Raw genomic sequence first — 57,671 nt, 5'->3', positions numbered from 1 at the left:
ATGAAAACTTTTTTGATAAATTAAATGAATGGATAGGTGATGTTTTTTATGATCATCTTCCAGACGCAGGATTAGAACTTCGGGATGAACAAATTTTTATGGCTTTTCAAATCGAACGAGCTTTTAAAGAAAAAAATGTAATCTTTGCAGAAGCAGGTGTAGGAACAGGGAAAACCATTGTGTATTTACTGTACGCTATTTGTTATGCAAGGTATATTGGCAAGCCGGCTATTATTGCCTGTGCGGATGAAACATTAATTGAACAGTTAGTAAAAGCCGAAGGAGACATTGCCAAGCTCTCTGGTATTTTAGATATTAACATGGATGTTCGCCTAGCAAAATCTCAAGATCAGTATCTGTGTTTAAAGAAATTAGATGCTGTGACAGCACGAACAGATAATGAAAACATTGAAGAAATTTACGATACGCTTCCTGATTTTGTTCATGATCATAGTGGTATGCAGTCGTTCTATCACTACGGAGACCGTAAAGAATATCCTCATTTAACGGATGAGGAATGGAATCAAATTAACTGGGATACGTTTCAAGATTGCTCTTCCTGTGAGCAGCGTCATAGATGTGGCTTAACGCTTTCACGCGAGCACTATAGAAAAGCACATGACTTAATTATTTGCTCTCACGATTTTTACATGGAGCACATTTGGACATATGAAGCCCGCAAGCGTGAAGGACAGCTTCCGCTTCTTCCTGAAAGCAGCTGTGTTGTATTTGATGAAGGTCACCTGCTGGAATTTGCTGCACAAAAGGCTCTAACGTATCGCATTCAAGAAGATACGTTAGAAAACTTGTTAACGCGTCTATTAGAAAATGACGTGCGAGAAGAATTTGCTGTGAAGATCGAGCACGCTATTGATGTGTATGCAATGTTCTTTGACCGTTTAAGTGAAGCAAGCACAGAAATCGTTGGTTCTAGCCGTAAAGAAGTAGCCCGAACAAACGGATTACAAAGTGTAGGAAAAGAACTTTTATCGCTGCTTGAACATATCGGAAACGAGCTTGTGTTTGAGAGTGAGACCTATACAGTAGATGAATATACGCTGCGAATTGTAGATGAGTACCTAGATCAAATTGATTATTCGCTGCGCTTATTTATGGACAACGAAAATGCCATCTACTGGGTGGAAGAAAACAACTGGCAGCTGACGTTGGTTATTATGCCGCAAGCAGTAAAAGACGTCTTAAAAGAACGAGTATTTGCGAAGAAAATACCGTATATTTTCACTTCTGCCACTCTTTCAGATAACCAATCGTTCGATTATTTAGCATATAGCTTAGGCATTGCAAAGCCGCTTTCTTTTTCCGTTGAATCGCCATTTGATTATGATGAGCAAATGAAAATTGCGGTGAAAGATGTTTCCGATGATCAAGAAGAAGCGTTTGCTGAAAAATTCGCCTTTGCTGTTGCTCAGCTCGAAAAAACGAACGGACGAGCACTTTTATTGTTTAACAGCAAAGAAGAACTAGAGATGTTCAAAGAAGTTTCCAAAGAGTTAGATCAGTACACATTTTTATTTGAGGGCGATCAAGAAATCAGTAAATTAGTATCTCAGTTCCAAAGAGAAGAAGAAACGATTTTATGCGCTGTTCATTTGTGGGAAGGGTTGGATATTCCTGGACCTTCGTTATCGAATGTAATTATTTGGTCTCTGCCGTATCCGCCAAATGATCCGGTCTTTGAAGCAAAGCGCAATCAAGTAGTCGATCCATTTTGGGATGCAGATATGCCGTATATGCTTCTTCGCTTAAAGCAAGGAGTTGGAAGGCTGATTCGCTCTCATAATGATAAGGGTCTAATCACGATCTTTATGCCAAAAAGCACAGATTCAAAAGTGCGTTCAATCATTGAACAAAATGTTCCAACGAAAATAGAAAACGTATAAAAAAGCGCGGTGGCAGCCGCGCTTTTTTATATGTCCAATAGATTGAATTTTCAGTTATATACACACCGTTACTATTATGATAAAATAATTTATGGTGAAATAAGGAAAGTAAGGAGGAAAAACAATGAGAGAAGACATACAGAAAATTGAGAAACAGTTTTATGAATACATGAATAAAATCAAAAGTTATCACGAGGCAATCGGAGTGATGTACTGGGATTTGAGAACGGGCGCTCCAAAAAAAGGGGCGGATCAGCGTTCTGAAGTGATTGGCATGATGTCATCAGAAGCGTTCAATCTTTCCGTTTCTAATGAAATGGCAGGTTTTATTGAGAAATTAACGAACCCTGAGTCACAGCCTTACATAAACGATATTACGAAAAAAGCAGTGGAAGAGTGTAAAAAAGAATATGACTTAAATAAAAAGATTCCTCCGCACGAATATAAAGAATACGTTACGTTAACTTCAAAAGCGGAGTCAATTTGGGAAGAAGCAAAAGAAAAAGCAGATTTTGCTTTATTTCAACCGTACCTTGAAAAAATTGTAGCGTTTAATCAGAAGTTTGTGGAGTATTGGGGGTATGAAGGAAACAAATATAACCGTTTATTAGACCTTTTTGAACCGGGAATGACGGTTGAAATCTTAGACGAGGTATTTGGAAAGCTGCGGGAGCATATTGTGCCTCTTGTTCAGCGAATCGCCGGGTCAAATACAAAGCCCAATACGGAATTTTTATTCCGTACTTTCCCAAAAGAAGCGCAAAAGCAATTTAGTCTAGACGTGTTAAAAACACTCGGCTATGATTTTGAAGCGGGGCGACTTGATGAAACCGTCCATCCTTTTGCTACTGGCTTAAATCCGGGAGATGTGCGCATCACAACTAAATATGCCGAAAACGATTTCCGAACGGCTATTTTTGGCACGATTCACGAATGTGGCCATGCTTTATATGAGCAGAATATTTCAAAGGATCTTGTTGGCACGGTTCTATGTGAAGGTACTTCAATGGGAATTCATGAATCACAGTCGCTGTTTTTTGAGCAGTTTGTCGGGAAAAATAAAGCATTTTGGCAGCATCATTACGACGTACTAAAAAAGCATGCGCCGGAACAGTTTGACGATGTAGGTTTAGAAGATTTTTACCGAGGAGTAAATGAAGCAAAACCGTCTCTTATTCGTATTGAAGCAGATGAGTTAACGTATCCTCTTCATATTATGATTCGTTACGAAATTGAAAAAGGATTAATAAACGGGGAGTATAAAGTTGAGGATTTACCGGAAATTTGGAATGAGAAATACGAAGAATATTTAGGGGTTCGTCCAAGTCACGATGGAGAAGGCGTGCTTCAGGACGTACACTGGGCCGGAGGAAGCTTTGGGTACTTCCCTTCCTATGCTCTGGGCTATATGTACGCAGCGCAGTTTAAGCATACCATGTTAAAAGACTTGCCTAATTATGATGAACTCTTGGAAAAAGGAGAAATTTCGCCGATTACAAATTGGTTAACAGAACATATTCACCAGTACGGAAAAATGAAAAAACCTCTTGAAATTTTAAACGATGTGACGGGTGAAGGGCTAAATGTAGATTATTTAATTCAATATCTAGAAGAGAAATACGGACAAATTTATCACGTATAAAAAGTGCTATAACCGAATATTATGTTTTGTATTGCAAGTAAATGTTCGAAAATATCTTTTTTAGATATTTTCAAATAAAAGATTTGCTGATATAATACAAGTAACTCAATAACGCACTCATATAATGACGAGAATAAGGCTCGTAAGTATCTACCAAACTACCGTAAATAGTTTGACTATGGGTGAGCGATGAAGTTTGTTTTTCACTTTTGTGCGTAAAAGCTCAAAAACATTGCTCTACTCATATACGAGTGCAGCTATGTTTTTGAGCTTTTTTAATACAAACGTTGGAGGAACGAACTATGAAAGCTTTGCAAAACAAAATTTTAACAGATGGAATCGTATTATCGGACACGGTTTTAAAAGTAGACACATTTTTAAACCACCAAATGGATCCTGTACTGATGAAAGAAATTGGAGAAGAATTTGCTTCGCGCTTTGAAAATGCAGGAATTACGAAGATTTTAACGATTGAATCATCAGGAATTGCTCCAGCGATTATGACTGCATTGAAGCTAAACGTTGAGATGGTGTTTGCCAGAAAAAGAAAATCTTTAACACTTCAAGACGGACTCATTACATCAAAAGTATATTCATTTACAAAAAAAGAAGAAAATGAAATTTCAGTTGCTGATAAATTTATTCGAGAAGATGACGTGATTTTAATTATTGATGACTTTTTAGCAAACGGCCAAGCTGCATTCGGCTTGATGGATATCGTGCAAAAAGCAGGTGCTAAAGTAGGCGGCATTGGTATTGTTATTGAAAAAGCGTTCCAAGATGGAGGAAAACAAATTCGTAAATCAGGCGTTAAAGTAGAATCATTAGCGCGCATTCAGTCTTTATCAAATGGTAAAGTTACATTTGCTGAAGATAAACCAACAGTGGAGGTTTAATATGAATAAAGGAAAAGTCTTTTCACTTGGTTTACAGCATGTTTTAGCTATGTACGGAGGTGCGATTGTTGTCCCTCTTATTGTTGGAGGAGCCATTGGCTTGACTCAGCAGCAGCTTACGTATTTAGTGGCGATTGACTTATTTATGTGCGGTGTGGCAACGTTACTGCAAGTATGGAAAAATCGTTTTTTCGGTATTGGTCTTCCAGTTGTATTAGGGTGTACGTTTACTGCCGTAGGACCTATGATTTCAATTGGAGGTTCTTACGGCGTTTCCTCCATATATGGTTCTATTATCGTCGCCGGTTTACTCATTGTCCTTCTTTCTGCTTTTCTAGGTAAATTGGTTAAGTTTTTCCCTCCTTTAGTTACGGGTTCGGTTGTAACGATTATTGGAATTACGTTAATTCCTGTAGCGATTAAAGATTTAGCTGGAGGAGAAGGAAGTAAAGATTTTGGCAGCTTGAGCAATTTAGGTTTAGGTTTTGGCGTTTTGCTATTAATTATTGTTCTGTATCGATTTACAAAAGGATTTATGCGCTCCGTCTCTGTGTTATTAGGATTGGTTGTTGGAACGATTTCAGCGTCTTTTATGGGAAAAGTCGATTTTTCCGGCGTAAAAGAAGAAGCGTGGATTCATATGCCTCACGTGTTTTACTTTGGGATGCCAACGTTTAATATTACGGCCATCCTGACAATGTTCCTTGTTTTACTTGTTGGCATTGTCGAGTCCACAGGCGTTTATTTTGCCGTTAGTGATATTTGTAAAAAAGAAGTGGATGAAAAAGATTTATCTAAAGGCTATCGTGCAGAAGGATTGGCGATTTTATTAGGCGGATTTTTTAACGCATTTCCTTATACAGCGTATTCTCAAAATGTAGGACTTTTACAGTTGTCAGGTGTTCGCACAAGAAATGTTGTATTTGCAGCGAGTGGAATTTTAATCATTTTGGGCTTTCTACCTAAAATCGCAGCCGTGACGACAGTTATCCCGAGCTCTGTACTTGGAGGAGCTATGGTAGCCATGTTTGGGATGGTCATCTCTTCAGGTATAAAAATCCTTAGTCAAGTTGATTTAGCAAAACAAGAAAACCTTCTTGTAATTGCATGTTCGGTTGGTATGGGTCTAGGGGTGACGGTTGTACCTGAACTCTTCAAAAACTTACCAGAGAGTCTTCAAGTTCTCACTGGAAGCGGTATTGTGATGGGGAGTTTTACAGCAATCTTTTTAAATATTGTCTTTAATATGATGAAATCACCACGTGCGCAAGTTGCAGAAACAAAGTTAACAAATGAAGCAATATCGAAATAAAAAGAGGCTGGCACAAAAGTATGTTAGTTGAAGAAGATCCGAACGATTAATCGTTCGGATCTTTTCATTGTTATGGGGAACTTAGGCTTAATTTGGTCGTCTTTCCTATTAAGATCGTGTTTTGAAAAACAGTGTATAAAGCATTTTCCCCACGTCAGGATTTTTTGCCACTAATGAAATTTCTCTTTTGAATTTGAAGTCTGTAATAGGCAATGCTTTAATGTTTGAGCTTTGTAAATGGCGCATAAAAATTTCAGGGAGAATTGAAATACCTAAATTAGCTGAAATAAATCCCATAATACTTTGAGCAAATTCAATTTCATTGGCAATGGACATTTTTAAGTTATGACGATTGTACGCTTTTTCTACTAGTGTCCGAACATCGCACCCTGGAGGGAGAACTACAATGGGTTCTTCTTTGAAATCTTCAAATGATACGCTTTCTTTTTCGGCTAACGGGTGCTGATCATTCACAAATAAATAAAAGTCTTCTTTGAATAATAATTTTGACCAGTAAGTATGTTGAATCTCTCGATCATCAAATAAAGCTCCATCAATTTGATTGCTTTCTAACTGCTCTAACAAATCATAATAGTGATGCGAGGTTTTTATATCAATATGGCGATTGTGGTCTTTAGCAGAAGCCAGTTGATAAGGTAAGTAAAAAGCAGCCATACTTTGCCACGTTCCGATAGTTAAATCACAAGCTTCTTGCGTAGACACTAATTTTTTTTGAAGAGCATGAACGCTTGATAGTATGGATTCACCTTCTTGTAAAAGAATTTCACCTGCTGAGGTTAATTCTACTCCTGTAGCGGAGCGAATAAATAATGTTACTCCTAAATCTTCTTCTAGTTTTCTCATTTGCTTACTGAGCGCGGGCTGCGTCATATGCAGCTGTTCGCTTGCTTTGCTTAAGCTTTTTGTTTTGGCTGTTTCAATAAAAGACTCAAGCCATTCTGTTTTCATATTTATCACCTATAACCTTTTGTTATACCCATAGTATAGAAGGGAAGTTCTCATAAATCAACGAAGATGCTAGTGTATATAGTGTAGTTAACACAGCGCAAAGAAATTCACACAACTAGGAGGATGAATGATGTATCCAAACAAACTATATATTAACGGTGAATGGACAACAACAGAAGAGAAAATTGATGTGATTAATCCAGCAACAAAAGAAGTTATAGGACAAATTCCCAAGGCAGGCTCAAAGGAAGCAGCACTTGCCGCTGATGCAGCAGCGACAGCTTTTAAAACATGGTCGAAAAGAACCGCTCAAGAGCGCAGTGCTATTTTAATGAGATGGCATCAACTTATTGAAAATCATAAAGATCAACTAGCAGAAATTATGACAACGGAACAAGGCAAACCATTTGCAGAAGCAAAAGGTGAAGTGCAGTATGGCAATGATTATATTGCTTGGTTTGCTGAAGAAGGAAAGCGTGTATATGGTGAAACGATTCCAGCTCATCATACGCATAAACGTATTACGGTTAAAAAACAGCCTGTTGGCGTTGTAGCAGCTATTACGCCATGGAACTTCCCTGCAGCCATGATTACGCGTAAAGTGGCCCCAGCTCTTGCAGCAGGATGTACAATTGTTTTAAAACCATCTGAAGAAACACCATTTACAGCATTTCGTTTAGTAGAACTCGCAGAAGAAGCGGGCGTTCCAAAAGGTGTGATCAATGTTGTTACTGGAGATGCAGCAGCTATTGGCGACACATGGCAAAAAGACGGACGCATCCGAAAATTAACATTTACTGGTTCAACAGCGGTTGGTAAACATCTAATGCGCGGTGCTGCTGATACTGTGAAAAAATTATCGCTTGAATTAGGCGGTCATGCACCGTTTATCGTAACAGAAAATGCAGATTTAGACGCTGCTGTAAACGGCGTAATTGCTTCTAAGTTTGTCAACGCAGGTCAAACGTGCATCTGCACAAACCGTGTATACGTACAAGAATCCATTGCAGATGCTTTCGTTAAAAAATTTGCAGCAAAAGCGGCGGAATTAACAGTAGGAAACGGATTAGAAGAAGGTACACAAGTTGGACCGCTAATTAACGACAAAGCGGTTGAGAAAGTAAAAGCACAAATTGCGGATGCAAAAAGTAAAGGAGCTAAAGTTGTAGTTGGCGGACAAGCTATAACAACTAAAAACGGTTTCTTTATGGAGCCGACAATTATCACAAATGTAACTGATGACATGAATTGCATGTTTGAAGAAACGTTTGGACCATTGGCACCTGTAGCAACATTCAAAACAGTAGAAGAAGCCGTAGAACGAGCAAACAATAGCCCTTATGGTTTAGCAGCTTACGTATTTACAGAAAACATCAAAGAAGCAACGTTTGTATCTGAAGAATTAGAATACGGCATTGTAGGAGTAAATGATGGCTCTCCATCTGCAGCTCAAGCTCCATTCGGCGGCTTTAAAGAAAGTGGTCTTGGACGTGAAGGAAGTCATTACGGCATTGAAGATTATTTAGAAGTAAAATATATCTCAATGGGACTTTAATAAAAAGTAGGACAAAAATAGTTTAGTCGAAGTGAAATACGAACTAGCAACTAATAATCAAAATTATTGGTTGTTAGTTCGTATTTTTTTATTGTTAAGATGGACGTAGCTTTCATGCGTTTCGTTGCTTCTAGCTCATTAATCCCATTTGTTCGTCTTTAGGTCGGAGTGATTTCGTTGTGTCCCAGCCCCTTTTTTATGCACTTTTGTAAAGAAAATTTGAAATAATAGTTCTTTAACGCAATTAATTGCATTTCTAGGATGTCTGTGCAAGAATAAATATTTCAAAAATGGTTTAGCTTTGTTTAAAGCGTGGGTAATACAACAAATGCACATGATTGCTTGTTAGATGAAATGAAAAGCAGAACTTTACCACTGATAAATTACGCAAGCTAGAACCAAAATAGTAGTACTGAATGGTGAAAAATATAGGAGTTGATATAGATGATTACAGCAGAGAAAAACATAGTGAAATTTAAAGCAAAAGACGGACGTGAAGTCACTATACGCCCTGCAAAGGCAAGTGATGCAGAGCATATTACAACAGCGGTAAGAGAAATTATTGAGGCCGGGGAATTTATTCAAAAAGATGAGCCGCGCACAGTCCAAGAAGAGCAAGATTTTATTGCATCAGTAGAAAAGAACAATCACATGTACGTTGTAGCTGAAGTCGAAGGTGAAGTGCTTGGAATCGCACGTGTTCTGAGAGGCGAAATTAAAATGAAGCGCCACACGGGGCTCTTCCGTACATGGCTTATTTCAAAAGCACAGGGAATGGGAATAGGAAAACAATTTATGAATTATACGCTAAACTGGTGCAAAGAAAATAATCTTCATAAACTTTCTTTAACTGTGTTTGCTTCTAATAAAGTGGCATACGAATTGTATAAAAAGGTAGGATTTGAACAAGAAGGTGTTATGAAAGAACAAGCTTATTTCAACAATGAATATGTAGATGAAATCTATATGTCCATTTTCTTTTCATAAAAAATAAGCACTTATTTTCGTCAATCCATAAATTGTATCTGTACATTCAGATTATTTGCGCTATAATAAAAGTGCACAACAAACATACACTTCTTCAAAACGTAGACTTTCCTGAGTTACAGGAAAGTTTTTTTATGTTTCACCTCCATTCCACTAAAAAAGAATTGAATAAATCCCCAGCTATTACAAATGTTAAATGTAACGCAATCAAAGAGGTGAAGTGTATGCCAAAAATTATCTCAGTTGGATTTGGAGTTCCCCCCTATGAATTAACTCAGCAAGACACGCTGCTATTTGCAAAAGAACTTTTTTCCGAGTCGTTTAAAGATATTAATCGTCTGCTGACCGTTTTTCAAAATGGTCAAATTGAAAAACGTAATTTTGCCAAAGACTTATCTTGGTTTCAAGAAGATCATACATTCGAAGAAAAAAATGATGCTTTTATAGAATGTGCTGTTGAATTAGGTACAAAAGCCATTGAAGAATGCTTAACAAATAAAGACTATGTAAGTACCCCTTTGCCGTGTGGAGAAATTGATGCTATTTTTTACGTTTCAACAAGCGGTGTAGCTACGCCTAGCATTGAAGCTCGAATTATGAATAAGCTTGCGTTTTCAGACCATACAAAAAGAATCCCTATATGGGGATTAGGGTGTGCCGGAGGAGCATCTGGACTTTCAAGGGCTTACGAATATTGCAAAGCCTTTCCGCACGCTAAAGTTCTTGTATTATCCGTTGAGCTGTGCAGTTTGACTTTTCAGCGGAATGATCGTTCAAAAAGCAACTTAATCGGTACATCTTTATTTGCTGATGGAGTAGCAGCTGCTTTAGTCGCAGGTGACGAAGCAGATATCACTTTTGCCCGTTCAAAAAGCTTTCCTTACATTTTACATACACAATCGACGCTTATGCCAAATTCCGAAGACGTAATGGGATGGGAGATTAAAAATGATGGGTTATTTGTTGTCTTTTCAAAAGATATTCCCACTATTATCGATTCGTGGTTAGGCGGAGAAGTTGAGTCTTTTTTACAAACTCAGAATTTGACCAGTCGGGATTTAAAACATTTTGTTGCTCATCCTGGAGGGAAAAAAGTGCTTGAAGCATATGTATCAACGCTATCATTAAAAGAAAATATGATTGCTGATTCACTAGATGTACTTAAAAACCATGGAAACATGTCTTCGGCAACCGTTTTATATGTGCTAGACCGCTTTATGAAGAAAGAAATTCCTAGTAAAGAATACGGTTTATTAACAGCTCTTGGTCCTGGATTTAGTTCTGAAATGCTTCTATTAGAGTGGAGGTAAAGCGATTGTTTTTTTATAGTTTTTTTGTATTTATTATCTTACAGCGTCTATGTGAATTGGTGATTGCCAAAAGAAATGAAGCTTGGATGAAGAAGCAGGGAGCATACGAAGCTGGTCAAAGTCACTACAAATGGATGGTAAGCATGCACGCCGCTTTTTTTGCTGCTCTTTTTACGGAAGTGTATGTGTTAAACGGTGGAATGTATCACTTTTCTTTTTTGTTGTTTAGCTTTTTTGTGCTTGTGCAACTTGCAAGAGTATGGGCTATTTCTTCGTTAGGAAAGTATTGGAATACAAAAATTATCGTCTTGCCTAACGCGAAGGTTGTGCTAAGAGGTCCTTATCGGTTTATGAAGCACCCAAATTATACAGTTGTAGCGGCAGAATTGGTGTTAGTTCCGCTTATGTTTCAGGCATACTGGACGTTAGCTATTTTTTCTGTTTTCAATTTGTGTATATTAGCTGTTAGAATTCCTTTAGAAGAGCAAGCGCTAACGAATGAAACAAATTATGGCGAGGTCATGCAAAATACGGGACGTTTCTTTCCTGCAAAAAAATCTCAAAACTAATTGAAAATGATTATCTTTCATGATAAGATGAAATCAAATGATAAAGATTATCAATTTCATCAAGTAGAAACGGTGGTGGACGTAATGGTTAGTCTTTTTGTGATTGGAGCACTTGCTACATATGTTGGCGTCACAACGTATGTAATGAAAAATATTGAAAAAGCCCAAAAGGCGTAATATATACAAGGTAAATAAATACAATGCAAAGCTGTCAAATTATTGACAGCTTTTTTTATTGTTTTTGTAACTAAAAATTCAGTTTTTTATGGGAAAACGTAGGTGAATCAAGTAAAATAGAGAAAGAATAAGCAGAAACAAAGATGGATAGAGAACATTTAAATACAGTCTTGAATGAGGCAAAAGGGGTAGAGTAATAATGAGTAAAGTGAGTGTGAAACATCAAGAAAATCTCCAATTGGAAGCATCTCTTTTTCATTTACATAAGCAATTTCAAGCAGCTGGAGATGAACAGCAGGCAGCAAAAGCAATACAGCTGTTAAAAAAGTGGGTGAACGGTGAATTTGTTGTAGCATTTTGCGGACATTTTTCGGCTGGGAAATCGAGTATGATTAACGAATTAATGGGGCAAGCAATTTTGCCTGCAAGTCCTATTCCGACAAGCGCAAACTTAGTATCAGTAAAGGCGGGGGATGAGCATGCAACCGTTTATTACCGCAAACAGCCGCCGGTGCGTTATGAAGCGCCTTATCAGTATGAACAAATTAAGCAGTTTGCTGTCGACGGAGATGAAGTAGAGTCCATTCATTTATCAATCGAGACAAACGCTATTCCTAAAAATGTTGTGGTGATGGACACACCGGGGATTGATTCAACAGATGATGCGCATCGTGTATCGACCGAGTCAGCTCTTCACTTAGCGGACGTTATTTTCTACGTGATGGATTATAATCATGTGCAGGCAGAATTAAATCTTCAATTTGCAAAACAGCTGCAAGAAGCTAATAAAACGCTTTATTTAATTGTAAATCAAATCGATAAACATCAAGAAGATCAGCTAACATTTCAAGCATTTAAAGAATCTGTAGAAACGTCATTTTTAAAGTGGAATGTTAGACCAGAAGGAATCTTCTATACGTCGTTAAAAGAGCCAGCCAACCGTCATAATGACCTTTCGTACGTAAAATCTCTATTACTTGCTATGATGACGGAAAAAGAAAACCGACATCAGCATATTCAACATGCGATGCAAATGTTAATTGACGATCACCTTGCCTTTATTGAAGACCAAGAAGAAGAAAAGTTAACGATTCATGACGAGCTGCGCCATAAGCTGACGCTTGAGAACCATGAAATAAATAAGCAGCAAAAAGAGCAGCTTCTCGAAAAAGAAGCGGAAATAAAGCGTGCTGAAAAGCAGTTAGCAGAAACGTACCAACAAGAAACAGGCAAGATACTAAGCAACGCCAATTTAACACCATATGAAATGAGAGAAAAAGCTAGGCTGTTTTTAGAAACGACAAAGCCTGATTTCAAAGTCGGTCTTTTATTTGCTAAGAAAAAGACCGAGGAAGTAAAAAAAGAGCGGCTGACGTTATTTTTTGACGATATGAAAGAACGAACAGCCTCTCAGCTGCAGTGGCACTTGCAGCAATATGTGCAAGATCTGGTGAAAAATCAAAATCTTACTGACCCGGATCTTATACGCCAGGTTCAGCAGTTTGAAATTCCGTTAGAACCTCATGACTTAATTGAAACGGTAAAAGCAGGAGCTACGATTAATGGTGATTATGTTTTAACGTACGCAAAAGATGTAGCTGATCACATTAAGAAAAAAGCCACGCGATTGTTATACGAGCTCTATGCGCAAATCGAACAGAGCAAAATGGAGCAAGATGAAGTAAAGCGTGAGAATATTTCTCAACACTTGCAGGAATGTGAGGCATTTGAAGAAGCGTATACATCTCTTCAGGAAATGAAAGCAAAACTGGCACGTACAAAAGCGTTGCTTCAATCTTTACAGCAAACTGATGACAACCTAACGCTAGAAGATACAAACGAGTTGTCATATATGTTACAAGAAGAATATGAAACGGGCATCATGAAAGCTGAAGAAAAGCATGAAGCTGCGAGTGAGCAGCAGTTAGTTTCACAGCCTGAGGAAGCTGTGCATGAAACAGGAACAGAAAAGGTTCTTCAAGATGTATCAGCTGTTCTCGAACAGCTCCGTTCATTTGGAAAATTAGACCGCTTTATTAATAGGCTTCAAGAAAAACGTAAAAAGCTATCAAATCAAACGTTTACCGTAGCTTTATTCGGAGCATTCAGTGCCGGTAAGTCATCTTTTGCTAATGCGTTGATTGGAGAAAGATTACTTCCTGTATCTCCGAATCCAACAACAGCAACTATCAATAAAATTATGCCTCCAACAGAAAAACGGCCGCATAAAACAGCTGTTGTGCAAATGAAAACAAACGAGCAGATGATCCAAGATTTAAATGGTGCACTTAAGCTGTTTCATCATGAAGTAGAAACAATTGACGAAGCGCTAGCGATTATTCCGACCCTGCAGGCAACAGAAGAGCTGCAGCTGCATTTGTCGTTTTTACAGGCAGTAGAAAAAGGCTACGGCGAAGTCAAGCATCATATCGGTTCAGAAGTAGTAGTGGATACAGAAGGATTTCATGATTATGTAGCCAAAGAAGAAAAAGCGTGTTTTGTTCAATTTATTAACCTGTATTATGACTGTGAATTTACTCGCTTAGGCATTACGCTTGTTGATACACCTGGAGCTGATTCAATCAATGCGAGACACACGGGAGTAGCGTTTGAGTATATCAAAAATGCAGATGCCGTTTTATTTGTAACGTATTATAATCATGCATTTTCAAAAGCTGACCGAGAATTTCTTATTCAGCTTGGCCGTGTAAAAGATGTATTTGCGGTTGATAAAATGTTTTTCTTAGTAAATGCAGCGGACTTAGCCAGCTCGGATACAGAGCTGCAGTTAGTTCAGACGTACGTAAAAGAGCAGCTTGAACAGTATGGTATACGCTTTCCGCGCTTATACCCGGTATCAAGCTTGCAGGCTTTGCAAAACCACGAGGATAAAATGTTTCTGCCATTCAAAAATGCGTTTTACCGCTTCATAAATTATGAATTACCAGAGCTTGCTATCCAAAGTGTCTATGCAGATTTCGAACAAATTTTAGCAGTTGCCAATGAAATGAAACAGGTGCAGACAAAATCAGAAGTCGATAAAAAGCGATACATTCAATCTCTTCACATAAAAAATGAGCAGGTAGCAGCAAAACTGCATGAAATTCATTTTGAATATGAACAACAGCAGTTTGACCGAGAATTAGAAGAGCTCTTATTTTATGTGAAAAAACGTCTGTTTGTGAGGTACGATGACTTCTTTAAAGAAGCATTCAGTCCGGCAAACTTAAGGGATGATCGAGGTGAAAAGCAAAAGCAGCTGCGCCTGTGTTTGCAGGAGTTGTTAACGTCTATTTCCTTCGATGCAACGCAAGAAGTGCGTGCGACCACTTTGCGAATCGAAAAATACATCGTAAAATTAATCGAAGACTGGCATCGAATGATCATTACAAAGCTACAGCGCTATGAACCGACGTTTACTCCAACGTTGAACTCGTTAGAGCCTCCAAATGGCAGCGAAGTTGTGACAAGTCATCAATTCGATAAGAATGAATCGTATCAAAAAGAGCTTTCACTGTATAAAAACAATAAAAGCTTTTTTGAAAAAAATGAGAAAGCAAAGCTCCACGCTGCTTTATTAGAACGTATTAAGCCGGATGTTAATCACTACATTGCGAAAGAAGAAGCTGCTCTTCATTCACACTATACTTATTTAGTGAATCAGTACGTTTTAGCGCATAAACAGTCTGTATCTGAAGAATGGTATGATTATTACAAACAGCTGCAAGCGGCCGTGTCTGAAGAATTTCCAATTCAAGAATTAGTAAGTACAATGACGGTGCTAGAACATGTATTAGAGGAAAGAAAGGGTCATTAATTTTTATGTCTACACACATAAATAAACGTTTACAGGAAATTGAAAAAGAATATAATGTAGAAATTTTGTTTGCATGTGAATCAGGCAGCCGTGCTTACGGACTCGACACGTTAGCGAGTGATTTTGACGTCCGCTTTATATATAAATATAAAGCATCACGCTATCTTCATCTCAATAGACCTCAAGAGGTCATTAATGTAGCAGAAGGCAATTATGATATGCAAGGGTGGGATTTGTACAAAACCATTTATTTGTTTACAAAATCAAACCCTTCGCTTTATGAGTGGCTATGGTCGCCTTTTGTTTATTATCAGAAGTCATCGTTTGCTGAGCCACTCCGGCAAATGATGGCTCAATCATATTCCTTAAAAGCATTGGGATATCATTATTTTAAAATTTTAACGATAAATAGTAAAAGAAATCTGACATCTTCTGTTACAATAGAGGATATAAAAGTGATGCTCCAACTGATTCGTGCATTTTTATCACTGAAAGTAGTAGTAAAGCAGCGCAGTTTCCCTGTCATTTTATTTGCCGATTTATGTAAGCAGGCAAATCTGGACGATAGGCAGCAATCCATCATTGAGCAATTTGTACAATGCAAGATAAGCGGGAAAGTCGCTTTTAATGAAAAGATGAAAAACTTTTTGGATAGCATTAAGAAAGAATCTGCAGCGATAGAAAAAAACTTAAAAGAATTACCGGAAAAGCAAATCAGTTATGAGGACATTAACTTATTTTTACTAACTCAGCATAATATAATGGAGGAACGAACATGAGTGTACATAAAGAAATTTCAGCCCATTCTAAAAAACAGCACGAATTAGTACGTGCTTTTGCCAGCTTAGAAGCTCGACGTGAGCAAGCTATTGAAGCAGCTGTGCTTCTCTGCAAAGAAGGGAAGCCCTTTTCTGTAGACGGTATTAACGCTGTAACAGCAGAAATTAATGAGCTGTCTCAAAAATATACCATCATTCCAGGCCGTAAAGTAGTGACGGAAGAAATGGTTAAAGAGTACGTAGCAAGAATATAAACGTGCTAAGCTCTGGTGTTTTTACCTTAATTTGAACAGGATATGACGTGCCGCTTGATCCATACTAATAGTGTACCAACGAGGTACAAATAGGAGGAGATAGCGATGGGTCGTCAAAAATTAGGTAATAAAAATGCGCAAGCGAATAACAATGCAAAGCATAATTATAACCAAGAGTTCTCTTCTGAGTTTAAAGCAAATCAGGCTCAAAAAGCAAAGCGTGCAAAAAGTGCAAATGACACTTATGCTGGGGAGTTTGCTTCTGAGTTCAACGTGCAACAAAACCAAAATAATTCTGTTAACAAGAAGTTAGAAGCTAATAAAAGTGCAAATAATCAATATGGACAAGAATTCGGCTCTTATGCTGAAGTTGAATCTGCCAAAATGAATAATGCTGCACAAAAAAAGCGTAAAAAATAACAGAACTGTTTCCAAAAACGCCGGGATTAGTCTGCTCTGTCAGCAGATTAGCCCGGCGTTTTTTGTTGGGCAATATTTGCTTGGGTACAAGATGTCAATCCATCGCAAACTATAGATGAGGTGAAGCAATATGAATAAAGGAATTGTCATTGCTCTTTCATCAATCGGTTTAGCACAAGCTTTAAAAATCCCAATTAAAAAGTATCAAACAGGAAAATGGGATATGCGGATGATTGCTGCGTCGGGTGGAATGCCAAGCTCTCATTCAGCCGGCGTATCTTCTTTGGCTACCTATGTAGCATTAAAAAGAGGTGTTTCTACGATTGACTTTGCGTTAGCATCTGTTTTTGGAATTATTGTGATGTACGATGCACAAGGAATTCGAAGGCAGACTGGCGAAATTACTATTAAAGTGAATACGTTAGATGAAGAAATTGAAAAGCTTGCGGGTCTTCCAGACGGAGGCTTTCACGATTTGACGGAACAGCGCTTGAAAGAAATGCTTGGTCATCAGCCAGAAGAAGTGATTGGCGGAGCCATTTTAGGAGTAGCACTTGGAGCAATTGGCTATTTTTTAGAAGGGAAATCATAGTCAAATAGCCAAAAGTAAGCTAAGATAAAGAAGAACCTTTGCAAAAGGATGGGACGAAAAAGTGACAAAAACAGCTCAAACCGTTGAAGAGTATCTTCTTTATCTTGAAGAAAAAGGCTTTCATTTAGCAGAAGATGCACGTGGATTTATTTCATTTGGTCAGCAGTATACGCGTGCAGCTGACGAGATGGTCATATTTACAATTGAATGGACACTAAAAGTACAAAAAGAATTTGACGGCAGTTTTTTTGTATCGCTCCTCGAGAATTTGACATCAAATCGTATTAGCAATCAAAAACAAGCCATTCAATATTTAAAGTCATCAGGTATGATTTAAGCAGGATTACATTCCTGCTTCTTTTTGATTAATGGCTTGTCTGGCCAGCTTGATCAGCACCTGCATTTTGAGAGCTAGGGATCCACTTTATAAAAAATAAATCAAATTGACTGGACAATTTGAGGGCTTCTTCCAGTAAAGGAGCAAACGCTTTATTTTTAACGTGTTCTTGGTTCATTGCGCGGTCTACTAGCTGAGAGTCTGTTCGAAAAGATACGCTCGTATACTTTTTTTCTAAACAAATTTTTAATGCATGAAGAAGTGCATGGTACTCTGCTTCATGATTCGTCATTGTCCCAAGAGCAATAGCGTAACGATGATGTTCACCATTTCCTTTAATTAAAATACCAGCTCCAGAAGGACCAGGGTTGCCAGCAGTGGCTCCGTCTATATAAACTTCAATCATCATACAGCCTCCTTGTTAAAACAATATAAGCTTAAACCATGTTTTTTCATCAATAGTATTGTATCATAAGTACTTCAGCTATTTTATATTAGCACGTATAAACGCTAAAATCCGCTTATTAGGTAAGAAAACTGTCATGAAAAGACATAATAGAAGATAAAATACAAAAAAGCAGAAAAAGTGTTGAATTCAAAATTGCTGATGAAAGGAATGCTCGTTATGAATTTCCAAATTGAATGGCATTATAAATCCTCGAAACATAAACAGTTAATTTTCACATCCGATTTCACAGATGCGAATGAGGCGCTAATGATTGTGGGTGATTTAGAAAAAACAGGTCGAACGAAGGAAATTTTTCTACTTGATGAGCAGCAGCAAAAATGGACTGTAAAAGAAGCGAAAAAGCTCTTACAGGAAGTACAGACAGAGCCTCACGATATTGTGGCATATTTTGACGGAGGCTATGAGCATGATACGCTTTTAGCGGGGCTTGGGGCTGTGATTTATTTTAAACAGAACAACCAGTCTTACCGAATACGACGAAACTCAAGACTGCAAGAGATAGAATCAAATAATGAGGCAGAGTATGCTGCTTTTTATTATTTAATACAAGAGCTTGAGGAACTTGGTGTTCATCATATACCGGTAACGTTTAGAGGTGACTCTCAGGTTGTATTAAATCAGCTTGCAGGGGAGTGGCCCTGTTTCGAAGAAGAGTTTAATCGGTACTTAGATCGAATAGAAGATAAAATGCAGGAACTTGGTATCCGACCGGTATATGAGCCTATTTCAAGGAAGGAAAATGAAGAGGCCGACCAGCTTGCGACTCAAGCTCTTCAAGGGATACCAATTGCTAGCAGGAAGCAAGTGTAACACACAGAACGAAATGGAGATGAACGAGAGTGGAACGTAAACAATTATTAGAAGAAGTAACGGAGTTATTGGATTACTACTGTAGTGATTGTTTTGTAAAAAAAACGTTTAACAAAGAAAAGGGCAAAACATACGCTCAGACGTTTTGTATTAAAGAGTGTACCGTAGGAGAAAAGATTAAGCAGTATGGAGATTTGCTGACTAAAAAGTAAGCGTGTATAATTTGTCGGCAGCAGCTTCATTCTATCCATATGGAGGTGTTCTTTCAATGGATAAGTTTTCAAATGAAGAAGTAACAACAGGATATAATGATTTAAAGCAAGTAGAAGTGTCCATTCAATCTGCTCAAAAGATGATTGGGACAGCTACGATGAGTATGAGTCCTCAGCAGCTTGAAGAGGCAACGAATGCGCTTAATGATGCAAAAGCACAGCTTCAATCTGCCAAAGCTCATGGCACAGGAGTAGACGAGCAATTTCTTCAGCAGTGCATGCAGTCTATTCAAACATGTGACCAGCAGCTTACTGAGGCCAAACGCTAGGTATAACAAAAAAGAGACTCAGAAAAGAGTCTCTTTTACTATAAAATAAAAAGATCTATTTATGATAGCTTAGTGACATTAGCGGCTTGTGGGCCTCTATTGCCTTCTACAATTTCAAAAGATACCTCTTGTCCTTCTTCCAAGGATTTATAACCCTCGCTTTGGATGGCAGAAAAATGTACAAATACGTCGCTTCCGCCTTCAACTTCAATAAAGCCATAGCCTTTTTCATTGTTGAACCATTTTACTTTACCATTTTGCATAACTTGAATCCCCCTAGTACTGTGCAGCATCATGCTGCTGAAACTCGAATTATCATTTCCAATAGAGGTAAATGATTGTTTATATTATATAATAAGAAGAAATAAAATTTCAATATTAAAATTTAACTTTTCTGAAAATTAAATTTTATTTAACGTGGACATAGTCTATTTTTAATAAAAAAATTTCTTGTGAGATGAAAAATAACTGAAAATTTAGTTTATAATAAAAGTATAGTCAGCATAATTTTAACGCGGTGATAAGGAGTGGGTCGTGTATGTATCGTACACAAATAAATGGAAAAGAAATCATTTTGTTATTTTCAACGCTCGAAGCAGCAAAGAGCCGCAGCAGCCTAGAGAAAGAACAAATTTATAAGCGCGTATTGCATTTAAATGAGCAGCTGTTAATGTTTCAAAATGGAACAAGCTTCACCATTGGTGATCCGTTAGGATTAATTGTAGCTCAAGTGAAAAAAAGCGATTTGACAACCATATATATCGAACATATTATTGATAAACAGTTTATGTATGATGGAGATGGTCATCGAGGTGAAGTAGTGTAATAAGATGACGCCTATATATGAAGAAGCGTACGGAGATACTCGTACGCTTCTTCATATATGGGATTAAAAACATGTGTTTTTACAAGTATTAACAAGAATAAATAACAAAGTTCAATAAATTAAAGAAGAACAGTGAAACCATGAATAGCAATCACCTTTTTAGCTAAAAAATATAGATACACATCATCTTATGTAATGAGATAGTTAAGCTTTGAAATCAATGAACACGAGAAGTTTTATAAAGCTTAAATTGAAAAACGTGTGATTGTGACGTTAATTAGAAGTAAGGTTTGGAGGACGCTATGGAAAGTAGAAAAAAATTGGATTTACTTGCTCTTGCTTCTGTGCCACTTATCATGACCCTCGGAAATTCAATGTTAATTCCGGTGTTGCCGGTGATTGAAAAACGTCTACAGATAAGCTCGCTGCAGGTATCCATGATTATCACGGTCTACTCAATTTTCGCTATTTTTTTAATCCCGATTGCTGGTTATTTATCAGATCGATTTGGCCGCAAGAAAATTATTATTCCTAGTTTGCTGCTTGCTGCAGTAGGAGGGGCTTTAACAGGCTGGGCTTCATGGCAAATGGCCAATCCATTCTGGGTTATTTTAATTGGCCGCGCGATTCAAGGAATAGGTTCAGCAGGGGCTATGCCTGTTGTGATGCCTTGTGTAGGAGATATGTTCAAAGACGAGCAAGAAATTACAAAAGGACTAGGTTTAATTGAAACAGCTAATACGTTTGGGAAAGTACTAAGCCCAATACTGGGAGCTTTTTTAGCGGCTATGATTTGGTTTCTTCCTTTTTGGTTCATTCCTATTCTTTGCCTTATTTCGATTCTTTTAGTTATCTTTTTAGTAAAAGTTCCGAAAAATGATAGTTCTTCTGAATCTGAACAAAAAAAGAAAAGTATCACGCAGTTTTTGAAGGATTTGAAGAAGACGCTCAAAGAAAATATTGGATGGCTTATGGCTATTTTTATTTTAGGCGCCATTATTATGCTTGTATTATTCGGGGTTTTATTTTACCTATCGACCATACTAGAGGAGCGTTATCATATTGTGAATACGAAAAAAGGCTTGGTAATGGCTATTCCTTTGCTCGCTTTATCTATTTCTTCTTTTGTGGCGGGGAAAAAAGTTGGCAACAATAAAATCGTTATGAAGTGGTCTGCTTTTTTTGGCTTTTTATTGTTAACATGTTCTTTCATCATTTTATTTTTTAATACGTCTCTTTTTAGTATTTTACTCACTTTAGTGCTTGGTGGAATTGGAATTGGAGCAGCTCTTCCCAGTCTTGATGCACTTATTACAGAAGGAATTGAAAAGGAAGAGAGAGGAACCATTACGTCTCTTTACAGTTCGATGCGCTTTGTCGGAGTGGCAGCTGGGCCTCCTCTTTATACATTGCTTATGAAGTGGTCGGACATGGCTGTGTTCCAAACGTCTCTAGGGGTTAGTGCAGTAGGTGCCATTTTAGTTTTAAAAGCTATCAAACCAAAACCTGAAGGCGGCGTAAAACTGAAGAAAGCTGAAGTGTGATTTTACGGGGCTGTCTTATGATAAAAGACAGCTCTTTGCTATTTAAAGACCCGTCAATATGCTTAAATTTATATTGTGTCTAGAAAAAATCCTTGAAATTTCTTATACTTCAATTTATAGACAGCATATGCAATAGTTCTTATTTTATTGAATAAGGTGGTTTTGAATTGAGTATAAATTATCAGAAATTAAAAAGCATGGTGGATCATTACCAAATATTTGATCTAGTAGCGTATATAACAGAAGAAGTACAAAGCCTTCAACCAAAGAGCCTTGCGGGGATTGTGAAAGAATGGTTAACAAACTTACAAACGGAAGAAGAGCTGTACGAGCTTATCCGCTTTTGTGATGAGGCTTTATTAAATCGTGTAAGCCGAATGTTAACGACATATGGCTATCGTCGATTTGGCTCGATTCGAATGGTGACTCTTTATTGCGATGATCTCCTGCGCGAAGGAAAGATACTCGACGCTGATGATAGACTTTCTTTATTAATTTCTCAGCTGGATATGGAATCAGTTAAAGAGGAACAGCTTGAGAAAATCTATTTTTTAAAGGTAAGAATTCTTTTAGAAATGAAACAAGTGGATGAAGCTTCTAAGTGGATGAAACAAGTAACGTCACATAATCAAAAGGGTATGGCTGACAGATGGGGATATTTTTATTTGCAGCTCAACGACAGAATGAAAGCTGAAGCCTGCTTAAAAGAAGGAACAGCATATAAGGAGAATGGAGATTTTTGCTATGCAATGCTCGCGGACTTATATGCGTATGAAGGGAAGCATGAACAATCGCTTGAAACAATTAACGAGGCTATTGTTCGCTATCCACAGCTTCCGTCTTTATATATGGATAAAGTGATGCGATTAAAAGATTTGAAAGAGTATTCTCTCTTGCTTGAAACGATTGAATTTATCGACTCAAAGTTACCCTATCACGATTATCAAGATTTTTTTACGCTGCTGCGCGCCGACATTTATTTTGAACAGCAGCAGAAATCTCAGCTTATGCATCTGCTCTCGACCAAGCGATGTTTAAAAGATTCACCTTATCAAAAATTAATCGGAAAGCATACAGACGATAAATTCAGTACAATCAAGCTTCCGATTGTACCCATCGTTCAAAAAGATAATTATTGCGTGCCAGCCAGTATGAGTATGATGTTAAGGCTTTTACATACCGAAAAAACACAGGATGAGATTGGAACGCGTATTTACGGCGGCTTAGGATCCAAATTATCAACTGCGGTGAGCTACTTTGAATCTCTTGGCTTTGCAGCGATGTTTTTCACAGGCACAGTTGAACAGTTTAAAGAACTATTAGACAAAGGGCTGCCTATTTTGGTCAGTCTGGAATTTGAACAAGCTTCCCACGTTCAAGTTGTATTTGGCTACGATGATGAACTTGAACTTTTCCATGTACAAGATGCTAATTTTCTAAGTCCAACATATGTAGAATATAAAAATTTTGATCAGCATTACGCTAATTCGGGGTTTTTATCAATTGTTGCTTCTAAAGCGGCAGCGGATTTCGCTTCACTTTCGAAAGAGCAAGATGAGTTTATCCGTCAGCTGTATGACTTAATCGAACTAGTTGAAGCGGATGAAGAGGCCCACATTAACGATCTCGTTTCTTTATTAAAAGCAAATGAGCATGTTCCATTTTCCGCTATTTACAGTATGAAGCATTTGTACAGAAAAGAGCATGAAGCCTATATTCGTACGTGTATTAATCATGTGTTAGAGAAATATAGCAATCATGATTATCTTAAGCTTCACGCCGCATATGCCTTTTTTAAACTTGACGACAGTAAGGGAGCATCTTCCTTGTTACACCACATAGATAACAAAAAGCATAGCTCTTTTTATCACTATCTTAAAGGAAGAATTGCGCTGGATGAAGAGAAATATGATGAGGCTGTTGAAGCACTGCGCAGCTCGCTGCAATTAGACGTAGAACAACATTTGAACTGGAGCTATTTAGCACTTGCATACATGTACCAAGGAAACCTCGAAAAGGCTTTTGAATGCTCGACTATTTCCTTAAATATGTATAGTGATGAATCTTATACACAAATCAATCACGGACTTATTTTAATGGAGAAAGAAAGATACGCAGAAGCCAGAAATGTTTTCGACGAGTTAGTAAAAGAAAATCCAAATGATGCGCACAGCTGGTTTGAAAGAGCACGTTGTGATGAACATTTAAAAAAGTTTCGTAAAGCTTACCGGGGATTTAAAGTAGCTAAACAGCTTTTGCCGACTGTTCCTTATCCATATCTTTCGATAGCTGATTTGCTACAATATCAACTAGAAAAAACAGATGAAGCTGAAAGCTACCTCAAAGAAGGCATGAAGCATCTCCCGAGCGACATGACAATTCGAGGAAGACTAGGCGATTTATACGTTGCGAATCAAAGGTACGAAGAAGCTATTGCTCTGTATAAAGAAGGCTTAAAAATAGAGGAAGATGCCCTTATGTATTTGGGCTTATCTTATGCGTATCTAGAAACAGGTGAAGATTTAACGGCCGTTGATACGCTCACGCTTATTGCGCAGAAGTTTTCATCGAACAGCGACGTCATGTTGGATGCAGGCAGCATGCTTTTAGATGCAGCAAAACAAAAGGAGCTAGACAATCAAACGTTAGAGTTTGGATTTGCTCTTTATGAAGAAGGAATTCATTTTGCTCAAACAGCGTTAGATGAAGTGTTAGAAGCATATACGGGTTATTTAGAAGACACGGCGTTATTGACTCGTGGAATTAAGTTTTTAACTGCAGAACATCAAGAGCACCCTAATGAGATTTTGTACATGTGCTATTTAGGTATATTATACGAACAGGCCAAGCAGCTAACAAAAAGTGAGAAACTTTATCATCAAGCGCTTCGTATCAAGCAAGATGCTTTGCCATATTATCGGCTAGGTGAAATATATCAATCAATGAATCGCATCACTGAAGCAAAAGAGGCCTTCCAAAAGTGCTTAACTCTTGATAAAACATTTGAAGCCGCTTGTATGAAGCTTGCCGAAATGGCTTGTGAAGAACAAAATCGAACGGCTGAAAGAAATTGGCTGCTTCAATGGATACAGCTGAATCCTATGGAAGTAAACGTTGAGCACGTAGCTTCACTTTGTGAAACAGAGAAAGAGTATGAAGAGCTGTTAGAGGTATTAAAGAGCGTAGAGGAAATTGTGCTGCCTCAATGGCTCGCTGACAGCCAGGCTCATGTGTATCGCCTAAAAGGAGACATTTCACAGGCTGAAGCGTATCTAGAGAAGGCTCTTGAACTAGATCCACAGAATGCAGCTATTCGCCATCATCAGGCAAAATGGCTCATCATGGAACAGAGATATGAAGAAGCTAGAAAAGTTCTTACAGAGTTGCTAAGTGAGGATCCGGAAGATTACGCTCTATTTCAAACATTCATGTCTAGCTTTCCAAATGGAAAAAAACTGTCCGGGCTTACGGCAGATTTAAAAAAGATAAAAATGGAAAAACAAAGCAAAAGTTTGTTATTTAAAAACGCAGCCGAGGCTTTAAATGAGTATGCCGATTCGGTCGTAGAAGAGCAGCAAGGATCTATCTTCAAACGAAGCTTAGCAAAATTCAAAGCAAAAGCAAAAACGGTTACGCTGCTTGGCTTAACGATTGAATTGTATGAACTTGCCATAAAAACGGATCGAAATAATAAAGAGGCTGTGCATGCATTTGCGGCTTTTTACGAAGAGAAAGGGTTGATTGAAGATAGCATCACCGTGCTGAAAAAATCGCTGCATCAAAGCTGGGATTTTGATGTTGCCTATCATTTAGCCAATATACTCGTTAATATCCAAGAAAATGAACAGGCTGCACATGAAGCGCTAAACTTAGTTCAAAAACTTCTCAAACAGCAGCCAAATCATATAGATTTGCAGATATACCGGGCATTTATTTTGAGTAGCCTTGAAGAGGTAGAAAAATCAGAGGCTGCTTTTCAAGAATTACTTCAGCAGGAGATTTATCAGCCTGACATATATGCAGGACTAGCAAAACTGTATAATAAAACGGAACGTTATCATGAAACTGTTCAGCTTCTTCAAAAAGCAATTGAACAGCATCAAGAGTATGAAGGAATGTATACCGATTTAGGTATCGCGTATCATTTAGAAGGTGAAACAGAAGCAGCAGCTTCGCTTATGATAACCAGAGTAGAAAGCGGAGACGAAGATCTTTTTATTCGCTATAACTTGGCATGCTACCTAGCTGTTCTTGGAAAAACTGCCTCTGCTCAGGAAGAGTTGGATTATGTTTTAGCGCACGATGAAACGGGAGAATTTTATGAAATGGCTATGGAAGACGATGAACTAAAAGGATTAACGGTAAAAAGGTAAAAAAAGAAGCTGAGTTTCAGCTTCTTTTTTTTATCCCTCTTTTGCATCTTGTCTTTTCAACGAAAGTGATTCGAAAATTTCCAGTGCAAGAATGATAATGGTACCAAGAACTAATCCATTGCTTAAAAACGTAGTAACTAAAGGAGGAAGTGTTGAAAAAGCTTGAGAAGGCAAAAACATAACCCCTATCCCCGACAGCAGCGCAATACCTGCTTTTTTCATTGCTTTTTCGGGCTGTTTGGCATGCTTGAATTCTCCAATTCCAAGAGCCATCATACCTGTAAAAACAGGAAAGATTGCCGCGTATCCGACGGCAGGAGGAAGAGCGGACATAATGGATGTTAAAGGGGTAAAGATACTCAGAAAAAGCAAAAGACACGATGCTACAATAAAAGGAACTCGGCTATAAATATTTGTAGCTGAAATAAATCCACCGGAACCTGAAATAGGAACGGCACCGACACCTGAAAACAATCCTCCAAGCAGCTGGCTTATACCCGAAACCATCCCGGAACGTTTAATATTGTCTTTTTCAATTTTTTCTCCTTTGTGTTTATAAACAGACTCAACAACACGAATAGAAGCGAGCATGTTTGTAATTAAAATGAGTGTTACAAAAAAAGCAGTAACAACCATATTCCATTCAACGCGAGGAGCTCCGAATACAAACACTTTAGGTATGTAAAATAACTGCGCCTGAAATTCGATAGGTTTAGCTAACCCTAACATTGCAAATACTCCCCAGCCTACACCAATACTAATAATAATGCTGAGTTTATTTAACGTCCGGTGTGATAATAAATAAAAAGTCAGCAGCAAAATCGCAGCTGAAGTCAGCGCAATTGGAAGTTTAATAGCTGAATTCGTTTCTGTAATGCCAAACATTCCTTTTAAAAAGGAACCGCTGAGCTGCGTCACTAATAAAATTAAATATGTACCGGTAACCGTTGGAGTAAAGTATTTTGCTAGTTTATCAATGAGACCAAACAGGCTCATTAAAATAGCAATTATCCCGCTTATAAGAAGGGTGAACTGCAGCACGCGAAGCGTTTCGGAGTGAGAACCAAACAGAACGGTTCCAAGACTCGCATACAGAGAAAAGACGCCCCACCAAACGCCAGCTGGCCCTTCCATGATTGGGTATTTATGCCCTATAAATACCTGCAAGAGCCCGGATAAAGCCAAAATAAATAACGTTCGCTGTAAAAATTGAATAGAATCTGCTGCGTTTAAATGAAACTGAGAAGCAATTACAATAGGAACAATCATACTATTAGAAATCATAAATAAAAACCATTGTAGCGAAGCAATGGAAACTCGAAACATTCTTAACACCTCAATTAATGCCGACGAGCGGCTGAATGAACCAACAGGTTGCTCTATTATTTTACCATGGGATTTCCAATTTGTAAGCGATATCTTGTTAAAAGGATGACGAGTAAAATGTCAAAAGATTCAATATATTTTTGTAAAAAGAAGAAAGATAATTTATAATTTTCTTACAATTATAAATTATAAACATAAGAATAATTTATAATGAACTGACTAACAGTCAAGGAAGGAGGAGGGATAAGACAAATGAAACTATACCTGTCGGTTGATATGGAAGGAATTACAGGACTCGTCGATCACACAAATGTTCTGCGAGAGAAAGAGAATTATGAAAGAAGCCGCAAAATAATGACGGATGAAGCGAATGCAGTCATTTATGCAGGGTTTAGAGAAAAGTGCTCAGAAGTTGTGGTAAATGACAGTCATTCGAGTATGAATAATCTCCTTGTTGAACGGCTTCATCCAGAAACTCAGCTTATTTCAGGAAGCGTAAAACCATATTCAATGGTACAGGGATTAGATCAGACTTTTGATGGTGCTATATTTCTAGGGTATCATGCTAAAGCATCCATGCCTGGTGTCATGTCTCATTCAATGATATTTGGTGCTCGCAATATGTACATAGACGATATGAATATTGGAGAGTTAGGCTTCAACGCATACGTCGCAGGCTATTGCGGCGTGCCAGTTTTAATGGTAGCTGGTGATGACCAAACGGCGCTGGAAGCACAGCAGCTTATTCCAAACGTGACGACTGCTATCGTCAAACAGGCCATTTCACGTTCTGCAGCCAAAACATTAACCCCTAAGAAAGCAGAACAATTACTTCAAGAAAAAACAGCCGCAGCTATTCAGCACAAACACCTTGTTAAACCTTTAATTCCACCTAAACACCCAACCTTACGAATAGAATTTGCAAATTATGGTCAAGCAGAGTGGGCGCATTTAATGCCGGGCACAGAAATTGAACCTGGAACGACGACCGTTCGGTTTCAAGCAAAAGATATTTTAGAAGCTTATCAGGCCATGCTTGTTATGACTGAATTAGCTACGCGCACAACATTCTGTTAGAAGGTGGGATAAAGGTGAAAAGTTATATTTTAAAGCGATTTTTATCCATGCTTGTTACGCTGTGGGTAATTGTGACCTTAACCTTCTTTTTAATGCATTCGATTCCTGGATCTCCATTTAATGAAGAACGAGCGACAAGCGATGCAGTTCAAAAAAACCTGGAATCATTTTATCACTTAGATGAGCCGCTAGCTGTGCAATATGTTCTTTATTTGAAATCCATTGTTACCTTTGACTTTGGTCCTTCTATTAAACAGCCGTCTCAAACGGTTAACGACCTTTTAGGAAGAGGGTTTCCCGTGTCATTTGAACTTGGAATGGTGACGTTAATTCTTGCGGTGATTTCCGGTATTACACTAGGCATTATCGCTGCTCTTAGAAGAAACGGAATAATTGATTACATTGCGATGAGCATAGCAGTTATCGGATTGTCGGTTCCAAATTTTGTTATGGCCACCTTGTTAATTCAACAGCTTTCTGTCAATTTAAAAATTTTACCCGCTGCTACGTGGACGAGCCCTTTACATATGATTCTTCCGACTCTAGCTCTTGCCACAGGTCCTATGGCTATTATTGCACGTTTGACTCGCTCAAGCATGATAGAAGTACTGACTCAAGATTATATTCGAACAGCGCGTGCAAAAGGGCTTTCGCCAATGAAAATTGTATTTAAACACGCGCTTAGAAATGCTTTAATGCCTGTTATAACAGTTCTTGGAACGATTGCAGCCAGCGTATTAACTGGCACATTTGTTATTGAACAAGTCTTTGCTATTCCTGGCATGGGGAAATATTTTGTGGACAGTATTAATACGAGAGACTACCCCGTAATTATGGGCACTACGGTCTTTTACAGTTCGATTCTCATCATTATGCTTTTTTTAGTAGACATTGCTTACGGAATACTTGATCCACGAATCAAACTGTATAAGAAGGAGGGATAACGTGCTGGAAAAACAGGAGTATAAGCAAATTCCTGATGAGTGGTTTACGCCAAAGAAAAAAAAGAAATCTGAAGCCGAAGCAGTTGTAAGGCCGAGTCTTTCTTATTGGCATGATGCATGGCGCAGGCTTGTAAAAAACAAGTTGGCCATGCTGGGTCTCTTTTTTTTAGTCATCCTCGTTGTGATGGCTATATTCGGTCCTATGTTTTCACCCTACAGCGTAACGAAAGCCTCTTTTACAGAGCAAAACCTTCCTCCTTCAGCTAGTCATTGGTTTGGAACGGATGACTTAGGCAGAGATATGTACACTCGGACATGGTACGGGGCTAGAATCTCTTTATTTGTAGGGCTGATGGCAGCGCTTATTGATTTTATCATCGGTGTCATTTACGGGGGCTTCTCAGGCTATAAAGGAGGAAAAACAGATAATGTCATGATGCGCGTAATTGAAATTTTATACGGTCTTCCTTATTTATTAGTGGTAATTTTACTAATGGTAGTCATGGGACCCGGGCTTTCTACGATTATTGTGGCACTTTCCGTTACAGGTTGGATCGGGATGGCGAGAATTGTACGGGGGCAAGTATTGCAAATAAAAAACTATGAATACGTGCTTGCATCCAAAACGTTTGGAACAAAAACAAGCCGTATCATTAAGCGAAACCTGCTTCCAAATACGATGGGACCGATTATCGTTCAAATGACACTAACCGTACCAACTGCCATTTTTGCTGAAGCTTTTTTAAGCTTTTTAGGGCTGGGTGTACAGGCTCCTTATGCGAGCTGGGGAGTAATGGCAAACGATGGTTTATCAACGATTCTATCAGGCTATTGGTGGCGTTTGTTTTTTCCCGCGTTTTTTATTTCTCTTACCATGTTTGCTTTTAATGTCCTTGGAGACGGACTGCAAGATGCACTTGATCCGAAATTAAGGAGGTAAGCAAATGGAAAAAATAATCCGAATCAAAAACTTACACGTACAGTTTTCAACTTACGGAGGGCAAGTTCAAGCTGTAAGAGGCGTTAGTTTTGATTTACATAAAGGAGAAACCCTAGCGATTGTAGGAGAGTCAGGTTGCGGAAAAAGCGTAACATCTCAAAGTATCATGAGGTTAATTCCAACACCTCCGGGCAGGATCACAAGCGGCTCTATTTTATTTAAAGACCAGGATTTAACAAAACTATCAGAAAAGAAAATGCGAGACATTCGAGGCGCTGATATTTCGATGATTTTTCAGGATCCTATGACTGCGCTTAATCCAACTCTTCGCGTAGGTGAGCAAATTGCAGAAAATATTATGCAACATGAAAACATTTCAAAAGAAAAAGCCAAAGAAAAAGCATTTGAAATGCTGGAGCTAGTCGGAATTCCAAATCCTAAAGAACGCCTAAAGCAATATCCTCATGAATTTAGCGGGGGAATGAGACAGCGTATTGTAATTGCAATGGCCCTTGTATGCAACCCCGAAGTGCTAATTGCTGATGAACCTACCACAGCCCTTGACGTCACAATACAGGCGCAGATTTTAGAATTATTTAAGGATATTCAGCAGAAAACGGATGTCTCCATTGTTTTAATTACCCATGATTTAGGTGTAGTTGCTCAGGTAGCTGACCGTGTTGCCGTAATGTATGCAGGAAAGATTGTAGAAATTGGAACAAGAAGAGACATCTTTTATACGCCGCAGCATCCGTATACAAAAGGATTGCTGCGTTCAGTTCCTCGGTTAGATCTATACGAAAGTGAGCTTGTGCCTATTGCAGGCTCACCTCCCGATTTATTTGCACCTCCATCTGGATGTTCGTTCGCACCTCGCTGTCCTTACGTAATGGAAGTGTGTGATCGCATGTATCCTACGTCGACAAAGCTGAAAGAAAGTCACCAAGTGCACTGCTGGCTTCAAGATGAGAGAGCCCAAAAATTTGTAACAACTATAAGCTAGATTTATAGATGAATAGCGAACTTATGAAAGAGGGGAAAATGATGAAAAAAATAGGGTCTTTACTAATGATGTGTGTACTTATATTTGCACTTGCTGCCTGTACGGCCACAAAAGATTCAGGCGCGGAGCCAGAAAAGAAAAGCAGTACAGCAAAAGAAGACGGTAAGGTCCTTTATATGAATAATGGCGCAGAACCTACGTCTTTTGATCCGCCTATTGGGTTTGATTCATATTCATGGAATATGCTTAATAACTTAATGGAGGGGCTGACTCGTTTAGGAAAAAGCGATGAGCCTGAAGGAGCAATGGCCGAGAAATGGGATATTTCTGACGATAAAAAAGTCTATACATTTCATTTGCGAAAAGATGCTAAATGGTCAAATGGAGATGACGTAAAAGCAAGTGATTTTGTGTTTGCATGGAAGAGGCTGTTAGATCCTAAGACTGGTTCTCCAGCGGCGTTTTTAGGCTATTTCATTCAAGGTGGAGAAGAATTTAATACGGGTAAAGGCAGTGCTGATCAAGTAGGAGTCAAAGCGCTAGATGACAAAACTTTTGAAGTTACGCTTAAAAGTCCGCAAGCCTATTTCTTAAGCGTAGTTTCCAATCCAGCGTTTTTTCCAATTAATGAAAAAGTAGCAACAAAAAATCCGAAATGGTTTGCAGAAGCAGATTCGTTTGTTGCTAATGGTCCTTTCAAATTAACTCAATGGAAGCATAACAGTAATCTAGTAATGGAAAGAAACGATCAGTACTGGGATGCTAAAAATGTAAAGCTCGATAAGGTAAAATGGGCAATTGTTGAAAATACAAACACAGAATACCAAATGTATCAAAATGGAGAACTAGATGTTTCTGAAATTCCATCGGATTTAAGTGAAAAGCTGTTGAAAGATGGAGATGTTCATATCGAAGACCAAGCGGGAACTTACTTCTATCGCTTTAACTTAGATAAAGAGCCCTTTCAAAACAAAAATATCCGTAAAGCATTCGCAATGGCTGTAGATCAAGATCAAATTGTTAATTTTGTTACAAAAAATAAAGAAAAACCAGCTCGCGGGTTTGTATCATACGGATTTAAAGATGCAGATGGAAAGGATTTCCGTAAAACAGGCGGCGACTTACTAAAAACAGATGGCAAAGAAGCAAAAGCACTTCTGAAAAAAGGAATGAAAGAAGAAGGATATAAAAAGCTGCCAGCTATTACGCTAACATACAGTACAGACGATACACATAAAAAAATAGCAGAAGCACTTCAGCAAATGTTCAAAGAAAATCTAGGTGTAGATGTGAAGCTTGCCAATATGGAATGGAATGTTTTCCAAGAAGAACAAAAAGCGTTAAAGTTTCAGCTGTCACGAAGTTCGTTTTTAGCTGATTATGCAGATCCAATCAACTTTTTAGAGAGCTTCCAGACGGGTCATTCAATGAACCGTACAGCTTGGAGCAATAAAGAATATGATAAGTTAATTAAACAAGCTATGAATGAAACTGATAATAAAAAACGTTTTGAGCTTATGTGTAAAGCAGAAGGTATTTTATTTGATGAGATGCCGATCATTCCTATTCATTTCTACAACTATGTGTTTTTAATAAAAGATAACGTATCTGGAATTGTTCGTCATCCTGTTGGCTATTTAGATTTGAAGTGGGCAGATAAACAGTAAAGTGGAACTTTTCGTCAGAGGGGATTTCAATTCCCTTCTGACCCAAGTTTCACTTTCTTCATTTCTTTACACAAAAGGAGTGTAGCAAATGATCAAACCAAAACGATTAAAAAAAGGTGATACAGTAGCTGTTATTGCACCTGCTAGTCCGCCTAATCAGCACAATCTAAAAAAAGGACTAGAATATTTGAAGGAAATAGGATTAAACGTAGTAACGGGTGCGCATTTATATAAAAAAAACGGGTACTTGGCAGGGACTGATGAACAGCGAGCAGCCGATATACATGCGATGTTTGCCAATAAGGAAGTAAAGGCAATTATCTGTGCATGCGGAGGGTACGGGACTGCTAGGCTTGCCTCGCAATTAAACTACAATTTAATTAAGCAAAACCCAAAGATTTTTTGGGGATATAGCGATATTACGTTTTTACATACCGCTATTCATCAGCGCACAGGTTTGGTTACCTTTCACGGGCCAATGCTTTCGTCGGATATCGGAAAAGAAGATGTTCATATAGAGACGAAGCAAGCTTTTTATCAATTATTTTCTCACCGTTCTTTTTACTATACGGATCAAATTAGCCCGCTCGACACTATTTGTGAAGGAGAAGCAACTGGTCAGCTGATAGGAGGAAATCTGACTTTGCTCGTGAGCACGCTTGGCACTCCATTTGAACTAGATACGAAAAATAAAATTTTATTTATTGAAGATATTGACGAAGAGCCGTATGAAATTGACCGCATGATGACACAGCTGTATATGGCCAATAAACTGCAGGATGCAGCGGGAATTCTTATCGGAGATTTCCATAACTGCTATCCTAAAAAACGTACAGAGTCGCTTTCACTAGAAGAGGCATTAACAAGTTACCTGACTTCTTTAAAAAAGCCTGTTATGAGAGGGTTTCGCATCGGGCATTGCTCGCCTCAAACAGCTGTGGGAATTGGAAGTTATGCCACGATGTCGACTTATGAACAAATGGTGGAATTTGAATCCGGTATTACATTACCAAAAGATAAAGTCGAACGCTGAAGGTTAAACCTGCAGGGAGGAGAAATAAGTGATGGATAAAAAAGCGTATTACGTTTGTGTGGCTGTGGCGACTGTGTGGACTTCCTGTGACTCTTGCAGAGAAATAGATGACAATGCAACAAGTGTCCCAGTAAAACTGGATAAATGGCTGGAGCAATTAACGTATACACGTCGGTTGGAGCTTTGTGAGAAAAATTTAGTTCAAACGCAGCTGTTACTAGGAGAAGAAGTATATGTAACGGAACTGAAAGGTAAATGGGCAAAAATCGTTATTCCTTCTCAGTTTTCTTCTAAAGATGAAAGAGGATATCCCGGGTGGGTTCCTTTCCACCAACTGATTTCCCAAGCTGAATATTCTCCATTGAATAAACCAACGGCAGTGGTATCAGCAGCGATTGCGACACTGCAGCTAGCGGAAGAAACCTTGCAAATTAGTTATCAAACGCAGCTGCCTCTTTTAAAAGAAGATAAAGAATGGCTAGAGGTTCAAACACCGGTTGGCACTGGGAGAATAAAACGTCAAGATGCTGTTGTAATAGAGGATAGAAACCGTAAAACAACAAAAGGAACTGGAGATATGATTATTGCAGCAGGAGAACAGTTTTTGAATCTTCCATATTTATGGGGGGGTATGAGTGCTTGGGGATATGATTGTTCCGGGTTTGCCTATGCTACTCATAAAGCAAACGGCTATCTTATTCCAAGAGATGCCACCGATCAAGCAAGGAAAGGCAAAGAAGTAGGATTAGACTCTATTCAACCCGGAGATTTATTGTTTTTCGCTTATGAAAAAGGGAAGGGGTCTATCCACCATGTTGGTATTTGTTATGGCAGAGGAAAAATGCTTCATTCACCTAAAACGGGTAAAACCGTCGAACTGATTGAATTAAAAGGAACGCTTTATGAAGAAGAGCTGTGCGCAGCCCGGCGCTATTATTAGGAGGTGGCAGTTATGACAGCGAAGCATTTGTTAGAAGTAAAGCAGCTGAGCAAATATTTTTCAATTACGAACAAGCAGGTTTTGAAAGCAGTAGACGGCGTGTCTTTTTATATTTCAAAAGGAGAAACCTTTGGACTTGTTGGTGAATCCGGCTGCGGAAAATCCACTGCCGGGCGAACAATCATTGGATTGTATAACCGTACATCAGGAGAGGTGCTTTATAAAGGGAAAAACGTGCATGAGCTATCAGAGAAAGAAAAATTTGCTTTTCATCGTAATATGCAAATGATTTTTCAAGATCCATATGCTTCACTGAATCCTCGTTCTACCGTAAAGGAGATTATCTCAGAACCAATGGAGGTTCACGGACTTTATTCCAATAAAAAAGAAATGCTGAACCGGGTGTATGAGCTGCTAGAAGATGTGGGGCTAAATCGTGATCATGCCAACCGCTATCCTCATGAGTTCAGCGGCGGGCAGCGCCAGCGCATAGGGATTGCGAGAGCTTTAGCGTTAAATCCAGAATGCATTATTGCAGACGAACCTATTTCTGCTTTAGATGTATCTGTACAGGCTCAAGTAGTTAATTTATTAAAAAAACTCCAAAAAGAAAAAGGGTTAACTTATTTATTTATTGCACATGACTTGTCGATGGTAAAGCATATAAGCAGTCGTATTGGAGTTATGTATTTAGGGCATTTAGTAGAATTAACAACAAGTTCGGAGCTGTATCAAAAACCGCTTCACCCATACACTCAAGCTCTACTGTCAGCTATTCCTATTCCTGATCCTGACGTTGAGGATAATCGGAAGCGGATTGTTCTTAAAGGAGAATTGCCAATCCCCATTAACCCTCCCTCTGGCTGCGTGTTTAATACGCGCTGTCCTCTTGCAGTAGCAGCCTGTAAGACTCAAAAACCAGAGTGGCAGGAAGTTGAAGAAAATCATTTTGTGGCCTGCCACTTATACAATCAAAAGATAATGAGTACCAACTATATTGAAACAGCTGCGACAAAATGATGGAAAAAGCAAGGATGAAAATAGAAGATGCAGTTACGAAATGGAAACGGAGTAATAATGGACTTATACGGATTCATATTGAAGGGAAAGAATCCATACAGATTAATTCTTTTATCCAACAACGAGCAGCAAGTACAATCAAGCTGCTGCTTGCAATAGGAGCGTTTCGTCAAATTGATGAGGGCATCTTGGCTTTAACATCTGTCATTCAAAGAATGGAAAAAAATACGGTTGGCGGAGCAGGTGTACTTAGAGCTCTTCCGCGGTTAACACATATTAAAGTGGAAGAGCTGCTTACCCTTATGATAATGGTTTCTGACAACACAGCTACAAATGAGCTCATTTCTTTAGTAGGATTTGAAAAAATTAACGAATGTGCTAAAAATCTAGGATTAAAGAAAACAGTTTTAAACCGCTATATGATGGACGAAACAGCTGTTAAACAAGGGATTGATAATTATACGTGTGCCTCTGACGTAGTAAAGTGCCTAAAGGAAATATATGAAGGAAACTTTTTGCGAAAATCTAGTTGCGAAAAAATAATGAGAATGTTAGAAATGCAGCAGTTTCGGCATAAGCTTCCAGCACGTATAGGATCAGCGTTTCAAGCTGCGAATAAGACTGGAGAACTACAGGGAGCGGAACATGATAGTACTATTCTCATGCGAGGTAACGAAACGTATTATGCCGTTGTTTTGATAGATGGACTAAGTGACAATGAACAGGGAAGGAGATTGATTACTGATATTGGATACCTTCTGTCATCTAACATCTAAAAATCTTTTGACCATTTCAATAAGCGGGGGGTAGTTTGGTCTCTTTTTATTTAATGTCTTCCATCAAAGAAAAACTCACATGCACTAATAATAAATGCTTGTCTTCTCAGATTTTGGTGAGACTGTTGTTTGCAGTGCTGGATTTGTGCTAGTAATAGATAAACATGTTCTTTTTCATAAAATTTTATGAAAAAATAATGATAAATCATTCATCCTATACCAACTTATTCATATTTTTTATATAATAGAATAATAGTATATATTTTAAACGAATAGTGAATGTTTATGCCAATTAGCAAGGAGCATGAAATTATTCGATTCATAAATGGTGGTGTATGTATGGCAAACGAACATGTAATGATAGATATTATAAAAGCATTTAAACGCAATTCAACTGAATCCATTGCCATGGATTTAATTAAGGAAGTGCGAGGGACATTTAGTCCTTTACCTAAATATATAGCGGATTTAATTGATGAGCTGAGAAAATTAAATTTAAAAGACGAAGTGATCAGTGTAATCTTGTATCAATCTGTATATGTGGCGGATCATCAATTTAATATTAAAGATACCATTACCAATCGTCAGTTTGTAAAAGATACGATTGAAATGGGCAGAAGATGGGTGCATCAGTACGGCCGAATTGAAACAGTAGAAGAAGCAATTCATATTGCAGAGCAAGTGTCTACAAAAGAGGACTTGCCTCATCATTTGCAAACAGCAACAATTGACGAAAAAATTACGCTTGAGGTGCAGCTTGATCATCAAACGTATGAAATGTTAAAAAATATAGCGGTTTATTATGATCATCATTCCTATGAACAGTCAATGACTGTAGCAATTAATCGTTTATATACGCAGCTGCGCGATGCACAATCAAAAAATAGTTAAATGTCAAATCTCACATGTTCCGTGCACCATGTGAGATTTTTTAAGATGTGAAAGAGGCGCAGATGAAAATGTCTTGCTCCATCATTCATCAAAAGGAGGGAGAACATAGATGAGGGTATATTTATCTCCTCTTCAAGAAAAAGATGCTTCTAAAGTTTTTGCATATTGGTCGGATGAAGAGGTTACGAGATATATGAATATTGAGCCCTTTACGACGCTTTATCAAGCGGAAAGCATGATTGCACTTCTTCAAAGTTTGACGAAAGAAGGAAAAGCAATACGCTATGCTATTCGATTAAAGACTTCCGATGAGATCATTGGAACCTGCGGTCTAAACCGTATTGATTATGGTAAAAAGCAAGCAGAGATTGGGTATGATTTAGGCAGACCTTTTTGGAAAAAAGGCCTCATGACAGAAGCGCTCTGCCTTTTGCTAGAAAAAGCTTTTGAAGAGTTTCATATACGGGAGATTGAAGCAAAAGTCGATCCTAATAATAAAGATTCAATTACGCTTTTAAAAAAATTCTCGTTTCAATTAAAAGAGGCGTATAAGTCAGATGATTGTACGTGTTTATACACCGTCAATAAAGAAAAAGTGAGCGCGATATTGTCAGGACGCTCAAAAAGTAAGAAGTAAATCCAACAGAAGTTCTTTTGAAATAGTAAATATTTTTAGGCCTTAACCGATAACAAAGAAAAGAACGAATTGAAGGAAGGTCATGAATGAATCATCATACACATTTACTAGAAGGGACGTACAATGAGTTACTCGTTACACTTTCTTTCCTTATCGCTATTACTGCGGCGTACGCTTCTTTTGGGTTAGCTAATCGTGTGAAAATTTCCCGGGCAAAATTTATTCAGTTTTGGTTAATCAGCGGGGCATTTACATTGGGAGTAGGCATTTGGTCCATGCATTTTATTGCCATGCTTGCTTTTCACTTGCCCGTAGATGTTTCATACAATTTATGGTTTGTTCTTCTCTCAATCTTGGGAGCGATAACAGGATGTTATATAGGCCTTTACCTCATTCACAAACAAAAGAAAAGCATGAAGGCACTCACCATTGCGGGGAGCTTTATGGGAGCTGGAATTGTTTTTATGCATTATTCCGGCATGATGGCAATGGAGACCATTATGATTTCATATGATCCATTTGTCGTTTTTCTCTCTATTCTTATTGCTGTTGCTGCTTCTAATACAGCTTTGTGGCTTGGTTTTTACTCAAAGTTAAATGAAGGGAAGCTTACCGTTTTTGCTAAGCTTATTTGTTCTACTATTATGGGCATTGCTATTGCTGGTATGCACTATACGGGTATGCAGGCAGCTTCTTTTTCAGGAATGCGAATGCCTGAACAATCAAACGGTTTTGCTTTAAATCCACTATATTTATCCGCCGTTATTATTTTTTTTGTTGTCTGCCTATTTACGGCTGTGTTTTTAACCATTTTTATGGATCGACGCGTACAAAAACAAGAAGTTTTAAAATGGGCTTTTTTTGAATCTGCCCTGGATGCTATTTTGGTGATTGATGAAAAAAGACATGTTTTATCGCTCAATTATGCAGCAGAAACGCTTTTCTCTCTTAAAGCATCAGATGTAATCGGGAGTGATGTTGTTAAGCTGCTGCCCTTCTATAAATTTTCTTCTCTACAAGGCGGACGGACTGAGCACTCCCTTTTGATAAGTAATAGAGAAGTTACGGTTGAGATAACGGTGATGGCGGTAGCGATTGAAGAGACGGTTGAGTATATGCTGTATATACGCAATATGACGCAAGAGCGTGAAGCGGAAAAAACGTTGATTGAAGCAAAAAATCGTTATGAAAACTTGTTTTACTCCTCTCCATTGGCAATTATGGCCCATCGAGAAGAAGAGGTCGTGTCCGTGAATGATGCTATGATTCAGCTTTTAGGAGTAACGGAAGACCAGCTCGTTGGGAAATCGTTATATGATTTCTTTTCATCTGAACAAGTTCCTGATATTAAAAAAGGATTGAAGGCAGTAAGAGATAGAAAAGATGAGCCAAGACCTCCATTAGCTCAGTTGAAAATGTTTAATGCGTTAGGTAAGGAACTCTTTTTAGAAGTAAAATCTACGCTCATTCAAATTAATGGAGAGACGCTTTTTCAGACAGTAACTAGAGATGTAACGGAGCAGAAAAAAGCTCAAGAATCGCTTCAATATATGGCTTTTCACGATATGCTAACAGATTTACCAAATCGAAGTATGTTTTCAAACATTGTAGAGAAATCCATTGATTCAGCAGCTGCTTCAGGAAAAAAGCTTCATTTCTTATTCTTAGACCTCGATCGTTTCAAACAGGTAAATGACACGCTTGGTCATCATGCTGGAGATCAGCTTATGCTTCAGGTGGTCGATCGAATGAAGAGCTGCCTAAGAAACCAAGATGTGCTTTCGCGTTTTGGAGGAGATGAGTTTTTAGTTTTACTGCATGATAGGACGGGTGAAGAAGTGAAAAAAATCTGTCAATCATTAAATGACTGCTTATCCACTCCTTTTGTAGTGCTGTCGAGAGATGTTTATTTAGGGGTAAGCATTGGAGTTAGTTTATTTCCTAAAGATGGAAGTTCGCTTGAAGTGCTAGTTCGCCATGCTGATTTAGCGATGTACGAAGTCAAAAAACAAGGGCGTAATCATTATCTGTTTTATCAAAAAGAAATGCAGGTTCATACTACGCGACGAATGAGAATTGAAGATGGTTTACGCAAGGCTTTTGAGCTGGGCGAAATGGAGCTTCACTATCAGCCCAAAGTCAATATTCAAAGTGGCCATATTGTTGGAGTGGAGGCTTTGATCCGGTGGACTCACGCCGAGATGGGCGTTATTTCTCCCGCAGAATTTATTCCGATTGCTGAAGAAACAGGCGTTATTGTTACATTGACGAAATGGGTATTAAAAAAAGCGTGCCATCAAAATAAGTATTGGCAGCTGAAAGGACTTCCTCCCTTAAAAATGAGTGTGAACATATCAAGCGTGGATTTTGGTACAACGGATTTTGTTGATTATGTGTTAGATGTCTTGCGTGAAGTAGAGTTAGAATCACGATATTTGGAACTTGAAATTACGGAAAGTGTAACGATGAAGCATGTTGAGCAGACAATCGAAAAGCTACAAATTTTAAAAGATGCAGGAGTATTTATTTCGATTGATGATTTTGGCTCAGGATATTCCTCATTCAGCTATATTCAGAAGCTGCCTATTCATACGCTGAAAATTGACCGGTCTTTTATTAAAGATTTAGATCCTAATACAACGGAAGTATCGATTGTCAGAGCCATTATTACACTAGCCAAAAGTTTGCAGCTATCCGTCGTAGCAGAAGGTGTAGAAGAAGTTGAACAAGTAGAACTTCTTCATAAAGAAAAATGTGATGAAGTGCAGGGATACTATTTCTCCAAACCGATTTCAGCGCAGGAATTTTATGAGAAATTTCATAAAATCGAAGAAAAAATGGAATTTGTTCATTAATGTAAAAAGCCGTTCTTATTTAAAAGAACGGCTTTTTATTATTGGTTATTTCGATATACATAAGGGTCTTTTGGAGACTGCTCACGCTTTACTTTTGTTACTTTTACAACAGGGATGGTTTTTTTGAACGGCTGGTAATACATTGTACTAATTTTTCCTGTAACCGTTGCCCAGTCATCATTTTTAAAAGTAACATCATCTGGAAACTCAATAAGCATTCCAAACACCCCTGAATCTGCAATACAATGAATGATACCAAAGCGAAAGAGAAAATATTGATTCTTTTTTAATTCTTTCGTTTGATACATAAATCCTTTAAAAGAAATGGTTTTGTCAGTGAATTCACCAGGATATCGGTAAATAGTCTCCATTGCATTTAAAAATTCCTCGTCTTCTAAGTTGATATTTTCTCCTTTAGAAAACTTTTTAAGATCACGATGAATCATTTTGTCATAGGCTTCTTCTCCGTAAAAAGAACTTGTGTCAGGCTGTAAAAATTGATGAGAAGAATAAGGATCCTTTTTGTCATAAATAGGAAAATGAAACCCTTTAGCTTCAACAATATTAGAATCAAGGGTTGCGACAGGTAAAAATAAGACCGTGAGTACAGGTAAAATATAAATTGGGTACCATACTCTTCGTTTCCATTTGCCATCTTGCTGATTATGGACGCATCCACAGCTACAATCATCATCATGTTTTTTAGGGCCTATCATGTAAAAGATTAATTCTGCAATGGTCAAGAACCAAAGGACAAAGATGGTGCAAAATGAAATCCAGGAATATTTCATATTGATATATTTTGAGATATCTCCAGTTGCATGAAGGTGCATGAAGATGAATGTAAACCCTATTAAAATTAAAATACGAATCATGCCAAATCCCTCCTTACTAATGAACAATTAAAATCGAAACAATAAGTACTAAAATGAAGACATACGCCAAAAGAGTAAAGACAAATTTAGTCTTAAACTGGCTTAGCATCATCAGCGTATTCTTGATATCAAACATTGGACCGAATACCAAGAATGAAACAATAGCACTATCTGTAAACGTACTGCGAAACGAGGAAGCGATAAACGCATCTGCAGAGGAACAAAGCGATAATACGTAGGCAAGTCCCATCATTACCGCATTTGATGAAACATTTCCTTGTCCCAATGAAAGTAAAGTAGAGGTCTTCACGAACGTTTGCATGCCGGCGGCAATTAATCCACCAATAATTAAAAATTTCCCAACAGAAAAAAACTCATCAATAGTATGACGAATCGATTGTGAAACTTTCTCACTCATTTTCTTGGGGGAAGTATGCAAATGAACCTCACGTTTTGTCTGAGGTGCTTTGAATTGAACACTTAAAATAAGACCTACAAGTAAGGAAACAATAAAAGCTACTCCTGCCCGATAAAATACTATTTTCCAATCATTTCCGAAAGCTACAAAGGTAGAAAATAAAACAACAGGATTAATAATAGGGCCTGTTAACATAAAAGGAATGGCAGCATAAAGGGGAACCCCTTTTGCCATTAAGCGCCTAGTAATAGGAACAATTCCACATTCACAGGCTGGAAAAAGAGCTCCAATCACACTAGCTAATAGGACAGCACCTATTTTATTTTGAGGAATAACTCGAGCCATCATTTCATCCGTTACAAAAATTTGAATAATTCCTGAAATGATCACGCCTAATAATACAAAAGGAAGAGCTTCAATAAGAATACTAATAAATATAGTATTCATTTGTAATAGAGACGAATTCATTATTTTCACTCCAAAATTAAGTTTATCTAAAATGTATTAGTGCAATAAAGTTGTATTTGGTCAACTTATACATAGTGTATCGTAAAAAGGGAAGGGAATAAAGCTTTTTCAAAAAGAAGTGAAAGGATTCTTTTGTTATTTATTCAAAATATGTCCCGTATTATGAGAAAACTATTGACTCATCTTGAATTAACAGATAACATTGATGATAATGATTATCAGCGTCATCAAGAGTATATACATAGGAGGAAGCATTAAAATGAAGCAAGTTAAAAAGATTAGACTTCTCAGTATAGCTACTATTGTTGCTATATTATTAGTGTCTAGCAGGATGTGGGGCAAAGCAGGATTCTACTAATGAAAAATCTTCTAACAATCAAAAGGTAGTCTGTTAAACATGAACTTAGGCACTACTAAGGTTCCTAAAAATCCTAAAAAGAATTGTTGTTCTTGAATTGTCGTTTGTTGATGCACTTCACGGTTTAGGTATTAAGCCTGTTGGAATAGCTGATGACAACAAAAAAGATATGATTGAACAGCTTGGTAAATGGAAAAATTGAAGTATACTTCTGTTGGGACACGTCAACAACCAAACCTGGAAGTAATCAGCTCACTAAAGCCTGACTTAATTATTGCAGATGTTCAACGTCATAAAGCAATTTATAAAGACTTAGAACAAAATTGCTCCAACGATTGAGTTGAATAGTCGTGAATCTACATATGAAGAAAATATAGACTGCATTTAAAACAATTGCAAAAGCAGCTAGGAAAAGAAAAAAAAGCAGAAGCAGCGATTAAATAAACATGAGGAAACCATTGCGAAATTAAAAAAGGAAGTTAAAAGAGGAAAATGGTCAGACAATCTTACCAGCTGTAGTTCGAGACACTTCATTCCAAGCTCATACCTCTGCTTCATATGACGGTGGAGTTCCTTGAAAAGCTAGGGTTTGAAGAACGCTGTGCAGAAGCAAAGAGGCATACGCTGAAATGAATTTAGAACAGTTGTCAGACATTAATCCAGATATTTTAATTCTAGCTAATAATGAAGGCAAACTTGTTAACGGATGAATGGAAAACAAATCCTCTATGGGAAGAACTTAAAAGCTGTTAAAAATCATAAGGTGTTTGTAGTAGACCGTGACTTATGGACAAGATTCCGAGGGGTAATTTCAGCTGAGGCAATTGGAAAAGATACGGTTAAGTTACTAAACAATAAGCAGCAGTAATATAACGGAATCTGACAAAGAGGCGAGAATAGTTATTCTATTCTTGCTTCTATTTGTATAGCAAAGTATACTGTAGAAAGTGTGTTGTGAATATAACATGAATTTTATCCAAGAAACAACGAACAAGTAGATACATAACAGTGATTGGTAGTTGGTGTTTTTTTATTGATCAGCTGGAATGATTTATTCACGTTTCTGTAGGTTCTTCTTCTAGTTAGTATAACTGATGTAATTAAGAGCACCTATTGCACCCAGACGATTCCAAACAAACAACGATTATTCAAACTCTGAGACTACCGCGAGCCGTTCTTGCAGCACTAATTGGGGCTAGTCTTGGCTGCTAGCTGGAGCACTGATGCAAGCTATTACTACGAAACTCGCTAGCTTCTCCTCAAGTATTCGGCATAAATGCCGGAGCTTCATTAGCTATTGTTGTGGCAACAATCTTATTTCCAGAATTATACTTCAAAAACAACTGTTTATATTGCCTTTTTGGGAGCAGCTTTAGGAGGAATAACGGTTTATTTGTTCGCATCTGGGCGGAAAGACAACTCATGTGAAACTAGCACTTGCCGGAATGGCCGTGCATTTATTTTTATCTTCCCTTACACAGGGAGTAATTGTGTTAAATGAACGATGCTACGGACGTTTTATATTGGCTTGTAGGGTCAATTAATGGGAAAGAACTGGTCTCATGTTTTAGTATTACTTACCATGGTCTGTATTTAGGACTTCTTAGCTAGCTTTTGCATCATGGGGCGCTCAATTTCTATATCTAGTGTCTAGGGGAAAATATGGCAACCGGTTTAGGTGAAAAAGTACAGTGGATAAGGCTTTGTTGCTGGTAGTAATTGTTATTATCCTTGCTGGTTCTTCCGTTGCGGTTGCTGGTCCAATAGGCTTTATTGGTCTGATGGTTCCTCATATTGCTACGAAAGTTAGTGGGAGGAGATTATCAACGTATCTTACCATTTTCCGCACTTTTAGGTGGCGACTCTACTTGTTTATGCAGACATACTTTCACGTTTTATTGCATACCCGTTCGAATCACCGGTAGGGATTGTAACAGCTCTTATTGGGGCACCTTTCTTTTTATATCTTGCTAGAAAAGGGAGGAATATTAAGCAATGAAAAGAAAACACCCTTATCAAATATTAAGTATCTTATTGCTATGTTTAATCATCACGGTTGTAATTAGCTTAGGAGTAGGAGCCGTTTATATTTCCCCTGCAGAAATCTTTCAGCAAATAGTAGGTAGTTCCCAAGGTAGTTCCTTTATTTTAACAAATTATCGCATTCCACGTACCCTCATTGCTATTGTGGTCGGTGCGGCTTTAGCGGTAGCAGGAGCTATTTTGCAAGGGATATTAAAAAACCCGCTTGCTTCTCCTGATGTTATCGGTGTAACAAAAGGAGCAGGGCTGTTCGCCGTTTTTATCTTAATTGTATTTCCAGCTGCTTCTATGCTTCTGCTGCCGCTTTCAGCTTTTTTAGGAGCATGCGGTCATTGCCGTTGCTACTCATGCTGTTCTCATATACACAAGGTAGCAAAAACTCATACGCTGGCGTTAGTGGGCGTAGCTTTAGGGGCTATCTGCCAGGCCGGCATTCAGTATTTTATGATTAAGTTTCCAGATGACGTGAATACAACTCTTCTTATGGCTTAACAGGAAGTTTATGGGGAAGAGGCTGGAATGAAATGTGGTTTTTAATTCCTTGTCGTTGTCCTTATTCCTTTAATTGTTATTTTTACTTCTAAGTTAGATATTTTGAATTTGGGAGATGAAATGGCAGTCGGATTAGGAGAAAGAATAAAATATGTTCGTTATACACTATTGAGTATGGCTGTGATATTAACCGGTTTATCTGTAGCTGTAGTTGGGTCAATTGGATTTATTGGATTTAATTGCTCCTCATATTAGTGAGGAGGTTAGTAGGGAGTCGGTCGAAGTTCTTGTTACCAGTTTCAGCAGCTAGTAGGTGCTTTATTCCTGACTAATTGCTGACAGTCTCGGAAGAGGGGTTGTGCCGCCCATTGAGATTCCCGCTGGAATCGTAACATCCGTTATTGGTGCCCCTTATTTTCTATATTTACTGCGGCGTGAACAGAAAAAATAGGAGAAAGGAGGAAGAGTAATGACAAAGTTAACTGCGGAAAAACTTTCGCTATCATATGATTCAACTTCAGTTATTCGCGATATTGACCTCCACATTCCAGAAGGCAAAGATAAGTATCATTATTGGCTCAAATGGTTGTGGAAAATCAACAATCCTTCGTTCATTGGCGCGTTTATTAAAGCCGACAGAAGGAAATATTTATTTAAACGGAAAAGATATTCATCAACATTCATCAAAAGAAGTAGCAAAAAAACTGGCTATTTTGCCTCAAGTCTCCTGAAGCTCCTGAAGATTTAACAGTAAAAGAGCTATGCTATTATGGTCGTCATCCCTCATAAAGGACTTATTTGCTCGCTATTCTGCTGAAGATCATCAAAATTGTAGAGTGAGGCTTTACAGGCAACTAAGACTGGTCTAATTTAAGTCATCGCACACTGGATGCGCTCTCTGGAGGACAGCGTCAAAGGGCCTGGATTGCAATGGCATTAGCACAGGGTACGGAGCTTACTGCTTTTGGACGAGCCTACCACATATTTAGATTTAGCTCATCAGATTGAAGTGCTTGAACTTCTTGCGTTTCTTAAACCAAGCAAGAGAAATTGTACAATTGTGATGGTCTCTGCACGATTTAAACCAAGCAGCTCGCTATGCAGATCATTTAATAAGTATTTCAAACGGTCAGATTTACAAAGAAGGTTCTCCTGCTCAAGTATTTACAGAAGAAATGATAAGGGATGTGTTTAATTTATCATCAACTATCATTCAAAATCCGGTTGATGGTTCACCTCTATGTATACCAACTGGAATCATAAAATAAACTGCACTTAAAAAAACAGCGTACTATTTTCACATAGTACGCTGTTTTACATTTAAGGTCAGAGCTAACAGTTTATACAATACATAGATTCCAAGGTATGCACCGGTTAATAAAAAAGCTGAATTTAAAAAGATTGCATGAATGCTCGTCATAAAAACAGTATGATTTTTTAAGATACGATAGATAGAAGCAGCGGCTATATTTCCAAATACTAGCGCTGAAAGAAGGGCTAGCGTATTAAAAACTAGTTCTGCTCCTTTCCACTTTAGTGAGAAAAAAAGCATGATAATAGGAACAATAATACTTGCAGAAACCAACAGGAAAATCAATGGACCATCTCCAATACGTTATCTTATTACAGTTACATAGGATAATGTTTTTACTTATTTTTAGATAGTCTTCCCTTTTTATAGTCTGTTAAGCTTTTTTCTTCCATTTTTTACTTATATAAAAAAGTAAAATAATCGATAAAACCACTAAGATGATTTTTCCTTGCATAGATCCTTGTGAAATATGATAAACCGAATAAACTTCAATAAAAAGCGCTGGAATTTTTCCAAGTGCGCTAGCAGAAATGAATACCGCAAAGGAGCCTTTTCCTACAGCACTGAAGAATGTAATGAGGCCTGATGGAACAAAGGGAAGTAATCGTAAAGAAAGAATGAATATAAAACTCTCTTTCCCTTGTACGCGCAGCAGCTTTAGCCACTTGGAGTGAGAAGGTGTTTTGGTATGAACAAGTGTACGGAAACCTTTTCGGTACAGCCAAAAAGAGAGAGCTACACCTAAAACTTCTCCAATAAAAGAAAGTAAAAATCCATTCCAAAAACCAAATAATTTTACGTTTACGAACGTAAGGGGCGCGCTTGGAAATACGCCCGTAATGCTAATAAGGATGTTCAAGAGAACACTAATAAGCTCTGCTGCTTCTAAATGTTCAAGCAGAAATGTTTGAAGATAGTCAGTCATGGTTATACTCCTGTTTATGTTTTATATGTAGGGCTAATTTAAGCTCATTTTCTACTATTATATAATTTTTGGCATGAAATAAGCAGTCAGCAGTTTATAAAAAACGAAACAGGGTAACTACTTACTAATGAAAGACGATTTACTGATTTGAAGGGATGGACAACTCATGTTGAAATTTTTGCTTGTTATTGTGGTTGTATTATTAATTATTATGATTTTTAAACGCATTATCCGAAAATAAAAATGCTAACTAAGCAGCTCGTGAGACCTTTCTCACGAGCTCTTTTGCGGAGCTATTCGGCAGCTCAACAATACACTTTTTACTGTGATGAATATCACTGCAGCTAGAGAAATGAAGGGGTAAGATAGAAATGGGAGGGAGGTATATGGAGCTAATATTCTATCTCAGCACTTATTTATCAGGGGGAGCTATCGCATTATGGCTAATTAATGCAGCGTTTAATGGATTATTAAAATAACAGAGGGAGAGAAAATGAACGATTCTAAAGGTATATTTAACAATAAAGAAAGAAAGCTTGCTCGCTATTTGGAGACGTACACAACCGAGCAAATTTTAAACGAAGCAGGCATGTCTTCGTCTGTTGCGTTATATGAGTTGAAAAAAATAAGATTACCGCGGGCAGTTGCTAATACGATTGTTTATTACGTACTGGCAACCAATAATCAAAAGCTGGTTATGTACAAACTGCTCATGTTAGCGGGCGTTTGTAAAAAGCTTGGCATTCAAGATGCACAGGCAGCCCTCACTTTTATCAAAAAATATTACGTTTGTCATCAGCATTTACACTAAAAAGCACATCTGTCTGAGGGGGAAAAGAGATGAATATTGTCCCGTTTAAGCAGCGTTCATCTGCGGAAATTTATCAAGATAAAGAACAGCCGTTTCAATGTTTCATTGAGGAAGATCGATTTCAGTTAGATTTGTATATGACGTATTTATTTCATCGCTGCCATTCTAGCAGGTATAGATATAGCCGTGCTAACAGAAAGGGTAGGATGTAATGATAAGATATCGGTGGTAAGCGGCTTCATTTTCCTAATGGAATAATGAAGCCGTTTGTTGTGTTAGAAAGAATGATTTACTATGATGTAGTTAATGATAAAAGAAAAAAGGAAGGGAAGGAACGTAATGGATTTACACAATTGGGAATATTGGATTTCAAAGCTTGAGCTGCAGCCTCATCCAGAAGGAGGGTTTTATAAACAAACCTATCGTTCTAATGATGAAATTTCTGATAAAGAAGTGTCATCGCAGTTTGATGACAAACGATTTCTATATACGAGTATTTACTTTTTATTAAGGTCTCAAGATGTATCGCATTTCCACCGGCTGCAATCAGATGAATTATGGTACTATCATGGGGGAAGTTCTTTAACCATTCATATTATCTACCGCGACGGAACCTATCAAGAAGTAAAACTAGGTACAAACTTAGAAAATGGAGAAGTTCCTCAATTTTTAGTTCCAAGAGATACCATTTTCGGTTCCTCTGTCGCAGATGAGAATACGTTTTCCCTGGTAGGGTGTATGGTCGCACCAGGCTTTGATTTCCGTGACTTTGAATTATTCACAAAACAGCAGCTGCTTGATGAATTCCCCGAGCATGTCGTGATCATCGACAAATTAGGGTACGATAAACTCCCAAATGATTAAAAAGCATGCATCTCGGTTTGATGCATGCTTTTTTCATTTGAACCATCCTTTTTCTTTAAAGCGAGTAATGGCTTCAATGCGATTCTTTACTTCGAGTTTGTCCAGAATGGTAGAAATATAGTTGCGCACTGTTCCGGTCTTAATAGATAGTTCGTCAGCAATTTCTTTTGTGTTTTTTCCATCAGCTACTAGAGCTAATACTTCTTTCTCTCTAGCAGTAAGAGGACTGGTAGATTCACTATATAAGTCATCCACTAATTCTGGAGCATAGAGGCGTCTGCCTGCCATCACGCTTCGAATTGAATTTGCGAGTTCTTCACTTGGACTATCTTTTAGCAAGTAGCCACTTACGCCTGCTTTCAAAGCTCTTTGAAAATAGCCAGAGCGAGCGAACGTTGTTAAAATGATGACTTTGCAGTTTAAATCTTTCAGTTCCTCTGCAGCTTCAAGCCCAGTTTTAAGTGGCATCTCGATGTCCATTACGCATATGTCTGGCTGGTGCTGCTTAGCAAGTGATACCGCTTGTTCCCCATTTGAAGCTTTTCCGACAACTTCCATGTCATCTTCTAAATTTAACAAAGAGCCTAAAGCTCCTAACATCATTTGCTGATCTTCGGCAATGACAATTCGAATCATAATTGTTCCTCCTTAATATGTTTGACGATGTTTGGAACTGTAATATGAATAATCGTCCCCCCTTGACTGGAGATATCAAGATGGCCGTTTACAAACTCCAACCGCTCTTTCATTCCTAAAAGTCCGTTTCCTTCCCAGCAGGTTTTTTTCGTATTAATACCCACTCCATTGTCTTCTACCGTTATGCCTACTTCTTTTGCAGACTGATGTAAAGTAATCGTGCAAACGGTGGCTTGACTATGTTTGACCACATTGGTTACGGCTTCTTTTAAGCACATGCTCAGAATATTTTCAATTAGCAAAGACACATTCTCTAATGAAATATCCTTTTCTCCTACAAACGTAATTTCGGCAGCTTCTAAAAGCTCTTGAACGCGTTTTAGTTCTTCGCTAAGGCGAATTCCACGCATTTGAGAAACCATTTTTCTCACTTCATTAAGAGCCGTGCGCGCTGTTTGCTGGACATCTTTTAATTCAGATTTTGCTTTTTCAGGATCTTTTGCAATAAGTTTTCTTGCTAAATCACTTTTTAGACCGATAAGAGACAGCTTTTGTCCTAACGTATCGTGCAGGTCGCGAGCTATACGCTGGCGCTCTTCCTGTTTTACAAGCTCAGAAATACGTTTATTTGCATCTTCCAGCTGTTCTTCCAGCCGGTCTCGCTTCTTCCGGTTATAAATGCTAAATGGCAGTACAATTACACTAATGGAAATTACAAAAATGAAAGGCAGCTGTTTTAAAAAGATCTCTTCTTGCATAACAACGTTAAAGTTTACCGAAATAACGGTGCTGATCAAATGAACAGCATACAAAGTGAAGAAAGCGAGCCGTTTTTGGATATTTCCAATAAAATAAGCGATAAAAAAAGCGAAGTAAAAGGCAAAGTAAATATAATTAAAAATCGTTGTTAGGGCTAAGGAAATGACGATTAATAAAGCCGTCCATACGTAAACGGACTTGTCTGTTGAAACAAATGCAAAACGATAGAAAATAAAAAATAAGATGGTGAGTAAAGAGCCAAGAATAATGTGATTCATGGATGAAGACTGTAAGATAAAATAAAATGGTAAAATGGCAAATACCGTCCATATGTAAGGAGATAGCCCAGTGATTTTTTGGAAAAACGTATATTTTTTCATAAAGAACCTCATTTGTTTGTTAAAATACACTATTAGTTTACCACAAAGTAGAATGAAATAAGTTTAGACGAATAGATAAAACAGTCAAGCTTTTGAAAGCTTGACTGTTTTATTAAAGTTCTGCTTTTGTTTGAGAAGAAATTCTGCTTGCTTTTGGTGCAGCTGAGCGTTTTTTTATTTCTTTAAAGCTCACAAACATTTTGTTTTCTTCATCCCATAAACGGAATCGAAGAGAGCGAAGGCTTGTTGCGAGTGTAATGGTTGGTACATTTTGAAGAGGCTGTGTGTGTTGATGAACAGCTTCAAGCTTATAGTTGGGCACTCTTGGGCTTAAATGATGTACGTGGTGAAACCCGATATTGCCTGTTAGCCATTGCAATAGTTTTGGAAGCTTGTAAAATGAACTTCCTTCAACGGCTGCTTTTACATAATCCCAGTGCTCATCTTCTTCAAAATAAGAATCTTCAAACTGATGCTGTACATAAAACAGCCAAATTCCAATTGAACCTGAAATGAAGAAAATCGGTCCTTGAATTAATACAAACGCCTGCCAACCTACCAACCAGCAGGTCGCTGCTGCTAATGCAACAATCAATACATTTGTAAGATACGTGTTCATTCTCTCTTTTTTCTTCGCATTTTTTCGATTGAATCGGTTTGTAATCAAAAATACATATATAGGTCCCACGCCGAACATAACGAACGGGTTGCGATAAATACGGTAAGCGATTTTTTTCCAAATAGAAGCTTCTTTATATTCTGTTACGGTTAACACCCAAATGTCACCCGTACCTCTTTTATCTAAGTTGCTGCTTGTTGCATGGTGAATGGCATGGCTATGTCCCCATTGACTGTAAGGAAACATCGTTAACACACCGGTAATTGTTCCGAGAATTTTATTGTGTTGTCTACTCTTAAAGAAAGAGTAGTGACAACAGTCATGAAAAATAATGAATATTCTTACTAAAAACCCTGCTGCGATGACAGTTAGCGGAAATGCTAAAAAATAAGAAATTGAAAGGCTCTCATAAGCGAGAAACCATAGTGTGAAAAAAGGTAAAAAAGTATTAATCAATTGTCTTATGCTGTCTTTCATTACTGCTTTTTCAAAGGGTGCAACTTGTTTTCGTAAATTCTTTTGTTTTTGTATAGTCATATGAAATTCCTTTCATCACCGTATATTATCCTCAGTATAAAGGGATTTTTCTGACTATTTAAGACATACGTGTCATATAGAAACTATGACACTTGTCATATATACGTAGGGGGAAGCTGTAAAAAATGAAAAAAAGCGGTATTTAACAGTCTGCGGTTCTGATAAAATTATACAGTGAAGGCTTATTGTTACGGAGCATTTAAGAAGAAAAAGGAGTTTGAAATGAATAAAAGAAATAGATGGGTATATCTGCTTCTAGCTATTGTGATCATGGGAGCAGGTCTTTTATCAAGAAAACTTACTGCGTATCTTCCTCACATCGTAAATATATATGCGGGAGATTCGTTATGGGCCTTAATGATTTTTGTCAGTGCGGGTTTTTTGTTTCCTACATGGAAGACAAAAATGATTGGTATGTTTGCTATAGTGTTTTGTTACTTCATTGAATTTACACAGCTGTATCACGCTCCGTGGATTGATGACATAAGAAAGACTGCGCTAGGAGGGCTCATTCTGGGTTATGGCTTCTTATGGAGCGATATACTAGCCTATTCGATTGGAGTGGCGGTAGGAATGAGCTGGGAGTATTATAGATATCGATTTAAAAGAGCCGCCTAGCAAATACGGTTCAATGAATCTTAGAACTCCGCTGAGGATGGAATAGACCGTAGGGTTATGAAGCAGGATGTATATACATAAAAATAAACTTATGCATAAAATTTTTATTTAAAACCTATTATCTATTTGTTGAACGAGAGGAAGAGAGGGGATTATTTGAATTTAATAGCCTGGATGATTATTGCATGTGAAATCGCTTTTTGGGTAGTCATCATTTTAGGATTAGCAACAAGGTATACGTTTAAAAAACAAAAGCTCAGTTTTTTTATTTTAGCTCTAACACCTGTTGTTGATTTTTTTCTTCTGATTGTGACGAGCGTAGACCTTTACGGAGGTGCTACAGCGACTTATGCTCACGCTATTGCAGCCGTGTATATTGGAGTTTCGATCGCTTTTGGAAAAAGTATGATTCAATGGGCAGACGAACGCTTTCAATATTATGTGATGAAAAACGGAGAGAAACCTCGTAGGCGCTATGGAAAAGAATATGCAAAGCATTATTTTAAGTCATGGATACAGCACCTTGTTGCTTACGCTATTGGGGCAGCTCTTTTAGCGGCGATGATGTATATAGTATCAAATGGAAAAACCAACGTGCTGCAAAATGTAGTGGAATTGTGGACAGTTATTGTAGGAATTGATTTCTTATTATCTCTTTCTAATTTCGTTTGGCCTAAAAAAGAAAAAGAGTCTGGTTATACCAACTCATAAAAAGTCATCGTCATGCGAGAAAAACCAGTGAAAAAACCTCCCTGTAAGGAGGTTTTTTGTTTTACCATCCAGGGTATAGGTATATAAATGATGCTTGTCTGAGATAGTTCAGTTTAGTTGCTTAAGCGGCTAAACTGCTTTTTGTGCAAATATATGTACATTTTATGTGGCATGCATGATAAGAATTCTGTGTATTCCATATACTACCTCATATGAAAGATAGACAAGTGATACAATACAGTTTGTTTTTAGGAGAGCTTTTATGAAAAAACGCCGGTTGGACTTTATTTTTTTATTTATTATTTTACTTTCAATTTATGCTTTCTTTTTTACCTCTATTGATGTTCATTGGAAGTATGCCTTAGTTGGATTATATGGTGTCATCATTTTTATTTGTATGTATTCACTTATGCTTGAAAATCGAACGCCTGAAAGTACGTTGGTTTGGATGTATGTTCTCTTTTTCTTCCCTGTTGCAGGCTTTTTCTTTTATTTGTATTCAGGACAGCTCTATTTAAAGGGGCATATGTTTAAAAAAAAGCGTATGCATAACCGAGAGATGCTTAGAAAGATGGCAGATAAAGAAACGACGCCTGATCTATCGCCCCTCCAATCTCATCAGCGTTATTTTGCTCAGTACCTTCAATGTGTATCTTTGACGAAGATGAATGTTTATACAAAAACCTATGTGCTTAAAAATGGACAAGAAACGTTTAACGAAATCAAAAAGCATTTGCAGTCAGCAAAACATTTTATTCATATGGAGTACTACATGTTTCACTCAGATTCGTTAGGAAAAGAAATCATTGATATTTTAATAAAGAAAGCAAGTGAAGGTGTAGAAGTGCGCTTTACATTCGATACAATGGGAAGCTTTACACTATCGGGTTCAGATATTAAGCGAATGAAAAAAGCGAATGTTAAAGTGCATGCGTTCTTACCTATTAAGTATGGATTTTTTAATCAAAAATTCAACTTTCGAAACCACCGTAAAATAGTTGTAATTGACGGGGAAGTAGGTTTTGTAGGAGGGCTGAATGTAGGCGATGAGTATTTAGGGAAAAATAAAAAAATCGGTTTTTGGCGAGATACCCACCTGATGTTAAGAGGTGAATCTGTTCAAACCTTACACTCGATTTTTATGTTTGACTGGGAATACGTTTCGGGGGAATGCTTAATTAACAATGAATCATATACAAAACCTCATCGTGTTGAAGGCGAAGGGTTCGTTCAGGTAGTGGCGACGGGGCCAGATACGCAGGAAAATATGAGCGACTATTATTATACAATGATTACAAGCGCGACGAAGTCAATTTGGATTTCTACCCCATATTTTGTTCCAAACGAAGCTATAAGAACTGCTCTTCGTATTGCGGCTAGAAAAGGTGTAGAAGTACGAATTATGGTGCCGGAAATTAATGATGGCTTTCTGACTCAATATGGAACGAGATCATATTTTGCTGAACTTCTTCGCTGTGGAATTGAAGTATATTCGTATCAAAAAGGGTTTTTGCATCAAAAAATCGTGATTATAGATGGAGATATGGCTTCAGTAGGTACTGCAAATATGGATATGAGGAGCTTTCATCTGAACTTTGAAGTTAATGCATTTTTAATTGACGGAGAGACAATTCAAACGCTCATCAAAAACTATGAAGAAGATATGGAAGACAGTCATTTGATCAAGCCAGTAGCATTTTACAAGCGAAGCTTAGTAGAACGTTCGAAAGAATCATTTGCGCGCTTATTTTCAGGTGTTTTATAAAATAAAGTTTGTTTTCAAAAAGCAGGAGGAAACGTATGGGTGAATCTCCATTTGTTAAAAAAGATACGTTTGGTCGAAAGTTACATCGCTTAAAAGAACGTACTAAACCATTTGTCGTGCGTTTTTCACGGTTTGGTCATGTGGCTCAAGGTGTGGTCTATTTTATCATCGGTATATTAGCGATTCAGACAGCTTTCGGATTAAAAGGCGATTTGGTTACTTCTCAAGGAGCCCTACACACAATTGCAAAGCAGCCGTTTGGATTTTTAATTTTAATCGTTTTAGCAGTAGGTTTAAGTGGATATGCGTTTTGGCAAATCATTTCTGCTATTTTTGACCCTCACCACGTTGGGCATGGTGTAAAAGGCGCTTTTACTCGTTTAGGCTATTTAGTTGTAGCCACGTTTTATATTAGTCTTTGTGTGAGTTCGGTAAGAATTTTGCTTCATGCTCACGTTCATACGTCAGGTAAGCATTATCAAACGGTATCAGCCAAGCTGTTATCTTATCCCTTTGGGCAAACCATCATTGCGCTTACAGGTATCGGCGTTATTATCTTTGGGATTGGACAAGTATATTGGGCTCTTTCAGGACGCTTCCTAAAAAAACTAAAGAAAAACGAAATGTCAAAAGAAGAGTGGCGATGGAGCGGGCATATTGGAAAAGCGGGTATTATTGCTCGAAGTATCGTCTTTGGGATTATTGGCTTCTTTCTTATTCGCACGGCTCTTCAAGCGGATCCAGACGAAACGAAAGGGTTAGATGGAGCCCTTGCTGAAGTAGCGCAGCGTCCTTTTGGGTCTGTACTGCTGGCTATCGTATCAATCGGGCTTATGGCATACGGAGTATATATGTTTGCAGAATCAAGGTATAAACGAATTGATCCTTAATAAAATTTAAAAGATGAAAAAGCTACTTTTTAGCCTTCTGCTCATATCATATAGCAGATAGATAGTGAACAGGAGGAGAGGCAGATGCCATCGGTAGTGGGAGCCGTAAATATCTCGAATGTATTGGTTTCATCTTCAGTGGAGTTTGGTGATTGTCTGGCTATTAAGCCAAAGAGTACAGCTTTTACAACAGTCGGTTCTGGTAGCGGGAACACAGGAAACTTTATGAATATTACAAGCAGTGCCAGTACCGCCAATACAATTGATATGGATATTAACGATCAAAATGTAGTGGGAAATGCATAAGAAACGAAAGCTTATCGTCATCGGACGGTAAGCTTTTTTATTTGAGTTTGACGTATACCCAGACGTTTCTTTACCACAATGTACCTCTAGGATTCTATCTTATAGGAGTAGTAAACTAGACAGGTGATGTCAAAAAGTGGGGAGGCGAGATTATCAAATGAAGAAAATATGTATGAGCCTACTTATTCTCTGTCTTTTCAGTGGAGGATTGGCCCCAATAAGTAAAGGAGACGCTGCTTCTTCAGTAGGCACTGTCAAAGGTGATAATGTAAATGTGTATCGTTCTCCATCTTTACATTCTTCGGTTGTTCAGACAGTGAAAAAAGGAGAAGAATTTCCTGCTATTTCATCTGAAGCGGGAGATGCAGCTCAAGTTATCACCCATAAAGTAGTGCTAGGAAATACACTATGGCTACTAGCTAAACAATATGGTGTAACAGTCAGCGAGCTAATAAAACAAAATCAGCTAAAAACGACGGAGCTAACTCCGGGGCAAACGCTGAAAATACCACCAAAAGGCTTGTTACATAAAGTAGTATCAGGAGATACGCTTTGGAAAATCTCTGTAAAGTACGGTGTAAAAGCGACTGAATTAACAAAGTTAAATCAGCTATCATCAACAAATATTAAGCCTGGACAAATGCTTATTATTCCTGATTACTATGTACAAGTACAGCTTTTGGAAGGGAAAAAGG

General features: G+C 37.9%; 57 protein-coding genes, 3 pseudogenes and 1 riboswitch (2 of these 61 running past the window's edge). Of the genes and pseudogenes, 49 read left to right on the top strand and 11 right to left on the bottom strand.

Annotation, left to right across the window (positions count from 1 at the left end; all coding sequences use genetic code 11):
* The 4 genes from ACXAE4_RS20490 to ACXAE4_RS20475 all read left to right on the top strand — a co-directional run.
* Nucleotides 1-1,901, top strand: the 3' portion of a protein-coding gene (locus tag ACXAE4_RS20490; protein ID WP_028414044.1) for an ATP-dependent DNA helicase. 37 nt of this gene lie to the left of the window's left edge; the window shows 1,901 of its 1,938 coding nt (coding positions 38-1,938); the start codon falls outside the window, past its left edge; the stop codon is at nt 1,899-1,901.
* Nucleotides 1,902-2,025: 124 nt separating this feature from the next.
* Nucleotides 2,026-3,543: a carboxypeptidase M32 gene (locus tag ACXAE4_RS20485; RefSeq protein WP_028414043.1), complete on the top strand. Its 1,518-nt coding sequence runs from the start codon at nt 2,026-2,028 to the stop codon at nt 3,541-3,543.
* A 97-nt stretch (nt 3,544-3,640) separates the two neighbouring features.
* Nucleotides 3,641-3,742: riboswitch (purine riboswitch) on the top strand.
* 103 nt (nt 3,743-3,845) lie between these two features.
* Nucleotides 3,846-4,439 (top strand): xanthine phosphoribosyltransferase, encoded by a 594-nt coding sequence (locus tag ACXAE4_RS20480; RefSeq protein WP_028414042.1) that lies wholly within the window; start codon nt 3,846-3,848, stop codon nt 4,437-4,439.
* A gap of 1 nt (nt 4,440) precedes the next feature.
* The gene (locus ACXAE4_RS20475; protein WP_098113457.1) at nt 4,441-5,751 is read left to right on the top strand and encodes a nucleobase:cation symporter-2 family protein; all 1,311 of its coding nucleotides are present in this window, start codon (nt 4,441-4,443) and stop codon (nt 5,749-5,751) included.
* Between the two features lie 108 nt (nt 5,752-5,859).
* Here ACXAE4_RS20475 and ACXAE4_RS20470 read toward each other — a convergent pair whose 3' ends face one another.
* Nucleotides 5,860-6,720 carry a LysR family transcriptional regulator gene (locus ACXAE4_RS20470; protein WP_098113456.1) on the bottom strand — a complete coding sequence of 287 codons (861 nt, stop codon included), beginning with the start codon at nt 6,718-6,720 and terminating at the stop codon, nt 5,860-5,862.
* Between the two features lie 130 nt (nt 6,721-6,850).
* Between ACXAE4_RS20470 and ACXAE4_RS20465 the strand changes: the two genes are divergently transcribed.
* The 11 genes from ACXAE4_RS20465 to ACXAE4_RS20415 all read left to right on the top strand — a co-directional run bounded on the left by ACXAE4_RS20465 (nt 6,851) and on the right by ACXAE4_RS20415 (nt 17,517).
* On the top strand, nt 6,851-8,275 hold the full coding sequence (locus ACXAE4_RS20465) for an NAD-dependent succinate-semialdehyde dehydrogenase (protein WP_098113455.1): 1,425 nt from the start codon (nt 6,851-6,853) through the stop codon (nt 8,273-8,275).
* 444 nt (nt 8,276-8,719) lie between these two features.
* Nucleotides 8,720-9,262 carry a GNAT family N-acetyltransferase gene (locus tag ACXAE4_RS20460; protein WP_028414038.1) on the top strand — a complete coding sequence of 181 codons (543 nt, stop codon included), beginning with the start codon at nt 8,720-8,722 and terminating at the stop codon, nt 9,260-9,262.
* Nucleotides 9,263-9,486: 224 nt separating this feature from the next.
* Nucleotides 9,487-10,572 (top strand): type III polyketide synthase, encoded by a 1,086-nt coding sequence (locus ACXAE4_RS20455; protein WP_289578836.1) that lies wholly within the window; start codon nt 9,487-9,489, stop codon nt 10,570-10,572.
* A 5-nt stretch (nt 10,573-10,577) separates the two neighbouring features.
* Nucleotides 10,578-11,141: an isoprenylcysteine carboxyl methyltransferase family protein gene (locus tag ACXAE4_RS20450; RefSeq protein WP_028414036.1), complete on the top strand. Its 564-nt coding sequence runs from the start codon at nt 10,578-10,580 to the stop codon at nt 11,139-11,141.
* A gap of 6 nt (nt 11,142-11,147) precedes the next feature.
* Nucleotides 11,148-11,318, top strand: coding sequence for a hypothetical protein (locus tag ACXAE4_RS20445; protein ID WP_155017140.1), 171 nt, complete (start codon nt 11,148-11,150; stop codon nt 11,316-11,318).
* A gap of 199 nt (nt 11,319-11,517) precedes the next feature.
* Nucleotides 11,518-15,135: a dynamin family protein gene (locus ACXAE4_RS20440; RefSeq protein ID WP_475236757.1), complete on the top strand. Its 3,618-nt coding sequence runs from the start codon at nt 11,518-11,520 to the stop codon at nt 15,133-15,135.
* A gap of 5 nt (nt 15,136-15,140) precedes the next feature.
* Nucleotides 15,141-15,914 carry a nucleotidyltransferase domain-containing protein gene (locus tag ACXAE4_RS20435; RefSeq protein ID WP_033578452.1) on the top strand — a complete coding sequence of 258 codons (774 nt, stop codon included), beginning with the start codon at nt 15,141-15,143 and terminating at the stop codon, nt 15,912-15,914.
* Nucleotides 15,911-16,168 carry a DUF2533 family protein gene (locus tag ACXAE4_RS20430; RefSeq protein ID WP_013082381.1) on the top strand — a complete coding sequence of 86 codons (258 nt, stop codon included), beginning with the start codon at nt 15,911-15,913 and terminating at the stop codon, nt 16,166-16,168. The genes ACXAE4_RS20435 and ACXAE4_RS20430 overlap by 4 nt, the downstream gene beginning before the upstream one ends.
* Before the next feature lie 105 nt (nt 16,169-16,273).
* Entirely contained in the window at nt 16,274-16,588 is a 315-nt protein-coding gene (locus tag ACXAE4_RS20425; protein ID WP_013056168.1) for a hypothetical protein, read from the top strand.
* Nucleotides 16,589-16,718: 130 nt separating this feature from the next.
* Nucleotides 16,719-17,180, top strand: a complete 462-nt coding sequence (locus tag ACXAE4_RS20420; RefSeq protein WP_013056169.1) for a divergent PAP2 family protein — start codon at nt 16,719-16,721, stop codon at nt 17,178-17,180.
* Between the two features lie 61 nt (nt 17,181-17,241).
* Complete coding sequence (locus ACXAE4_RS20415) at nt 17,242-17,517, top strand: DUF6123 family protein (RefSeq protein ID WP_013082383.1); 276 nt, start codon at nt 17,242-17,244, stop codon at nt 17,515-17,517.
* A 6-nt stretch (nt 17,518-17,523) separates the two neighbouring features.
* On the opposite strand, the pseudogene ACXAE4_RS20410 reads toward ACXAE4_RS20415, so the two are convergent.
* A pseudogene (locus ACXAE4_RS20410) lies at nt 17,524-17,923 on the bottom strand (reverse transcriptase-like protein).
* Between the two features lie 219 nt (nt 17,924-18,142).
* Between ACXAE4_RS20410 and ACXAE4_RS20405 the strand changes: the two are divergent.
* The 3 genes from ACXAE4_RS20405 to ACXAE4_RS20395 are packed head-to-tail and all read left to right on the top strand — an operon-like array spanning nt 18,143 to nt 19,337.
* Entirely contained in the window at nt 18,143-18,796 is a 654-nt protein-coding gene (locus tag ACXAE4_RS20405) for a ribonuclease H family protein (RefSeq protein WP_034266558.1), read from the top strand.
* 29 nt (nt 18,797-18,825) lie between these two features.
* Nucleotides 18,826-19,008 carry a zinc-finger domain-containing protein gene (locus tag ACXAE4_RS20400; RefSeq protein WP_013056173.1) on the top strand — a complete coding sequence of 61 codons (183 nt, stop codon included), beginning with the start codon at nt 18,826-18,828 and terminating at the stop codon, nt 19,006-19,008.
* A gap of 56 nt (nt 19,009-19,064) precedes the next feature.
* On the top strand, nt 19,065-19,337 hold the full coding sequence (locus tag ACXAE4_RS20395) for a DUF2564 family protein (RefSeq protein ID WP_028414030.1): 273 nt from the start codon (nt 19,065-19,067) through the stop codon (nt 19,335-19,337).
* Between the two features lie 59 nt (nt 19,338-19,396).
* On the opposite strand, the gene cspD is transcribed toward ACXAE4_RS20395, so the two are convergent.
* Nucleotides 19,397-19,600, bottom strand: coding sequence for a cold-shock protein CspD (gene cspD / locus ACXAE4_RS20390; protein ID WP_013056175.1), 204 nt, complete (start codon nt 19,598-19,600; stop codon nt 19,397-19,399).
* A gap of 275 nt (nt 19,601-19,875) precedes the next feature.
* On the opposite strand from cspD, the gene ACXAE4_RS20385 reads away from it, so the two are divergent.
* From ACXAE4_RS20385 to ACXAE4_RS20375, 3 genes are all read left to right on the top strand, one after another.
* Complete coding sequence (locus ACXAE4_RS20385; RefSeq protein ID WP_028414029.1) at nt 19,876-20,163, top strand: hypothetical protein; 288 nt, start codon at nt 19,876-19,878, stop codon at nt 20,161-20,163.
* 302 nt (nt 20,164-20,465) lie between these two features.
* Nucleotides 20,466-21,707, top strand: a complete 1,242-nt coding sequence (locus tag ACXAE4_RS20380; protein ID WP_028414028.1) for an MFS transporter — start codon at nt 20,466-20,468, stop codon at nt 21,705-21,707.
* Between the two features lie 167 nt (nt 21,708-21,874).
* On the top strand, nt 21,875-26,080 hold the full coding sequence (locus tag ACXAE4_RS20375) for a tetratricopeptide repeat protein (RefSeq protein WP_475236752.1): 4,206 nt from the start codon (nt 21,875-21,877) through the stop codon (nt 26,078-26,080).
* A gap of 30 nt (nt 26,081-26,110) precedes the next feature.
* Here ACXAE4_RS20375 and ACXAE4_RS20370 read toward each other — a convergent pair whose 3' ends face one another.
* On the bottom strand, nt 26,111-27,406 hold the full coding sequence (locus ACXAE4_RS20370) for a purine/pyrimidine permease (protein ID WP_034266563.1): 1,296 nt from the start codon (nt 27,404-27,406) through the stop codon (nt 26,111-26,113).
* Between the two features lie 252 nt (nt 27,407-27,658).
* Here ACXAE4_RS20370 and ACXAE4_RS20365 point away from each other — a divergent pair, with 252 nt between their 5' ends.
* The 12 genes from ACXAE4_RS20365 to ACXAE4_RS20310 all read left to right on the top strand — a co-directional run bounded on the left by ACXAE4_RS20365 (nt 27,659) and on the right by ACXAE4_RS20310 (nt 41,189).
* Nucleotides 27,659-28,483: a M55 family metallopeptidase gene (locus ACXAE4_RS20365; RefSeq protein ID WP_028414025.1), complete on the top strand. Its 825-nt coding sequence runs from the start codon at nt 27,659-27,661 to the stop codon at nt 28,481-28,483.
* A gap of 14 nt (nt 28,484-28,497) precedes the next feature.
* Nucleotides 28,498-29,427, top strand: coding sequence for an ABC transporter permease (locus ACXAE4_RS20360; RefSeq protein ID WP_028414024.1), 930 nt, complete (start codon nt 28,498-28,500; stop codon nt 29,425-29,427).
* 1 nt (nt 29,428) lies between these two features.
* Entirely contained in the window at nt 29,429-30,367 is a 939-nt protein-coding gene (locus ACXAE4_RS20355; RefSeq protein ID WP_028414023.1) for an ABC transporter permease, read from the top strand.
* A 4-nt stretch (nt 30,368-30,371) separates the two neighbouring features.
* Nucleotides 30,372-31,370, top strand: a complete 999-nt coding sequence (locus tag ACXAE4_RS20350) for an ABC transporter ATP-binding protein (protein ID WP_028414022.1) — start codon at nt 30,372-30,374, stop codon at nt 31,368-31,370.
* 23 nt (nt 31,371-31,393) lie between these two features.
* Nucleotides 31,394-33,037, top strand: a complete 1,644-nt coding sequence (locus ACXAE4_RS20345) for a peptide ABC transporter substrate-binding protein (protein ID WP_475237357.1) — start codon at nt 31,394-31,396, stop codon at nt 33,035-33,037.
* Between the two features lie 88 nt (nt 33,038-33,125).
* Nucleotides 33,126-34,070: a S66 peptidase family protein gene (locus tag ACXAE4_RS20340; RefSeq protein WP_028414020.1), complete on the top strand. Its 945-nt coding sequence runs from the start codon at nt 33,126-33,128 to the stop codon at nt 34,068-34,070.
* 31 nt (nt 34,071-34,101) lie between these two features.
* Nucleotides 34,102-35,010, top strand: coding sequence for a C40 family peptidase (locus ACXAE4_RS20335; protein WP_289578838.1), 909 nt, complete (start codon nt 34,102-34,104; stop codon nt 35,008-35,010).
* A 12-nt stretch (nt 35,011-35,022) separates the two neighbouring features.
* Nucleotides 35,023-36,030: an ABC transporter ATP-binding protein gene (locus tag ACXAE4_RS20330; RefSeq protein WP_475236747.1), complete on the top strand. Its 1,008-nt coding sequence runs from the start codon at nt 35,023-35,025 to the stop codon at nt 36,028-36,030.
* A 14-nt stretch (nt 36,031-36,044) separates the two neighbouring features.
* Nucleotides 36,045-36,806 carry a serine hydrolase gene (locus tag ACXAE4_RS20325; RefSeq protein WP_289578839.1) on the top strand — a complete coding sequence of 254 codons (762 nt, stop codon included), beginning with the start codon at nt 36,045-36,047 and terminating at the stop codon, nt 36,804-36,806.
* Nucleotides 36,807-37,145: 339 nt separating this feature from the next.
* On the top strand, nt 37,146-37,697 hold the full coding sequence (locus ACXAE4_RS20320) for a hypothetical protein (RefSeq protein WP_013056190.1): 552 nt from the start codon (nt 37,146-37,148) through the stop codon (nt 37,695-37,697).
* Nucleotides 37,698-37,806: 109 nt separating this feature from the next.
* Entirely contained in the window at nt 37,807-38,334 is a 528-nt protein-coding gene (locus ACXAE4_RS20315; RefSeq protein WP_028414016.1) for a GNAT family N-acetyltransferase, read from the top strand.
* Between the two features lie 86 nt (nt 38,335-38,420).
* Nucleotides 38,421-41,189, top strand: coding sequence for a bifunctional diguanylate cyclase/phosphodiesterase (locus tag ACXAE4_RS20310; protein ID WP_289578840.1), 2,769 nt, complete (start codon nt 38,421-38,423; stop codon nt 41,187-41,189).
* A 38-nt stretch (nt 41,190-41,227) separates the two neighbouring features.
* Here the strand turns inward: ACXAE4_RS20310 and ACXAE4_RS20305 are convergent, their stop codons facing one another.
* Both ACXAE4_RS20305 and ACXAE4_RS20300 read right to left on the bottom strand, forming a co-directional pair.
* Nucleotides 41,228-42,064, bottom strand: a complete 837-nt coding sequence (locus tag ACXAE4_RS20305) for a TIGR03943 family putative permease subunit (protein ID WP_028414014.1) — start codon at nt 42,062-42,064, stop codon at nt 41,228-41,230.
* A gap of 16 nt (nt 42,065-42,080) precedes the next feature.
* Nucleotides 42,081-42,950: a permease gene (locus tag ACXAE4_RS20300; RefSeq protein WP_028414013.1), complete on the bottom strand. Its 870-nt coding sequence runs from the start codon at nt 42,948-42,950 to the stop codon at nt 42,081-42,083.
* A gap of 1,064 nt (nt 42,951-44,014) precedes the next feature.
* Here ACXAE4_RS20300 and ACXAE4_RS20295 point away from each other — a divergent pair.
* From ACXAE4_RS20295 to ACXAE4_RS20265, 7 genes and pseudogenes are all read left to right on the top strand, one after another.
* The gene (locus ACXAE4_RS20295) at nt 44,015-44,176 is read left to right on the top strand and encodes a hypothetical protein (RefSeq protein WP_475236742.1); all 162 of its coding nucleotides are present in this window, start codon (nt 44,015-44,017) and stop codon (nt 44,174-44,176) included.
* Between the two features lie 404 nt (nt 44,177-44,580).
* Nucleotides 44,581-44,736, top strand: coding sequence for a hypothetical protein (locus tag ACXAE4_RS20290; RefSeq protein WP_475237355.1), 156 nt, complete (start codon nt 44,581-44,583; stop codon nt 44,734-44,736).
* Between the two features lie 263 nt (nt 44,737-44,999).
* Nucleotides 45,000-45,233 carry an iron chelate uptake ABC transporter family permease subunit gene (locus ACXAE4_RS20285; protein ID WP_475236739.1) on the top strand — a complete coding sequence of 78 codons (234 nt, stop codon included), beginning with the start codon at nt 45,000-45,002 and terminating at the stop codon, nt 45,231-45,233.
* A complete protein-coding gene (locus ACXAE4_RS20280) occupies nt 45,191-45,307 on the top strand; it encodes an iron chelate uptake ABC transporter family permease subunit (RefSeq protein ID WP_475237353.1) in 117 nt (38 codons plus the stop codon). Before ACXAE4_RS20285 ends, ACXAE4_RS20280 begins: the two co-directional genes overlap by 43 nt.
* A pseudogene (locus tag ACXAE4_RS20275) lies at nt 45,304-46,098 on the top strand (FecCD family ABC transporter permease). The gene ACXAE4_RS20280 and the pseudogene ACXAE4_RS20275 overlap by 4 nt, the downstream one beginning before the upstream one ends.
* Before the next feature lie 103 nt (nt 46,099-46,201).
* Nucleotides 46,202-46,294 (top strand): iron chelate uptake ABC transporter family permease subunit, encoded by a 93-nt coding sequence (locus ACXAE4_RS20270; RefSeq protein WP_475236737.1) that lies wholly within the window; start codon nt 46,202-46,204, stop codon nt 46,292-46,294.
* Between the two features lie 18 nt (nt 46,295-46,312).
* Nucleotides 46,313-47,111 (top strand): annotated as a pseudogene (locus tag ACXAE4_RS20265) (ABC transporter ATP-binding protein).
* Between the two features lie 29 nt (nt 47,112-47,140).
* On the opposite strand, the gene ACXAE4_RS20260 reads toward ACXAE4_RS20265, so the two are convergent.
* Nucleotides 47,141-47,440: a hypothetical protein gene (locus tag ACXAE4_RS20260; protein WP_028414008.1), complete on the bottom strand. Its 300-nt coding sequence runs from the start codon at nt 47,438-47,440 to the stop codon at nt 47,141-47,143.
* Between the two features lie 88 nt (nt 47,441-47,528).
* Entirely contained in the window at nt 47,529-48,080 is a 552-nt protein-coding gene (locus ACXAE4_RS20255) for a TVP38/TMEM64 family protein (RefSeq protein WP_289578842.1), read from the bottom strand.
* Between the two features lie 493 nt (nt 48,081-48,573).
* On the opposite strand from ACXAE4_RS20255, the gene ACXAE4_RS20250 reads away from it, so the two are divergent.
* From ACXAE4_RS20250 to ACXAE4_RS20240, 3 genes are all read left to right on the top strand, one after another.
* Complete coding sequence (locus ACXAE4_RS20250) at nt 48,574-48,891, top strand: hypothetical protein (protein ID WP_221779519.1); 318 nt, start codon at nt 48,574-48,576, stop codon at nt 48,889-48,891.
* A gap of 29 nt (nt 48,892-48,920) precedes the next feature.
* Nucleotides 48,921-49,103 (top strand): hypothetical protein, encoded by a 183-nt coding sequence (locus tag ACXAE4_RS20245; RefSeq protein ID WP_257041019.1) that lies wholly within the window; start codon nt 48,921-48,923, stop codon nt 49,101-49,103.
* A 127-nt stretch (nt 49,104-49,230) separates the two neighbouring features.
* Nucleotides 49,231-49,755, top strand: a complete 525-nt coding sequence (locus ACXAE4_RS20240) for a cupin domain-containing protein (protein WP_289578843.1) — start codon at nt 49,231-49,233, stop codon at nt 49,753-49,755.
* Nucleotides 49,756-49,788: 33 nt separating this feature from the next.
* Here ACXAE4_RS20240 and ACXAE4_RS20235 read toward each other — a convergent pair whose 3' ends face one another.
* The 3 genes from ACXAE4_RS20235 to desA form a co-directional block, all read right to left on the bottom strand.
* Entirely contained in the window at nt 49,789-50,391 is a 603-nt protein-coding gene (locus tag ACXAE4_RS20235) for a response regulator transcription factor (protein WP_013056197.1), read from the bottom strand.
* On the bottom strand, nt 50,388-51,530 hold the full coding sequence (locus ACXAE4_RS20230) for a sensor histidine kinase (RefSeq protein WP_028414003.1): 1,143 nt from the start codon (nt 51,528-51,530) through the stop codon (nt 50,388-50,390). The genes ACXAE4_RS20235 and ACXAE4_RS20230 overlap by 4 nt, the downstream gene beginning before the upstream one ends.
* Nucleotides 51,531-51,642: 112 nt before the next feature.
* Nucleotides 51,643-52,686 carry a Delta(5) desaturase DesA gene (gene desA, locus ACXAE4_RS20225; RefSeq protein ID WP_028414002.1) on the bottom strand — a complete coding sequence of 348 codons (1,044 nt, stop codon included), beginning with the start codon at nt 52,684-52,686 and terminating at the stop codon, nt 51,643-51,645.
* 222 nt (nt 52,687-52,908) lie between these two features.
* On the opposite strand from desA, the gene ACXAE4_RS20220 reads away from it, so the two are divergent.
* The 6 genes from ACXAE4_RS20220 to ACXAE4_RS20195 form a co-directional block, all read left to right on the top strand.
* Nucleotides 52,909-53,304, top strand: coding sequence for a ribosomal maturation YjgA family protein (locus tag ACXAE4_RS20220; RefSeq protein WP_099000086.1), 396 nt, complete (start codon nt 52,909-52,911; stop codon nt 53,302-53,304).
* A 156-nt stretch (nt 53,305-53,460) separates the two neighbouring features.
* Complete coding sequence (locus ACXAE4_RS20215; RefSeq protein WP_099000084.1) at nt 53,461-54,015, top strand: hypothetical protein; 555 nt, start codon at nt 53,461-53,463, stop codon at nt 54,013-54,015.
* A 262-nt stretch (nt 54,016-54,277) separates the two neighbouring features.
* Entirely contained in the window at nt 54,278-55,780 is a 1,503-nt protein-coding gene (cls, locus tag ACXAE4_RS20210) for a cardiolipin synthase (RefSeq protein WP_099000082.1), read from the top strand.
* 35 nt (nt 55,781-55,815) lie between these two features.
* Nucleotides 55,816-56,670: a DUF1206 domain-containing protein gene (locus ACXAE4_RS20205; RefSeq protein WP_028413998.1), complete on the top strand. Its 855-nt coding sequence runs from the start codon at nt 55,816-55,818 to the stop codon at nt 56,668-56,670.
* Nucleotides 56,671-56,754: 84 nt separating this feature from the next.
* The gene (locus tag ACXAE4_RS20200; RefSeq protein ID WP_028413997.1) at nt 56,755-56,976 is read left to right on the top strand and encodes a spore germination protein; all 222 of its coding nucleotides are present in this window, start codon (nt 56,755-56,757) and stop codon (nt 56,974-56,976) included.
* 208 nt (nt 56,977-57,184) lie between these two features.
* A protein-coding gene (locus tag ACXAE4_RS20195; protein WP_475236731.1) for a LysM peptidoglycan-binding domain-containing protein crosses the window boundary here: on the top strand, nt 57,185-57,671 show its 5' portion. It continues 968 nt past the right edge of the window; the window shows 487 of its 1,455 coding nt (coding positions 1-487); its start codon is at nt 57,185-57,187; the stop codon falls past the right edge of the window.

This window comes from Priestia sp. ABM2_011 (assembly GCF_056158845.1).
This window is presented reverse-complemented; position numbering and strand designations above follow the sequence as displayed.

Excerpts from the sequence above, each read along its gene's own strand:
- ACXAE4_RS20380 (WP_028414028.1), top strand. The coding sequence starts at position 20,466 with ATGGAAAGTAGAAAAAAATTGGATTTACTTGCTCTTGCTTCTGTGCCA.
- ACXAE4_RS20340 (WP_028414020.1), top strand. The coding sequence starts at position 33,126 with ATGATCAAACCAAAACGATTAAAAAAAGGTGATACAGTAGCTGTTATT.
- ACXAE4_RS20435 (WP_033578452.1), top strand. The coding sequence starts at position 15,141 with ATGTCTACACACATAAATAAACGTTTACAGGAAATTGAAAAAGAATAT.
- ACXAE4_RS20330 (WP_475236747.1), top strand. The coding sequence starts at position 35,023 with ATGACAGCGAAGCATTTGTTAGAAGTAAAGCAGCTGAGCAAATATTTT.
- ACXAE4_RS20350 (WP_028414022.1), top strand. The coding sequence starts at position 30,372 with ATGGAAAAAATAATCCGAATCAAAAACTTACACGTACAGTTTTCAACT.
- ACXAE4_RS20205 (WP_028413998.1), top strand. The coding sequence starts at position 55,816 with ATGGGTGAATCTCCATTTGTTAAAAAAGATACGTTTGGTCGAAAGTTA.
- ACXAE4_RS20405 (WP_034266558.1), top strand. The coding sequence starts at position 18,143 with ATGAATTTCCAAATTGAATGGCATTATAAATCCTCGAAACATAAACAG.
- ACXAE4_RS20395 (WP_028414030.1), top strand. The coding sequence starts at position 19,065 with ATGGATAAGTTTTCAAATGAAGAAGTAACAACAGGATATAATGATTTA.
- ACXAE4_RS20305 (WP_028414014.1), bottom strand. The coding sequence starts at position 42,064 with ATGATTCGTATTTTAATTTTAATAGGGTTTACATTCATCTTCATGCAC.
- ACXAE4_RS20235 (WP_013056197.1), bottom strand. The coding sequence starts at position 50,391 with ATGATTCGAATTGTCATTGCCGAAGATCAGCAAATGATGTTAGGAGCT.
- ACXAE4_RS20455 (WP_289578836.1), top strand. The coding sequence starts at position 9,487 with ATGCCAAAAATTATCTCAGTTGGATTTGGAGTTCCCCCCTATGAATTA.
- ACXAE4_RS20365 (WP_028414025.1), top strand. The coding sequence starts at position 27,659 with ATGAAACTATACCTGTCGGTTGATATGGAAGGAATTACAGGACTCGTC.
- ACXAE4_RS20445 (WP_155017140.1), top strand. The coding sequence starts at position 11,148 with ATGATTATCTTTCATGATAAGATGAAATCAAATGATAAAGATTATCAA.
- ACXAE4_RS20470 (WP_098113456.1), bottom strand. The coding sequence starts at position 6,720 with ATGAAAACAGAATGGCTTGAGTCTTTTATTGAAACAGCCAAAACAAAA.
- ACXAE4_RS20485 (WP_028414043.1), top strand. The coding sequence starts at position 2,026 with ATGAGAGAAGACATACAGAAAATTGAGAAACAGTTTTATGAATACATG.
- ACXAE4_RS20240 (WP_289578843.1), top strand. The coding sequence starts at position 49,231 with ATGGATTTACACAATTGGGAATATTGGATTTCAAAGCTTGAGCTGCAG.
- ACXAE4_RS20475 (WP_098113457.1), top strand. The coding sequence starts at position 4,441 with ATGAATAAAGGAAAAGTCTTTTCACTTGGTTTACAGCATGTTTTAGCT.
- desA (WP_028414002.1), bottom strand. The coding sequence starts at position 52,686 with ATGACTATACAAAAACAAAAGAATTTACGAAAACAAGTTGCACCCTTT.
- ACXAE4_RS20370 (WP_034266563.1), bottom strand. The coding sequence starts at position 27,406 with ATGTTTCGAGTTTCCATTGCTTCGCTACAATGGTTTTTATTTATGATT.
- ACXAE4_RS20460 (WP_028414038.1), top strand. The coding sequence starts at position 8,720 with ATGATTACAGCAGAGAAAAACATAGTGAAATTTAAAGCAAAAGACGGA.
- ACXAE4_RS20300 (WP_028414013.1), bottom strand. The coding sequence starts at position 42,950 with ATGAATTCGTCTCTATTACAAATGAATACTATATTTATTAGTATTCTT.
- ACXAE4_RS20430 (WP_013082381.1), top strand. The coding sequence starts at position 15,911 with ATGAGTGTACATAAAGAAATTTCAGCCCATTCTAAAAAACAGCACGAA.
- ACXAE4_RS20425 (WP_013056168.1), top strand. The coding sequence starts at position 16,274 with ATGGGTCGTCAAAAATTAGGTAATAAAAATGCGCAAGCGAATAACAAT.
- ACXAE4_RS20320 (WP_013056190.1), top strand. The coding sequence starts at position 37,146 with ATGGCAAACGAACATGTAATGATAGATATTATAAAAGCATTTAAACGC.
- ACXAE4_RS20245 (WP_257041019.1), top strand. The coding sequence starts at position 48,921 with ATGAATATTGTCCCGTTTAAGCAGCGTTCATCTGCGGAAATTTATCAA.
- ACXAE4_RS20440 (WP_475236757.1), top strand. The coding sequence starts at position 11,518 with ATGAGTAAAGTGAGTGTGAAACATCAAGAAAATCTCCAATTGGAAGCA.
- ACXAE4_RS20220 (WP_099000086.1), top strand. The coding sequence starts at position 52,909 with ATGAATAAAAGAAATAGATGGGTATATCTGCTTCTAGCTATTGTGATC.
- ACXAE4_RS20325 (WP_289578839.1), top strand. The coding sequence starts at position 36,045 with ATGAAAATAGAAGATGCAGTTACGAAATGGAAACGGAGTAATAATGGA.
- ACXAE4_RS20255 (WP_289578842.1), bottom strand. The coding sequence starts at position 48,080 with ATGACTGACTATCTTCAAACATTTCTGCTTGAACATTTAGAAGCAGCA.
- ACXAE4_RS20480 (WP_028414042.1), top strand. The coding sequence starts at position 3,846 with ATGAAAGCTTTGCAAAACAAAATTTTAACAGATGGAATCGTATTATCG.
- ACXAE4_RS20465 (WP_098113455.1), top strand. The coding sequence starts at position 6,851 with ATGTATCCAAACAAACTATATATTAACGGTGAATGGACAACAACAGAA.
- ACXAE4_RS20230 (WP_028414003.1), bottom strand. The coding sequence starts at position 51,530 with ATGAAAAAATATACGTTTTTCCAAAAAATCACTGGGCTATCTCCTTAC.
- ACXAE4_RS20295 (WP_475236742.1), top strand. The coding sequence starts at position 44,015 with ATGAATGGAAAACAAATCCTCTATGGGAAGAACTTAAAAGCTGTTAAA.
- ACXAE4_RS20420 (WP_013056169.1), top strand. The coding sequence starts at position 16,719 with ATGAATAAAGGAATTGTCATTGCTCTTTCATCAATCGGTTTAGCACAA.
- ACXAE4_RS20200 (WP_028413997.1), top strand. The coding sequence starts at position 56,755 with ATGCCATCGGTAGTGGGAGCCGTAAATATCTCGAATGTATTGGTTTCA.
- ACXAE4_RS20385 (WP_028414029.1), top strand. The coding sequence starts at position 19,876 with ATGTATCGTACACAAATAAATGGAAAAGAAATCATTTTGTTATTTTCA.
- cspD (WP_013056175.1), bottom strand. The coding sequence starts at position 19,600 with ATGCAAAATGGTAAAGTAAAATGGTTCAACAATGAAAAAGGCTATGGC.
- ACXAE4_RS20345 (WP_475237357.1), top strand. The coding sequence starts at position 31,394 with ATGAAAGAGGGGAAAATGATGAAAAAAATAGGGTCTTTACTAATGATG.
- ACXAE4_RS20310 (WP_289578840.1), top strand. The coding sequence starts at position 38,421 with ATGAATCATCATACACATTTACTAGAAGGGACGTACAATGAGTTACTC.
- cls (WP_099000082.1), top strand. The coding sequence starts at position 54,278 with ATGAAAAAACGCCGGTTGGACTTTATTTTTTTATTTATTATTTTACTT.
- ACXAE4_RS20250 (WP_221779519.1), top strand. The coding sequence starts at position 48,574 with ATGAACGATTCTAAAGGTATATTTAACAATAAAGAAAGAAAGCTTGCT.
- ACXAE4_RS20335 (WP_289578838.1), top strand. The coding sequence starts at position 34,102 with ATGGATAAAAAAGCGTATTACGTTTGTGTGGCTGTGGCGACTGTGTGG.
- ACXAE4_RS20315 (WP_028414016.1), top strand. The coding sequence starts at position 37,807 with ATGAGGGTATATTTATCTCCTCTTCAAGAAAAAGATGCTTCTAAAGTT.